Source organism: Roseixanthobacter pseudopolyaromaticivorans (assembly GCF_043195145.2).
Taxonomy (GTDB): Bacteria; Pseudomonadota; Alphaproteobacteria; order Rhizobiales; family Xanthobacteraceae; genus NCEH01.
Genome location: NZ_CM195539.1, coordinates 849,647 through 903,820, shown reverse-complemented (window position 1 = coordinate 903,820; position 54,174 = coordinate 849,647). Strand labels below are relative to the sequence as shown.

The 54,174-nt window shown below is 61.6% G+C and carries 59 protein-coding genes, 1 tRNA gene and 7 pseudogenes (2 of these 67 only partly in view); 35 read left to right on the top strand and 32 right to left on the bottom strand.

Going from position 1 to position 54,174, the window contains the following annotated elements; translation table 11 throughout:
• From V5F68_RS04305 to V5F68_RS04215, 19 genes and pseudogenes are all read left to right on the top strand, one after another.
• Positions 1–861, top strand: the 3' portion of a protein-coding gene (locus V5F68_RS04305; protein ID WP_394016165.1) for a hypothetical protein. The gene continues 147 nt to the left of window position 1, outside the view; 861 of the gene's 1,008 nt are visible here — the last part of the coding sequence; its start codon lies beyond the left edge, outside the window; the stop codon is at positions 859–861.
• A gap of 8 nt (positions 862–869) precedes the next feature.
• The gene (locus tag V5F68_RS04300; protein WP_394016164.1) at positions 870–1,469 is read left to right on the top strand and encodes a 3'-5' exonuclease; all 600 of its coding nucleotides are present in this window, start codon (positions 870–872) and stop codon (positions 1,467–1,469) included.
• Positions 1,469–2,089, top strand: coding sequence for a lambda exonuclease family protein (locus V5F68_RS04295; RefSeq protein ID WP_394016171.1), 621 nt, complete (start codon positions 1,469–1,471; stop codon positions 2,087–2,089). The genes V5F68_RS04300 and V5F68_RS04295 overlap by 1 nt, the downstream gene beginning before the upstream one ends.
• Entirely contained in the window at positions 2,086–2,466 is a 381-nt protein-coding gene (locus tag V5F68_RS04290) for a hypothetical protein (protein WP_394016163.1), read from the top strand. Before V5F68_RS04295 ends, V5F68_RS04290 begins: the two co-directional genes overlap by 4 nt.
• The gene (locus V5F68_RS04285; protein WP_394016162.1) at positions 2,463–2,960 is read left to right on the top strand and encodes a hypothetical protein; all 498 of its coding nucleotides are present in this window, start codon (positions 2,463–2,465) and stop codon (positions 2,958–2,960) included. The genes V5F68_RS04290 and V5F68_RS04285 overlap by 4 nt, the downstream gene beginning before the upstream one ends.
• A 4-nt stretch (positions 2,961–2,964) precedes the next feature.
• Entirely contained in the window at positions 2,965–3,384 is a 420-nt protein-coding gene (locus V5F68_RS04280; protein WP_394016161.1) for a recombination protein NinB, read from the top strand.
• On the top strand, positions 3,381–3,608 hold the full coding sequence (locus V5F68_RS04275) for a hypothetical protein (RefSeq protein ID WP_394016160.1): 228 nt from the start codon (positions 3,381–3,383) through the stop codon (positions 3,606–3,608). The genes V5F68_RS04280 and V5F68_RS04275 overlap by 4 nt, the downstream gene beginning before the upstream one ends.
• Positions 3,605–4,186 (top strand): hypothetical protein, encoded by a 582-nt coding sequence (locus V5F68_RS04270; protein WP_394016159.1) that lies wholly within the window; start codon positions 3,605–3,607, stop codon positions 4,184–4,186. Before V5F68_RS04275 ends, V5F68_RS04270 begins: the two co-directional genes overlap by 4 nt.
• On the top strand, positions 4,186–4,584 hold the full coding sequence (locus V5F68_RS04265) for a DUF4326 domain-containing protein (RefSeq protein ID WP_394016158.1): 399 nt from the start codon (positions 4,186–4,188) through the stop codon (positions 4,582–4,584). Before V5F68_RS04270 ends, V5F68_RS04265 begins: the two co-directional genes overlap by 1 nt.
• Positions 4,585–4,986, top strand: a complete 402-nt coding sequence (locus V5F68_RS04260; RefSeq protein WP_394016157.1) for an HNH endonuclease — start codon at positions 4,585–4,587, stop codon at positions 4,984–4,986.
• On the top strand, positions 4,983–5,825 hold the full coding sequence (locus tag V5F68_RS04255; protein WP_394016156.1) for a hypothetical protein: 843 nt from the start codon (positions 4,983–4,985) through the stop codon (positions 5,823–5,825). Before V5F68_RS04260 ends, V5F68_RS04255 begins: the two co-directional genes overlap by 4 nt.
• 3 nt (positions 5,826–5,828) lie before the next feature.
• Entirely contained in the window at positions 5,829–6,122 is a 294-nt protein-coding gene (locus V5F68_RS04250) for a hypothetical protein (protein ID WP_394016155.1), read from the top strand.
• Between the two features lie 3 nt (positions 6,123–6,125).
• The gene (locus V5F68_RS04245; RefSeq protein ID WP_394016154.1) at positions 6,126–6,377 is read left to right on the top strand and encodes a hypothetical protein; all 252 of its coding nucleotides are present in this window, start codon (positions 6,126–6,128) and stop codon (positions 6,375–6,377) included.
• Between the two features lie 3 nt (positions 6,378–6,380).
• A complete protein-coding gene (locus V5F68_RS04240) occupies positions 6,381–6,641 on the top strand; it encodes a hypothetical protein (RefSeq protein WP_394016153.1) in 261 nt (86 codons plus the stop codon).
• Position 6,642: 1 nt separating this feature from the next.
• Positions 6,643–6,876, top strand: a complete 234-nt coding sequence (locus tag V5F68_RS04235; protein WP_394016152.1) for a hypothetical protein — start codon at positions 6,643–6,645, stop codon at positions 6,874–6,876.
• Positions 6,877–7,096: 220 nt separating this feature from the next.
• Positions 7,097–7,219: pseudogene (locus tag V5F68_RS04230) on the top strand (hypothetical protein); the annotation flags it as partial.
• A gap of 65 nt (positions 7,220–7,284) precedes the next feature.
• Positions 7,285–8,355, top strand: coding sequence for a tyrosine-type recombinase/integrase (locus tag V5F68_RS04225; RefSeq protein WP_394016151.1), 1,071 nt, complete (start codon positions 7,285–7,287; stop codon positions 8,353–8,355).
• Positions 8,356–8,469: 114 nt separating this feature from the next.
• A tRNA-Thr gene (locus V5F68_RS04220) sits at positions 8,470–8,544 on the top strand.
• Positions 8,545–8,871: 327 nt separating this feature from the next.
• Positions 8,872–9,141, top strand: a complete 270-nt coding sequence (locus V5F68_RS04215) for a hypothetical protein (protein WP_394016150.1) — start codon at positions 8,872–8,874, stop codon at positions 9,139–9,141.
• Positions 9,142–9,274: 133 nt separating this feature from the next.
• Here V5F68_RS04215 and V5F68_RS04210 read toward each other — a convergent pair whose 3' ends face one another.
• From V5F68_RS04210 to V5F68_RS04135, 16 genes are all read right to left on the bottom strand, one after another.
• On the bottom strand, positions 9,275–9,556 hold the full coding sequence (locus V5F68_RS04210) for a hypothetical protein (protein ID WP_394016149.1): 282 nt from the start codon (positions 9,554–9,556) through the stop codon (positions 9,275–9,277).
• Between the two features lie 29 nt (positions 9,557–9,585).
• A complete protein-coding gene (locus V5F68_RS04205; protein WP_394016148.1) occupies positions 9,586–10,278 on the bottom strand; it encodes a hypothetical protein in 693 nt (230 codons plus the stop codon).
• Positions 10,279–10,283: 5 nt separating this feature from the next.
• Positions 10,284–11,030, bottom strand: coding sequence for a hypothetical protein (locus tag V5F68_RS04200; RefSeq protein WP_394016147.1), 747 nt, complete (start codon positions 11,028–11,030; stop codon positions 10,284–10,286).
• A complete protein-coding gene (locus tag V5F68_RS04195) occupies positions 11,027–12,637 on the bottom strand; it encodes a terminase large subunit (protein WP_394016146.1) in 1,611 nt (536 codons plus the stop codon). The genes V5F68_RS04200 and V5F68_RS04195 overlap by 4 nt, the downstream gene beginning before the upstream one ends.
• A complete protein-coding gene (locus tag V5F68_RS04190; RefSeq protein WP_509274662.1) occupies positions 12,634–12,921 on the bottom strand; it encodes a phage terminase small subunit P27 family in 288 nt (95 codons plus the stop codon). The genes V5F68_RS04195 and V5F68_RS04190 overlap by 4 nt, the downstream gene beginning before the upstream one ends.
• A gap of 116 nt (positions 12,922–13,037) precedes the next feature.
• Positions 13,038–13,331, bottom strand: a complete 294-nt coding sequence (locus V5F68_RS04185) for a head-tail connector protein (protein WP_394016144.1) — start codon at positions 13,329–13,331, stop codon at positions 13,038–13,040.
• A gap of 119 nt (positions 13,332–13,450) precedes the next feature.
• Positions 13,451–13,801 carry an HNH endonuclease gene (locus tag V5F68_RS04180; protein WP_394016143.1) on the bottom strand — a complete coding sequence of 117 codons (351 nt, stop codon included), beginning with the start codon at positions 13,799–13,801 and terminating at the stop codon, positions 13,451–13,453.
• Between the two features lie 229 nt (positions 13,802–14,030).
• The gene (locus tag V5F68_RS04175) at positions 14,031–15,170 is read right to left on the bottom strand and encodes a phage major capsid protein (protein WP_394016142.1); all 1,140 of its coding nucleotides are present in this window, start codon (positions 15,168–15,170) and stop codon (positions 14,031–14,033) included.
• Between the two features lie 8 nt (positions 15,171–15,178).
• The gene (locus tag V5F68_RS04170) at positions 15,179–15,703 is read right to left on the bottom strand and encodes an HK97 family phage prohead protease (RefSeq protein WP_394016141.1); all 525 of its coding nucleotides are present in this window, start codon (positions 15,701–15,703) and stop codon (positions 15,179–15,181) included.
• On the bottom strand, positions 15,700–16,842 hold the full coding sequence (locus V5F68_RS04165) for a phage portal protein (protein WP_394016140.1): 1,143 nt from the start codon (positions 16,840–16,842) through the stop codon (positions 15,700–15,702). The genes V5F68_RS04170 and V5F68_RS04165 overlap by 4 nt, the downstream gene beginning before the upstream one ends.
• Before the next feature lie 64 nt (positions 16,843–16,906).
• Entirely contained in the window at positions 16,907–17,350 is a 444-nt protein-coding gene (locus V5F68_RS04160) for a MerR family transcriptional regulator (RefSeq protein WP_394016139.1), read from the bottom strand.
• Positions 17,351–17,549: 199 nt separating this feature from the next.
• Positions 17,550–17,978: a hypothetical protein gene (locus tag V5F68_RS04155; RefSeq protein ID WP_394016138.1), complete on the bottom strand. Its 429-nt coding sequence runs from the start codon at positions 17,976–17,978 to the stop codon at positions 17,550–17,552.
• Between the two features lie 128 nt (positions 17,979–18,106).
• Positions 18,107–19,240: an AAA family ATPase gene (locus tag V5F68_RS04150; RefSeq protein WP_394016137.1), complete on the bottom strand. Its 1,134-nt coding sequence runs from the start codon at positions 19,238–19,240 to the stop codon at positions 18,107–18,109.
• 252 nt (positions 19,241–19,492) lie between these two features.
• On the bottom strand, positions 19,493–19,735 hold the full coding sequence (locus V5F68_RS04145; protein WP_394016136.1) for a hypothetical protein: 243 nt from the start codon (positions 19,733–19,735) through the stop codon (positions 19,493–19,495).
• The gene (locus tag V5F68_RS04140) at positions 19,732–19,941 is read right to left on the bottom strand and encodes a DNA-binding protein (protein WP_394016135.1); all 210 of its coding nucleotides are present in this window, start codon (positions 19,939–19,941) and stop codon (positions 19,732–19,734) included. Before V5F68_RS04140 ends, V5F68_RS04145 begins: the two co-directional genes overlap by 4 nt.
• Positions 19,938–20,618, bottom strand: a complete 681-nt coding sequence (locus V5F68_RS04135; protein ID WP_394016134.1) for a hypothetical protein — start codon at positions 20,616–20,618, stop codon at positions 19,938–19,940. The genes V5F68_RS04140 and V5F68_RS04135 overlap by 4 nt, the downstream gene beginning before the upstream one ends.
• A 182-nt stretch (positions 20,619–20,800) precedes the next feature.
• Here V5F68_RS04135 and V5F68_RS04130 point away from each other — a divergent pair, with 182 nt between their 5' ends.
• The 5 genes from V5F68_RS04130 to V5F68_RS04110 all read left to right on the top strand — a co-directional run bounded on the left by V5F68_RS04130 (position 20,801) and on the right by V5F68_RS04110 (position 23,328).
• Entirely contained in the window at positions 20,801–21,163 is a 363-nt protein-coding gene (locus V5F68_RS04130) for a hypothetical protein (protein WP_394016133.1), read from the top strand.
• Between the two features lie 50 nt (positions 21,164–21,213).
• Positions 21,214–21,594, top strand: a complete 381-nt coding sequence (locus V5F68_RS04125; RefSeq protein ID WP_394016132.1) for a hypothetical protein — start codon at positions 21,214–21,216, stop codon at positions 21,592–21,594.
• An 82-nt stretch (positions 21,595–21,676) separates the two neighbouring features.
• Positions 21,677–21,949, top strand: a complete 273-nt coding sequence (locus V5F68_RS04120; protein ID WP_394016131.1) for a hypothetical protein — start codon at positions 21,677–21,679, stop codon at positions 21,947–21,949.
• Complete coding sequence (locus tag V5F68_RS04115; RefSeq protein ID WP_394012738.1) at positions 21,946–22,161, top strand: hypothetical protein; 216 nt, start codon at positions 21,946–21,948, stop codon at positions 22,159–22,161. Before V5F68_RS04120 ends, V5F68_RS04115 begins: the two co-directional genes overlap by 4 nt.
• A gap of 21 nt (positions 22,162–22,182) precedes the next feature.
• Positions 22,183–23,328 carry a tyrosine-type recombinase/integrase gene (locus V5F68_RS04110; RefSeq protein WP_394016130.1) on the top strand — a complete coding sequence of 382 codons (1,146 nt, stop codon included), beginning with the start codon at positions 22,183–22,185 and terminating at the stop codon, positions 23,326–23,328.
• A 552-nt stretch (positions 23,329–23,880) separates the two neighbouring features.
• On the opposite strand, the gene V5F68_RS04105 is transcribed toward V5F68_RS04110, so the two are convergent.
• From V5F68_RS04105 to V5F68_RS04095, 3 genes are all read right to left on the bottom strand, one after another.
• On the bottom strand, positions 23,881–25,407 hold the full coding sequence (locus tag V5F68_RS04105; RefSeq protein WP_394016129.1) for an RtcB family protein: 1,527 nt from the start codon (positions 25,405–25,407) through the stop codon (positions 23,881–23,883).
• A 31-nt stretch (positions 25,408–25,438) separates the two neighbouring features.
• Positions 25,439–25,894: a hypothetical protein gene (locus tag V5F68_RS04100; protein ID WP_394016128.1), complete on the bottom strand. Its 456-nt coding sequence runs from the start codon at positions 25,892–25,894 to the stop codon at positions 25,439–25,441.
• Positions 25,895–26,821: 927 nt separating this feature from the next.
• On the bottom strand, positions 26,822–27,481 hold the full coding sequence (locus tag V5F68_RS04095) for a DUF2161 domain-containing phosphodiesterase (protein WP_394016127.1): 660 nt from the start codon (positions 27,479–27,481) through the stop codon (positions 26,822–26,824).
• 315 nt (positions 27,482–27,796) lie between these two features.
• Here V5F68_RS04095 and V5F68_RS04090 point away from each other — a divergent pair.
• Positions 27,797–28,114, top strand: a pseudogene (locus V5F68_RS04090) (IS21 family transposase); the annotation flags it as partial.
• A 33-nt stretch (positions 28,115–28,147) separates the two neighbouring features.
• On the opposite strand, the pseudogene istA reads toward V5F68_RS04090, so the two are convergent.
• Positions 28,148–28,582, bottom strand: a pseudogene (istA, locus tag V5F68_RS04085) (IS21 family transposase); the annotation flags it as partial.
• A gap of 47 nt (positions 28,583–28,629) precedes the next feature.
• Between istA and V5F68_RS04080 the strand changes: the two are divergent.
• Both V5F68_RS04080 and istB read left to right on the top strand, forming a co-directional pair.
• A pseudogene (locus tag V5F68_RS04080) lies at positions 28,630–29,390 on the top strand (Mu transposase domain-containing protein); the annotation flags it as partial.
• Positions 29,368–30,129: pseudogene (istB, locus tag V5F68_RS04075) on the top strand (IS21-like element helper ATPase IstB). The pseudogenes V5F68_RS04080 and istB, both read left to right, overlap by 23 nt.
• A 279-nt stretch (positions 30,130–30,408) precedes the next feature.
• Here istB and V5F68_RS04070 read toward each other — a convergent pair.
• The gene (locus V5F68_RS04070) at positions 30,409–31,257 is read right to left on the bottom strand and encodes a pyridoxamine 5'-phosphate oxidase family protein (protein ID WP_394016124.1); all 849 of its coding nucleotides are present in this window, start codon (positions 31,255–31,257) and stop codon (positions 30,409–30,411) included.
• Between the two features lie 87 nt (positions 31,258–31,344).
• Positions 31,345–31,956 carry a glutathione S-transferase family protein gene (locus V5F68_RS04065; RefSeq protein WP_394016123.1) on the bottom strand — a complete coding sequence of 204 codons (612 nt, stop codon included), beginning with the start codon at positions 31,954–31,956 and terminating at the stop codon, positions 31,345–31,347.
• A gap of 107 nt (positions 31,957–32,063) precedes the next feature.
• Here V5F68_RS04065 and V5F68_RS04060 point away from each other — a divergent pair.
• Positions 32,064–32,189: pseudogene (locus V5F68_RS04060) on the top strand (helix-turn-helix domain-containing protein); the annotation flags it as partial.
• 63 nt (positions 32,190–32,252) lie between these two features.
• Here V5F68_RS04060 and V5F68_RS04055 read toward each other — a convergent pair.
• Positions 32,253–32,396: pseudogene (locus V5F68_RS04055) on the bottom strand (IS5/IS1182 family transposase); the annotation flags it as partial.
• A 274-nt stretch (positions 32,397–32,670) separates the two neighbouring features.
• Here V5F68_RS04055 and V5F68_RS04050 point away from each other — a divergent pair.
• Positions 32,671–33,564 (top strand): LysR family transcriptional regulator, encoded by an 894-nt coding sequence (locus V5F68_RS04050; RefSeq protein WP_394016122.1) that lies wholly within the window; start codon positions 32,671–32,673, stop codon positions 33,562–33,564.
• Positions 33,565–33,568: 4 nt separating this feature from the next.
• On the opposite strand, the gene V5F68_RS04045 is transcribed toward V5F68_RS04050, so the two are convergent.
• From V5F68_RS04045 to V5F68_RS04020, 6 genes are all read right to left on the bottom strand, one after another.
• Complete coding sequence (locus V5F68_RS04045) at positions 33,569–34,624, bottom strand: phenylacetaldoxime dehydratase family protein (protein WP_394016121.1); 1,056 nt, start codon at positions 34,622–34,624, stop codon at positions 33,569–33,571.
• A gap of 33 nt (positions 34,625–34,657) precedes the next feature.
• The gene (locus V5F68_RS04040; protein ID WP_394016120.1) at positions 34,658–35,392 is read right to left on the bottom strand and encodes an ABC transporter ATP-binding protein; all 735 of its coding nucleotides are present in this window, start codon (positions 35,390–35,392) and stop codon (positions 34,658–34,660) included.
• The gene (locus V5F68_RS04035) at positions 35,389–36,165 is read right to left on the bottom strand and encodes an ABC transporter ATP-binding protein (RefSeq protein ID WP_394016119.1); all 777 of its coding nucleotides are present in this window, start codon (positions 36,163–36,165) and stop codon (positions 35,389–35,391) included. Before V5F68_RS04035 ends, V5F68_RS04040 begins: the two co-directional genes overlap by 4 nt.
• Positions 36,162–37,355 (bottom strand): branched-chain amino acid ABC transporter permease, encoded by a 1,194-nt coding sequence (locus tag V5F68_RS04030; protein WP_394016118.1) that lies wholly within the window; start codon positions 37,353–37,355, stop codon positions 36,162–36,164. The genes V5F68_RS04035 and V5F68_RS04030 overlap by 4 nt, the downstream gene beginning before the upstream one ends.
• A gap of 7 nt (positions 37,356–37,362) precedes the next feature.
• Entirely contained in the window at positions 37,363–38,283 is a 921-nt protein-coding gene (locus tag V5F68_RS04025; protein WP_394016117.1) for a branched-chain amino acid ABC transporter permease, read from the bottom strand.
• 358 nt (positions 38,284–38,641) lie between these two features.
• Positions 38,642–39,709 carry a carbon-nitrogen hydrolase family protein gene (locus tag V5F68_RS04020; RefSeq protein ID WP_394016116.1) on the bottom strand — a complete coding sequence of 356 codons (1,068 nt, stop codon included), beginning with the start codon at positions 39,707–39,709 and terminating at the stop codon, positions 38,642–38,644.
• 353 nt (positions 39,710–40,062) lie between these two features.
• Between V5F68_RS04020 and V5F68_RS04015 the strand changes: the two genes are divergently transcribed.
• The gene (locus V5F68_RS04015; RefSeq protein ID WP_394016115.1) at positions 40,063–41,229 is read left to right on the top strand and encodes a branched-chain amino acid ABC transporter substrate-binding protein; all 1,167 of its coding nucleotides are present in this window, start codon (positions 40,063–40,065) and stop codon (positions 41,227–41,229) included.
• Between the two features lie 29 nt (positions 41,230–41,258).
• Positions 41,259–43,274, top strand: a complete 2,016-nt coding sequence (locus V5F68_RS04010; RefSeq protein WP_394016114.1) for a pyridoxamine 5'-phosphate oxidase family protein — start codon at positions 41,259–41,261, stop codon at positions 43,272–43,274.
• Positions 43,275–43,988: 714 nt separating this feature from the next.
• On the opposite strand, the gene mauJ is transcribed toward V5F68_RS04010, so the two are convergent.
• On the bottom strand, positions 43,989–45,407 hold the full coding sequence (mauJ, locus tag V5F68_RS04005; RefSeq protein ID WP_394016113.1) for a methylamine utilization protein MauJ: 1,419 nt from the start codon (positions 45,405–45,407) through the stop codon (positions 43,989–43,991).
• Positions 45,408–45,588: 181 nt separating this feature from the next.
• Here mauJ and V5F68_RS04000 point away from each other — a divergent pair, with 181 nt between their 5' ends.
• The 4 genes from V5F68_RS04000 (at position 45,589) to V5F68_RS03985 (ending at position 53,633) form a co-directional block, all read left to right on the top strand.
• Complete coding sequence (locus V5F68_RS04000) at positions 45,589–46,248, top strand: hypothetical protein (RefSeq protein ID WP_394016112.1); 660 nt, start codon at positions 45,589–45,591, stop codon at positions 46,246–46,248.
• 388 nt (positions 46,249–46,636) lie between these two features.
• Positions 46,637–50,209 carry an AAA domain-containing protein gene (locus V5F68_RS03995; protein WP_394016111.1) on the top strand — a complete coding sequence of 1,191 codons (3,573 nt, stop codon included), beginning with the start codon at positions 46,637–46,639 and terminating at the stop codon, positions 50,207–50,209.
• A complete protein-coding gene (locus V5F68_RS03990; RefSeq protein WP_394016110.1) occupies positions 50,206–51,972 on the top strand; it encodes a phospholipase D-like domain-containing protein in 1,767 nt (588 codons plus the stop codon). Before V5F68_RS03995 ends, V5F68_RS03990 begins: the two co-directional genes overlap by 4 nt.
• A 221-nt stretch (positions 51,973–52,193) precedes the next feature.
• Positions 52,194–53,633, top strand: coding sequence for an IS1182 family transposase (locus V5F68_RS03985; RefSeq protein ID WP_394016432.1), 1,440 nt, complete (start codon positions 52,194–52,196; stop codon positions 53,631–53,633).
• On the opposite strand, the gene V5F68_RS03980 is transcribed toward V5F68_RS03985, so the two are convergent.
• Positions 53,567–53,857, bottom strand: coding sequence for an integrase arm-type DNA-binding domain-containing protein (locus V5F68_RS03980; RefSeq protein ID WP_509274661.1), 291 nt, complete (start codon positions 53,855–53,857; stop codon positions 53,567–53,569). The genes V5F68_RS03985 and V5F68_RS03980 overlap by 67 nt on opposite strands.
• A 297-nt stretch (positions 53,858–54,154) precedes the next feature.
• Positions 54,155–54,174: the end of a transketolase gene (gene tkt / locus V5F68_RS03975; RefSeq protein WP_394016228.1), read on the bottom strand. 1,990 nt of this gene lie beyond the right edge of the window; the window shows 20 of its 2,010 coding nt (coding positions 1,991–2,010); its start codon lies beyond the right edge, outside the window — the gene reads right to left on this strand; it ends in the stop codon at positions 54,155–54,157.

The window sequence follows — 54,174 nt, the reverse complement described above, 5'->3', positions numbered from 1 at the left end:
ATCAAGTCGATGGCCCACAAGGTCACCAAGGTGAAAACCCGCCTGGAGGCCATTGGGAAGCAGCTCGCAGACGATCAGAAGGAAATCCCGAAGAGGATCGACGCCACGCGCAAGCTGGTCCGCGACACGCTGGACAAGTGGTCCGACGAGGTGCGCAAGCCGGTCACGGAATGGGAAGAGGCGGAAGAGGCGCGCGTTGATCGCCACAAGTGGGCAATTGCGCGGATTGAACAGCTTTCCGGCATCGCCCACTTGAATATTCCCGCCGAGCAATTGCGTAGTGCGCTCGCTGAAGTCGAGGCCGTGACGGTCGGCCCCGAGTGCGAAGAATATGAAGCGGCCTATGCCAAGGCCAAGGGAGCCGCCGTTGCGGCCCTGTCCGCCGGCATCGAGGCTCGCGAGAAATACGACGCCGAACAGGCCGAGCTTGCGGCCCTGCGTGCCGCCGCAGAGGAGCGGGCCAAAAAGGACCGGGAAGAGCAAATCGCTCGCGACGCGGCGGAAAAAGCAACCCGCGACGCCGAGGCAAAAGCCGCTGCTGAAAAGCAGAAGGCGGAAGACGATGCCCGCCGCGAACGGGAAGCGGCGGAGGCGCGCGAGCTGTCCCTTAAGCGGGTAGCAGAAGAGGCGGAACAACGTGCGGCCCAGGCGATCGAAACGGTGCGGCAAGAGCAGGAGACCGCGCGGCTCGCTGAGGAGGCGGAGACCAAGCGGCGCGAAGCAAACAAGGCACACCGCACCAAGATCAATCGCGCCGCACTGGAAGCGTTCGTGGCATGCGGGATTTCCGAGGACATCGCCAAGGAAGTCCTGAAGCTGATCATCCTTCGCGCCATCCCCGCAATCTCCATTCAATACTGAGGCGCGCAATGATCCTTTTTTGGGACACCGAAACCACGGGCTTCTTTGATGACAGGCTTCCCGTCGATCACGATGCGCAGCCCTACATCGTGCAGTTGGCCGCCCAACTCTGCCAAGACGACGGCGCACCTGTGTCCGGCTTTTCCCTGATCGTGGACCCGGGCATCAGCAACGGCATCTTCATTCCCGAGAAGGCCGCCGCTGTCCACGGCATCACGAACGAACGCGCTGTCCAGCTTGGATGTTCGTCGCAGTTTGCCCTGTCCGCCTTCACGCACCTGTACCAGCGGGCAGACATCATCTGCGCTCACAACGCCAAATTCGACAAGGGCGTGACCGAGGCGGCGATTTCCCGCCATTACGGTCGAGTGATGCCGCTCCGCAAGCCGGTGTTCTGCACCATGGATGCGGCTAGCCCCATTATCAACCTGCCGCCAACCGAGCGGATGCTGGCGGCCGGCTTCACGAAGCCTAAGCCCCCCAAATTGGAGGAGTGCATTCGTCATTTCTTCAACGAAGAATTGGAAGGCGCCCACGACGCGATGGTGGACGTCAACGCCTGCCGCCGCGTCTATTTTCACCTCAAGACCTTGGGGGCCGCGTCGTGATGCAGATCATTGATTGCGTGCAGGGCACCGACGAATGGTTCCGCGCCCGCGCTGGCATCCCGACTGCCTCGGAATTCTCCACCGTCATGGCGTCCGGCCGGGGCGGCGGGGAAAGCAAGACCCGTCGCACGTACATGCTCAAGCTCGCGGGGGAGATCCTCACCGGCGAACCCATGGAGCGGTTCACGAACGGCGCCATGGAGCGCGGCCACGCGATGGAGGACGAAGCCCGCAGCGCCTATGCCTTCATCAAGGACGTAGAGCCGGTGCAGGTCGGGTTCATCGTGAACGGGCCGAAGGGCTACAGCCCCGACAGCCTTATCGGGAATGACGGCCTCTTGGAGATCAAGACGGCGGCGCCGCATCTCCTGATCGACAAGCTGCTGTCCGGCGAATTCTCTCCCGAGCACAAGGCGCAATGCCAGGGCGGCTTATGGGTCGCGGAGCGGGAGTGGATCGACCTCGTCACCTATTGGCCGAAGCTGCCGCCGCTGATCGTCCGCGCCGTCCGAGACGAAGTCTATATCGCCGGCCTGGCGCGCGCAGTTGATCAGTTCAACGAAGAGCTTGCCGAGGTGGTGGAGCAGATCCGCCGCTATGGCGAGAGGATCGCAGCATGAGCGACGCCTTCGAAGGCCAGGCGCGAGCCCTGCACACGCCCGCACCGTGCTCCGTCGCCACTTACGACCCGCGGGTTGTTCTCGGCAGCAACGGGCAGAAACTTGGCCGCGCGCACATCAACGGTGACAGGCTCTTGCACAACGAAGCCGTTGCCAACGCCCGGCTTTGGGCCGCAGCGCCCGCCATGGCGGAAGAGCTGTCAAAGCTACGCGCGCGAGCGGAAGCGGCGGAAGCGGAGCGCGACCGGCTGGCGGCGGCCTGCAGAGCGCTCGTTGAAGCTTGCGACAATGGCCCTCCGCTCCAAATCGTCAAGAACGTCGGTGCCGCATGCGACCTCGCTCGCGCCGCCCTCTCCAGCACCACGGAGCAGTCATGAGCAGCGAGAAGAACGACGGCGCGGCGCGCATCGCGGAAGGGCTTGCGGACGCGGCTGCGATTGCCTCTGGCGAAAAGCCGGCGCCGGTGATCCACATCAATGGGCACGCGTATGTGCCGAAGAAATCGCTTGATGAACTCGTGGCGGAGCGCGACCGGCTGGCGGCAGCGCTGGAGCGAGTATTTAAGTTTCCAGGCTGCATCGTCGTTCTTGACGGTAGGAATCGACACGGCTCGCACGTGATTATGTCCCTTCCCTCGAACCTGCCGGCAGAAGCAGAGGGCGACGTGATCGAGTGTGCTGAAGAGGTTTTACAGGCCGCTGAGGCGCTCGGCTTCCAAATAGGAGATGCCGTTTGGACGGAATGGCACTGGAACCCGCCGCAAATGGGTGATTATGGACGCGCTGAGTTGCCCGGATATTGGGAGTTTATTCGGGTAGACGAAGAGCTAACGTGCGCCGCCCTCTCCCTCTCCCGTAAGCAGGGAGGGTGAGAGGATGAGCCGCGCCCTCGTCATCCTCCAGAGCGAAACCGACCGCAACCGCGCCGCCAATTGGGCAAGGAAGGCGCCTCCCGGCACGCGCGTCGAATTCAAGCAGCCCAAGCGCACCACAGACCAGAACGCCCGCATGTGGGCGATGCTGACCGATATCGCGCGGCAACTGCCCTGGCATGGGGTGAAGCTCTCTCCAGATGACTGGAAGCTGATCTTTCTCGACGCGCTGAAGCGGGAAATGCGGCTCGCCCCGAACCTAGACGGCACCGGCTTCGTCAACCTTGGCCGGTCGTCCTCCGATCTCTCCAAATCCGAGATGAGCGACCTGATGGAATTGATGAGCGAGTTCGGCGCCCGGCACGGCGTCGTCTGGTCCGATCCGAAGGACACCGCATTCTCGAAATCCGGAGCCGCAGCATGAGCAAACGCTTCACATTCAAGGATGACTCTTACCTGTTCGCTTTCTACGAGGCTGTCGGCGCCTATCGCATGGCCGTCGATCTCCGCCGCTCCGAGCCGGCCATAAGATCCCGCGTCGCGAAGCTGAAAAGAACAGGCGCGTGGGACGCTATAGCAGAGATCGACAGCGCCCACGCGAAATACTTGCAGGCGCTCGGCCTCACCCGAGCCGAGGAGTCAGCATGACCACCAACACCAATTCGCCGGCCCTCGCGATCCCCCAGCCGGCCGGCGATAGGGAGGCCGGGTCGCTCAATGGCCCGGCCTCCCGAGCCAACAGCGCGGATGCCGGCGAAGCGGTGACATGGATGCGGTGGTACGACCAGCGCCCGACCGACCACAAAGCTCAATATCGCTGGCGCGTCTCGCCTCGGAAAATCCTCGGGCTGACGATGCAGCCAGAGTGGACCTGTAGGCTGCGTTGCGTGGGGATGGGCTATGGCGACAACGAATGGTGGCCGGATGGCTCGGATTGGGACGGGTATCGACGCAGTATCGACCACTCGCTTGAATGGCGCCTGGCCAAAGACTGCGAAACCGAGCCGACATTCCACGGCCTTGAACTTCTGCCCAACCCATTCACCGGGCTAGCTCCAAAGGTCGTCACCCTAGGCCGATGGATAGGCTCGCCTGTCTGGGAAGCCCAATGGATCGGTATTGAAAGCTACCTCGTCAAATCTCTTGGGTGGACGGATGCGGCGAAGATGCGAGACGCATGGAACCGGCGCGCCCTCCCCTCTCCTCCCAACAGAGGAGAGAAGTGATGACAGAGGCCCCCAAGCGCATCCAGCTTTCCCGCGCCAAAGGCTGGCGCATGCCCGACAATACCGTGAAGGTGGACCGCTCTACGGGGTTCGGAAATCCGTTCCCCATCAGCAAGGGCACGGCCACTTCCTGCGGCGTCACCACCCCGATTTGGATGGTCGGCACATGGGACGGCCCCGCCATGTGGGTGGCGGACAGTGCAGACGATGCCCGCAAAATGTCGGTCGATGCGTTTCGGGCCTGGATCAATGCGCCAGATCAAGCGCATCTCATTGAGCGCGCGAGGATAGAACTGCGGGGAAGGAACCTCGCATGCTGGTGCCGGGCCGGATCGCTGTGCCACGCTGACGTGCTGCTGGAGATTGCCAATGCTCCACCGTGTGCGGAGGCCGCATAGATGGCCCGCAGCACAGACGAGTGGATCGGCGCCACCGCTGACACGCAGATCCCGCCCCGCGTCCGCGTCCGTGTTTTCGCGCGCGCCGAAGGATGCTGCGCTGCCTGCGGGAGGAAGCTGCGGCCTGGTGATGCCTGGCAGGCTGACCACACGGTGGCAATCATCAACGGCGGCGAGAACCGGGAGGGCAACCTACGGCTTGTTTGCGACTGGTGCCACAAAGGCAAGACGCGGGCTGACGTTGCGGAGAAGTCCCGCACGGCGCGGGTGCGCTCCAAGCATCTCGGGATCAAAAGGCCGTCTCGATTTTCGGCGAGCAAGGAAAGCAACATCAAGCAGAAGATCGACGGGACCTTGGTGGACCGCCGGACTGGCGAGCCAATCGGAAGGGGCCGGAGATGAGCCCGGCCGCGCGCGCAACGCACCAGACATCACGGAGATTGGCCATGAATGAGAATGCAGAGCGAGAGGCGTTCGAGAAGTGGTGGGGTGAAACTGGTTCGTTTCAAAGCGACCAAGACCTTGCGCGGCAGGCCTGGAAAGCCCGCGCCTCGCTATCAGCCCCTCCCGCACTGGGAGAGGTGGTGGAGCAAGCGTCGTCAGCTCATGCGGCGGCCATGGCCCGGATTGCGGAGGCAGGAAGACGGCTTTCCTATAATGTCGATCTGGCACAGAGCCTCGCAACCTTCTCCGACTTCTGGGGCCTTGATTGCTACACGCCGCAGACCTCAACCATGAATGCGGTCCGCAATATTGTCCGGGCGCTCCTCGCGTTGAGCCAGGCCGCGCCGCCCGCTCCCGCTCCCGCTCCTGTGGTGAAGGTAAGGCCGCTGGAATGGACTCGCCGCCACGAAGGGCCGGCCTTCGCTGGTGGGGTGACCGAGATCAGTCGTAGCGTCTTCGGCCCTTATCAGGCCTGGGGAAACGGCCTTTGGAGCACGCCTGGGGGCCTTTCCCGATATGCTGGGGGGTGTCTTCTCGTAGCAAAGGAAGCCGCGCAGGCTGACTATGAGCAGCGCGTCCGCTCCGCCCTGATCGAGCCCGCTCCAGTCCCGGTCCCTGCGGGCGTCAATGTGGTGGAACGGATTGGAGACCTGGAAGAGGCGCTGAGGTTTTATGCAGACGTGAGCAAATACCCCGCGCCGTTCACTGGAGGCATGGGCGCGCTGTGGGCCGATTGCGGACAAGTGGCGCGGTCCGCTCTCGGCATCCCCGACCTCTCCAAGCAGGGGGAGGGCTGAGCCGTGGTTGATCTGATCTTGCGGCCGTCGAGCCTGGAAGAAAGGCACAACAAGCCTTGGATGCTGCAGCTTCGCAACCATTCATCAGTGGGCGAAGTCGAATATCTTACCCTGGCATGGGTGTCCGATGATACCGCCCGCGAGATCGTCGCAGCCGGAAATCCGCGATGGCTCTTTGGCGAGCCTGATTGGCATGACCGCGCTCGGAAGCGCGCCCTAGAGCGGGCTCGCGTGTTGAGAGAAGAAGCGGATGCCCTTGAAGCCGCCGTCGTTTCCTCCAAGCAGGGGGAGGGATAACAGATGACCGCAAGACCCCTCAAGTGGCGCAAGCCAAAGGACGACGGGCAGGACTTCGGACGTGAAGGCGCCGCGTGGCTCGCTGACGGTATCGGCGGAATTTATGCCGTCGAAGCCGATGGCTTACTTTGGTGGGCTCACGATCCATTCCAATGGAAGAGGTTCGGCTCAGTGTCGGCCGCAAAAGACGCAGCAGAAGACGACTGGCAACAGGCTTACGCTCGGCATGCCGCCCCTCCCAAAGGGGAGGCGTGAGAGATGGACGCCCCGCGTTACACGGAACAGGAATGGCGCGACCGCGACGACTTGCGGCGCTATTGGGCGGACTTCTGCGAAGCCGATCCGGTGCCGGAAGGGTTTATCGACCGCATGGAAGCCGCCGGACTGGCGCAATGCCGGGCCGTTGAGCCGGATGATCTGGAAGAGAGCTTCGCGGACGAGCGCGGCATCTATCCCGGTGGAATGGTGTGGGAACTGACCGACGTCGGCCGTGCCTCCCTCAAGCAGGGAGGAGAGTGAGATGACCGATATCCTCCACCAAGATATCCCACCTCCCAATCCGGGCTCTGAACTCGCCCAGGCCATGGGGTGCACGTGCCCGGTGATCGATAACCACCATGGGCAGGGATGGCAGGGGCGTAGCGGTATCTTCGTCTACACCGCCGGCTGCCCTGTCCACGCGCCAGAGCAAGCCGGCCTGTCGGATGCAGTTGATGCAGCCGTCGATACGCGGCGGTCTGATAAGGAGGGCTGAGGTAATGCCTGCATCGCACTACAATTGGAAATGGCCGTTGACAACGGTCGCGCCCACCGGACGACGCCGGCATCGCCGCCAAAAGTGGACCGGGCATATGGTTCTCCAGATCGAATTGGAGGGCACTCGGAAACACATCATCACGGGCGAGACGGTACTAGCCGAGCAATGGTGGAGAGACGCCACCTATGCGGACATCATCCCGGCGGAGGGCTGAGGCATGGCGGGAGCAAGAGAGTGCCGGCCGGAGCGAATCCGGGCTCACGTCGCCGCATCGATCCTTGGCATCGAGACGCGGACTGTGCAAGCCTTGGCCTCACGAGGCGAACTTCCCGGCGCCGCCAAGATCGGCGGGGTCTGGACGTTTGACGAGGCCGCGATTCGGAACTGGATCAAGGAGCGGACAACATGCCCGATAGACCGAAGGCGCCCCGGTATACCTACTGGCGCGGCGACACGCTCTGGGCGCGGTTCACAATTGCAGGCCGCGAATACCGAGAGAGCCTACGAACAGATGCTCCAAAAGTTGCGGCGCGGCGTGTAGCCGAGATGCGTGCGAAGGCCGTCGGCATCGCCAAGTTTTCCGAGCACAACACGACATGGATGGAAGCCGTTCTCGCCTGGGGCCTCTATATCCAAAAGCAAGTCGGATCCGCCAGAACCGTCAAGCGATATGCCGATTCTCTTTCCATCGCCGGCCGGCACCTATCCGCGCTCCTCATAGCCGAGGTGGACAAGGATGCGATCAACCGCTTCGTGGCCGCGCGCCGCTCGCAGGGCGTCACAAACGCAACCATCCGCCGCGACCTCCAAGCGATATCATCGCTGTTGGATTTTTCGGAAGACGAGGGGTGGCGCGAGGGGAACCCTGCCCTTGATAAGATGCGGCGGCTGAAAGAGCACCGCGACCCGATCACCCTCCCAGACCAGGACGATTACGAATTCGTTCTATCCCGGCTCTCGGAAGGGCATGCGGCCATGCTGAAGGCGGCGCGGGCGACCGGGATGCGGCAGAGCGAGCTAGCGGCCGTCGAGTGGAAAAGCCTGAACCCGACGACCTCTAGCCTGTTGGTTCGCGGCAAGGGCAACAAGCAGCGCGCAATCAGCCTGTCGCCCGAGGCGCTAGCAATCTTCCAGTCGCAGCCCGTGGCGATCAAATGCCAGCGCATCTTCCACCACGCTGGGAAGCCGATCACACAGGCCGCCTTCGTCTTCTCCCGCGCGCGTCGGGCGGCACAGCGGGCGGCACAGAAGGAAGAGCGTCCCTTTCGCGGGTTTCGCTTCCACGACATGCGCCATCTCTACGCCGTCGAGTACCTCAAGGGAGGCGGCGACATATACGCGCTGAAGGAGCATCTGCGCCATTCCTCGGTAAAAACCACAGAGATGTATCTGGAATTTTTGACGCCGGAAGAGGCGGAGATCGCCAAGCGCGGCGGCCGAACCAAACTTGACGAACGGGCGCGGCTGAGGGAATAGAGGGCACAAGTCAAAACCGACCCAAGCGTCACATAATGCGGCACATGACAATCGGTTTTGCGTGTGACATGAAACGTGCAACCCATTGTTAGTTATTCTAAAAATGCGGTTCCAGCCGGTTTAGCTCAGCGGTAGAGCAGCGGTTTTGTAAACCGAAGGTCGGGGGTTCAATCCCCTCAACCGGCACCATTTTTTATTAAATTAAATCAATGACTTACAACAGAGAACGGCCCATATCGGGCCTCTCGCCCACCTTCGCGTGTCGCGACCCACACTCCTTTGTTTTCAACGGTTTCCACGCATTGCCAAAAACTCCGTGCAACACGGATGCAACACGCTTTGGGTTTATGTTCGCGTTATGTTCGCGATTGCGGCGCGCCCAAAGCGGAAGGCGGCCGGGCGGTAGGGCCTGCCCCCTGGCGCGGCGATACCGCAGCTGCAGCGTGACGCTGTGTACAGCTCCAAGCAATTCTCTTGAAGCACCCTCAGCATGAGTCATAAAATAGAGGTCGAAAAATGGTTTCGTTCGTTTTTTTCCTAGCCATAGGCGTTATTTCTATAATTTACGGATCAACCTTTTTGTCAAAAGATGCATGCCGGTACGCACTCCCAGATCGCGACCCAGTAGCACTGAATATTGAAGAGTTGAATGCCGCCCTCGCAGGAACGAAAAATGCAATAATCTGCTGGTCTTCAGTCAGCGCGCTATTCGCCTTCGGCCTCGCGGTTCTGACCGTGACCATCTTCTGCTACTTCCAATACTTGGCGCTGAAAGCCCGCCTCTGAAAAGCGCGAGCAACCGTTCGTTGGCGGCGACAGATCGCCGCCAACGGGCCCAGATGGACCGCGCTAGCGAAGAAGACCGATTTTTAGGGATAGCCATCTGGGGAGCTTCCCAGATGGCTATCCCCACTCAACCTCAAAGGAAAGCTTCATCCGCCATCGTGCCTGGGCGCGCCTCGACCACCAGGGCAACGTAATTCTCCTGGTCCTTGGGGTTGAATATCCGGTCGACCACCCTCCACACTTCCCGGTTTTCGGGGGCGCTGCGGTCTAATCCCTGCAGCACGCTGGGATCGACGATCGTGTCACCAATGTTTGGCAAGAAGCCAGCGAAGTTGGACAAATCACAATCATGCACTCCATCCTCAATTTTGCCCGTCTCGTCACGGAAGAGAATGCGGATTAATATCTCGGCCATGTTTCCTCCCCAGGCGCACTGTGCCACGCTCAAGCTAGCACAGAAGCCCCCAGCCTCTCCCCCACCTCGTCCTCCCACCGCCGCGCCACATAGTCGGGCTCGATCCTATCCCCCACCACATCCGGCCACATGTGCAGGGTCTCGCACTCAGGCTCCCCGCCCGGTGCCACCACGACGTGAGACACCCAGCCGCCGACGCCATGGCCCCACACCGGCTCACCGCGCCCGAAGGACAGGTCGTTCACCTCGCGGCGGGCATGCTGGAAGGCGGGCAGTGCGTCCACCACCGGGTCGAAGCTAGCCGGATCGACGTCGAGGTCGAACCCGAACGCCGCCACATCACCGAGCACGTACCAGGCGCCGGGCGGCAGGCCTTCGTGGATCTGCTCGGCGCAGCGGTACAGCACCTCGCCGCGGCCGGCCGCATCGCTCCAGCCGGCCACCATCACCTCGCATGAGACGCCCGGCGCTATGCGCTGGAACTCCTCCCAGACGTCATCGGCGGCACGGCGGAAGCCGTCGTGGCCCTCATAGTTGGTGAGGGAGCACGCGGCCCAGAACCAAGCGAACGCCTCCGCCGAGCCGCGAGAGCTGAACACCGCGTTGGCGCGGGGCAGCGGCAGGATCTTCATGGCGAGGTCGGTGAGCACCCCGGTTCGGCGATCATAGATGGCGGCATCGGACAGGACATGGATGCGGTCGCTCTGGACCACGGACAGCATGCAACTCATCGTGCGATTTCCCTGATGGTGAATACGGCGCGGCCGGTGAAGCCGCCGTCGTCGAAGCCCTTGAATGCGCTGAACAGGGAGCCGATCAGGCCACCAGCGCCGGTGCTGGTGGCAGGACTTCCGAACAGCCCACCCAGCGGGCCTTCGCCCATGATTGCCGCCTTAAGCACTATCTGCTCCAGAAGCTTCAGGCCGTCCTGCAGGACGTCATTGAAACCCTTCGTGCCATCGATCAGGCCGGACATGGCATCGACGCCGAGGCTCCCGAGTTCCTGCTGAAGCTCGTTGAGGTGTTGCTGCTGCAAGCCGACCTTTTCCAGAGCGTCTGCCGCCGCGCCGGCACGCACAGCCAGCGCATCCAATTGCGACAACTGCTGCGGGGTCAGCTTGAGTCCGGCCGCTTGTGCTGCGTTCAACAGGTCGGTCTTGAAACGCAATTCCTCGGCAGCAGCGGCAGAGAGGCCCGCCACCTGCGCCTCGGTCCCCATTTGGGTGATGCGCTGCTCGGCGGACAGCACCAGATGGTCGTATGCCTTCTGGAGGTCGGCCGCCGCCTTGGCCGAAGCACCGACCTTCGACAGGTCGCCCTGGCCGCCTGGCGCCATGCTTTTCGCAGCATCGGCAACGGGCCAGGCAGCGCGCTTCAACACCCGCGCGAGCACGGCGCGCTGCGTCGACTTCTTCAGTTGCTCCAGGCCCGCGGAAACCTCTCGCAGGCCAGAGATAGAGACCTTCGTTTTCATTCTCCTCCAAAGGCCGCCAAGGCCTGTTCCCATCCATCGTCGTCGTAGATCGAACTGCCCTCGGCGCTCTCGCCCAGGATCGCCCGATAGACCGCCATTGCCGCAGCAACCGCGCCATCGATGGACAACCAGCGTTTCGACTTGTGCAGCCGGACCTTATGCCCGTGGCTGTTCGTCTCGACTTCGCAGTTGGCGAAGCAGAATCTCAGGACCGGATGACCGCCGTGCCGAAGGCGGCCGGCGATGACCGAGCGTTCCAACTCGGCGATGGCCGGCATCATGGACAGCGCGCCCTGGCGGAACTCGATTGCGGGCAGGCCGTCGTCCTGCAGGTTGTTGAGGACACTCCGCGCGAGCGCGGGATCCATTGCGATCTCCCGCACATCGAACCGCTCGCAAAGGTCGCGGATGCGGTCCTCGACCGCACGGAAGTCCACTACATTGCCGACGGTTGCCGTGACCAAACCGTCTGCCGCCCACCGCACATAGGGGGCGCCGGATGCGTCTTGCCTCTGCCGGAGGTTGTCCTTGGGGCAGAAAAAGAACGGCACGACGATGGTGTCGTCGCCATCGCGGAATGCAGCCAGGACGACCGTCAAGTCGCCGTTGGACGAGAGGTCCACGCCGAGCCAGCACTCCTTGCCGGCTAGAGCATCCATGTCGACGGTGGCGCCGGTCGCATCGTAGGTCGCCATGTCCACGAAGGGCGATGTGGCGTGGTCGGGCCAGAAGTTCAGATGGTACTGCTTAAACGCATCCTGATCCGCCGGCCTGTTCACAGCCTCCCGCGCCATTGCCCGCAGCCCTTTAAGGTCGGGGTAGCCGAGGGCGAGGCCGGGATTCACGTCGTGCCACACAGACTCGTCCCGCCAATCCGCACCTGTATCGGGCTCGAACAGCACGGGCAGGAACGACGGGTCGTTGATCTCGCCCGAGGCCACCTTGCGGGCGTAGCTGACGAGGTCGAAGGCAAGGTTTTCCTGCCCACGCCCGGCGGTCGTGGTGATGACGTGGAGCGACTCCGACGTCTTCGCCAGCGAGGTCTTCAGCGCTTCCCACAGGTCGCGCTTCTTCCAGGCGTGGATCTCATCGGACAGCAGGAAATTGATGGTGCGACCGTGCTGGGTGGCGCCGTCCGAGCTGATCGATTCGTACGTCGCACCCTTCCGCGGGTGCCGCAGCTTGTGGGTACCAACGCGGATCTGCAGTTTCGCTGCCACCACCGGCATGGCCTGCACGATGCCGAGGGCCTCGTCATAGGCGATCAAAGCCTGCTTGCTGTCGGCTGCCGCAGAGACCACTTGGCCGTTCGGAACGCGCTCAGGGCCAAACGTGTGAAGGCAGACGAGGGCCGCACCGACGCTGGTCTTTCTCGCGCCGCGGGGGATCATGGCGAAGACCGTACGCACCTGGCGTTGGCCATCCGTGTCGCGCGGCCCGTAGATGCGGCGAACCAAACGCTCGACCCAAGGATCGAGTTGAAATGCGCGGTCGGATCGCCGGCTCTTCGGGTGTTTGAGGGCGTGCAGGAAGTCGACGGCGCGCTGGCCAAAGCCGAGCGGATCGTCGATGTGGCTGTCGTCAAACAGCCATGCGGGGCGGCTCATAGGTCTAGCGGATTGTCCTCGTCGTCCTCATGGGTGCCCGCACGGCTGCGGCTCGCCGGGCTCAGGCCCAATTCAGCAGCCCAGCGGCGGGCCTCGGCGGTGGCCTCTCTCAGGGTGGCGAATGCAGGATGGCGCTTCAGTTCGCCGAAGCGATTCAATGTGTAGGCGCCGTCCTTATCGATGGCCGCCCGCGAGATGTGGATGTCGCCCGACGCCTCGCAGAAGCGCTCGACGGCGTGGATGTCCGCCTCGGAAAGCACCCTCCGCTCGACCAGCACGGGCATGACTCGGCGCCACTCCTTGCACGCCTGAGGGGTCATGCCTTTCGGCGGCTTCGGCACGTCCCTCACAGGGTCTGCAACGGGCTGGGGTTCGGCCTTCCGGCCGCGGGTATGGTGGCTCATCCGAACGACCAAGCGCGATGGTTTGCGAGGATCTCGGTGGCGTTGAGCGGGATGTCCGACAGCGCGCCGGCAAGGGCGGTCTCGCGGTTCTCATACCAATGGGAGGCGATCAGCAAGGCGGCCTGGATGACGTCGGCGGGGGCCTCGGCGGGCAGCTCTTCAACGTCTGCGTAGACCAGCCCAGACACGTAGGCGTTTGCCGCGGCAACTACCTGCCAAACGATTTCATCGTCGTCATCGAAGTCGATTCGGGCGTGTTCCTTGAACACCTTGAGGGTAATCACTTCCATCTATGACTGCTCCGTATGCAATCTGGTTTTCTGATTGCTCCAATTCGACCGTGTCGCGAGCGATGGGGGCGCCATGGTCTCCTGCCGCGACGCCGAGCGGCGACCCTGCCCCCCCCTGGTCAGACGGGCCGCGGGCGACCGAAGGCGCCGTCGGCGGCCACCGTCTTCCGGCCGTGGCAGGACGCGCACATCGAGTTGAAGTTCGTGGGGTCCAGCCTGCGCTGCGGTGCGCGTCGGATGCTCACCACGTGGTCGACCAGCGTGGCTCGCTGACCGCAAGCGACACAATCGGGATGGGATGCAAGATGCCGGGCACGCGCTGCCTGCCATTCGCTGTCGTATCCGCGCGCAGCAGGTGATGGTCTGGCTGCGTCGGAGGCGGCACGGCGACGCCTGGCGCACGGGCACCGCTGTGCGGCGGGCACGACATAGCGGCCGCACTGGCAAAAGCTGGGTGCTGCGGATGGCATGGGGTATCCGATATGGTGGTGGGCTCCAGCAGCGACGCGCGCACTGGAGCCCGTGAGCCCTTGACCGATGGGATTTCGGCTGGTGCTCGCGACCGTCCGAACCTTGACCTTCCGTTGCCAAACAGGCGGGCGCCCAGGAGGTTCGGTTTTCGTTGTTGGGCAGGCCGCGACGTGCCCTCATACATGTGGCGCCCTGAGCTAGTGGGACGGCCGAAGCCGCCCTATTTCGTCAGCTCACCGACATCTTGAGCTTGCGCAGCGCGTGCGGCTGCACCACGCCGGCGCCGACGCGGCGGGTGGCATGGATGCGGGTGATGCCATTGGTTGCCAGCAGATACGGGTTCACGAGGATGGACAGTGCCACCCGATCCACGATCCGATAGCCGGTGGCAAAGTCGCCGAACATGATCGGGAAGGCATTCTCTTCCACGTCTGGCATGTCCACCGCCTCCACCACCGGGCGACCGAGGATGGTCTCCGGCTGGCCAGCCTGGAATGCCGGCTGCCACAGATAATTGCCCTGCCCATCCTTCAGCTTGCGGATGGTGGCGAGCGTGGTGCCGTTGAGCAGCCAGGTGCCCCGGTTGCGGTAGGCGGCCGGCAGCGCATACATCAGCGAAATCAGCGCATCCGTGCCGAGGTTCGTTGCATGACCGTTGACTGTGGAGGCGATGTTGGCATCGGTCAGCAGGCCGACCGGCTCCACGACGCCGGTACCGTCGATGAAGGCCTTGCCCTCCTTTTGGCCAAAGTCCTCGGCGAGGGCGAGACGCACCTCGGCCTCGGCCTGCCCCGCGCTATCAGCAAGCAACTGGTTCGAGATGTCCACGAAGGTATTCACTTCGCGAACGGTGATTTCAAGCTGGCCGAAACTCGGCTCGGATCCTTCCTGCGCCTGGGCTTCGCCCTTCCACTTGGCGTTGGTGATGCCGGTGCGCTTCGGGTAGGTCACGGAAGGCGAGCCAGTGGTACGCACGCTGGCCAGGGCGCGGATGGGCGAGAACTCCGTGATGTCCCGGATCATCTCCGTCGACATTTCCGCGGGTGCCAGATACCCGCCGCCGGGATCGCTCGACACGGTCATCGTCTTCAGCTCGGCTTCGGGCGTGCCCTGCTCGCCGCGCCGCAGATAAGTGGCGAACGCCTTGCGCTCCTCCGACGGCTCAGCGACCTTGCCGCCTTCGAGGTTGGGGAGAGCGGCCTTGGCCTCCAGGCCGGCGAGGCGCTTCTCGATGTCGGCGACGGGTGCCAGCTTCTTCGTCATGTCGTCGGTCAGGCCGGCGAGCGCCGTCTTCACCTCGTCGAGACCGGAGTCGCCGAGATCCACGGACTTGGTTTCAAGGGCGGAAGCGGTGGTGTGCATGGTCATAGGGAACCTCAGATGATGGCACGCGCCGCGTTGATTGCGGCGACGAGCTCGGAGAAGGAGTTGGATTTCACGGAGGTGACGGTGGCGCTCGGCAGCATCGCGAAGGTGACGACGCTGATTTCGTGCAGGTCGACCTCGTCGAGCAGCCGGACGCCGCGAGCCTTGTCTCGCCGGGCCGCCTTGGTGCGGTATCCGATCGAGAGGCCGTCGAGCGCGCCGGCCTTCATTAGGGCGTGCGTCTCACGTCCCAAGACGGTGTCGAGGATCAGGCGCCCGGACACCCGAAGGCCCTTGGTGTCCTCGACGATCTCGGTCCAGATGCCGATCGGTTCGCGCTGGTCATGTTCGCGCAGCATCTTCACTCGATTGGCGGGACGCTCTGCCAAGCTCTTGCGGAAGGCCCCGGAGGATACTGCGTCGCGGCCGAGGTCGACCTCCCCGAACAGGCTGGCGTATCCATGAAAAAGGCCGTCTTCGAAGACGGCCTTGGTGTCGAGTTCGAGCACTGTTCCGTGGTTGGTGGCTTGGCTCACGCCGCGGCCTCCTCTGGTTTGGTGGTGTTGTCGTTGGCGGCTGGCGTCGCGGCCGAGGTCGTGTAAGGCGATGTCAGCGTGTCGCCGTCGGGAAGAGCCGGCAGGTTCTCCAGCCGCCGAACGTCATTGGCGGTCATGACGCCTGCTGACCGGAACTGCGCATAGGCCGTCGCGCGGGTCGCGGTGTCGGCTCGCAACAGGTCGTCCACCGTGAACTCGATAGAATGTGTTGCGCGATCCTCACGGGTCAGGAGCGTGCGCCGGTAGGCATCCGTCCAGGCCTTCAGCCACGGCAAGAGGCAGGTCTGCAGGAACTGCAGGTTTTGCTGTTCCGTGTTCGCGAAACTGCCGTTCGAAAGCTCCTGCAACATGGTGGCCGGCACGCGCGTCAGACGAGAAATCTCGCAGATAGCGAAGTTGCGCTGCTCGATGTGCTGGGCCTCCACGCTGGTGAAGGCTATGGGTGCGTACGTGGCATCGCCGTCCAGCACCGCCACGCCGCCGGTCTTGCCGCCGCCGTGCGCCGCCTTCCACGCCAAGCCGATACGATCGGCAGTTTCCTTCCGGAGGACGTTCTTGAAGCTCAGCACGCCGCCGGGACGGCTGTTGTTCTTGTGCAGCCCAGTGGCAGTCCGTTCGAGCAGGATGGCAAGGCCGATAGCCTCCACGCCGGCCCGCAACAACCCTAGACCAAACTGTCCGTTCAGCGATGGTGCTTGGACGTGGACGATGTCAGACGGCAGGAAGATCTGCCCGCCGATGGTGTAGCGCGGCTCCCCGGTGGACAGCCACTGCACGCCGACCTTGTCCCGCGTGAGATAGAGCAGCGACATTGGCCTGCCGCCGCCGCGCGACACGAAAGCGTAGCCGTCGCCATGTAGAATGGCGTCCACGGTGACGAGTTCACGCACCTTTCCGGCAGACTGCCAATCGTTGGCCTCGTCATGCACAAGCGGCCACGCCGGGTGGCCGGGCGCGGTGTCCTTCCCGTCGCCCGCGGCGCGCTCATAGACCTTGCAGGGGAGCAATCCCACGGCCTGCGAGATAAGCGTCACCGCAGCGTTCACAGCCGGCACCCGCATGGCGCTGTCGGCGCTCACCGCCACGCCTGTGCTCGACGACGCGAACATGGACGTCATAGCGGCCCAGCTTTCTGAAGTCGGGTCTGTGAGTTCGCTTTTGGTCTCGACGGGGGCGGGTTGGCTAAACGGCCACATTCTCGGCCTCCGGGAAATATGCACGGCGGCACGCGGCCAAGGTGGCGTCGGCGATCAGGCCTGCGGGGATGAAGAGGAACGAGGAACCGCCCATGTCGGCGAGGTTGGCGCCGCGGACAATCCGCACGGTGGCCGTCGAGACGCCACCCACCCGGGCGATGATGACGTCGCCTGGTTGGACCTGGTCGACGTGTTCGAATGCCGCGGCGATGGCAGTGAGCACGGTGTATCCGCCGCGGACCAATTCATGGGCGAGGCGCAACACCAAGATGTCGCGCGCGCTGAACCAGCGCCGGCCGTGCGCACGAGCCGACACAAGGTCGGTGGGGCCGTCGGCCAGCCAGTCCCGCAGGGTCGAATAGTGTAAGCCGGCAAGGTCCGCTGCCTCTCGCTGTGAGAAGGCTCGGTCCTGCCGCCAATAATCAGGCATGACGGCCTCCTGCCGCTCGGGCGGCAACGTTGAATGGGGAATAAAAAAAGCCGCCCGTGTGGGCGGCTGGTGGACTAGCTGGGGGCTACAAGGCGATGTCTGTGCCCTGCATCGTGTGGTCCTATATATAGCTCTTGAACTAGTGATTTTCTCTCCCGCTAACCCCTCGTTGTATACGCGGCGGGAAATTCCCTAGTGTTCAGGCTGGAACCGCCACACGAGCGCGGAGAGCGGCCCGCTGTTGCTCGACCGTGCTTTCGAGGGCCTGGATGCGGCTGATAGCGCCCGCCATAGCCTGCCGTTCCCGCGCCCGCGATCCTTCCGCCCACGCCATCAGGCGCAACGCCGCTGTAAGTTGCCCTGCCGCATACGCCACGGCCTGCGGGCGCGTGGCGTATCCCGACGCCGCGCGCCCGGCGGCCTCCATTTCCACCCCATCCACCAGCACGGCACGCGCGATGACGTCCAGCCCGGCATGGCGCAGCACCTCGTCCATGCCGGCGCGCTGCTCGGGGTGGCGGGCATATCGCAGGCCCGCCTCTAGTGCGAACCAGTCAGCCCCGAAGCGCTCGGCGCCCGGAAGGAGCTTGCGCAGGATCTTGGTGGTGGGATCGGTTGGTTTGGTCATTTTCTCTTTCCCTGAGCACTGCACATCACCACGGGCGAACGAACGAACAGAACCGAACAATACCCCCCTTAAGAGGGGGTATTTTGTTCGGTCTTTCTGTTCGGTCGCACCCCATGTGGTGACCAGATTCAAGTGCGAACATTTGTTCGGTTTTGTTCATGTTCGTTCGGTTCAGGGAGAGCAAAAAGACCGTCGATCTCCAGGGCCATTCCGGCGGCGACGATCTGCTGGTGGCGCTTAAACTTCATGCGCTTTCCGTCAGGGCTGAGATCCCCAGCCGCGGTGAACACAACCGATCGCCATTGCTCTTCCGTCACGGGCCGGTTGTCATTGGCTGCCATTGCAGCCTGCAGGCTTGCGATGGCATCCCGCTGTGCACGCGAGACCCTGGGCGCCTTCTTCTCTGGCCCCTCCTGGTGCGGCACCACGACTGGCGCGGTGACATCCATGCCATATGGATCTTGGCCGATGACAACGCCGTCGAGGCCATAGGAGAGCGCCGGACGATCGGGCGAGTCATTGTTCTTCTCGACCTGCGCTGTCGCCAGCCCGCGGCGCTGGCTGACATGAAGTGTGATGTCGGCCGTACCAAGAAGCTGCCCCCCGCCACGAAGGCGCGCTTCACCGCTCGCGGGCGTGTGGTGAAGCAGCATGATGTGGGGTGCCTCTCCCCATTCATCGCGGACGACACGCTGCGACCGATTGATGGTGCTTACAACGGCAGCCATGGCATCAGGCGAGCTATCGGAAGCGGACATCGCCGCCGCCAGAGTATCGATGACGACGAGGTAGATGCCTCCGTCCTGCACCATTGATCCGGCCGAAAGGATCGTGGCTGCAAGCAGCCCTCGGTCCCGCACGAGGTCAATGGGACCGTCGTAAATGATGAGATTGTCGAGCCGCTCCAGGCCATGGTGTCGACAAAAGGCGTCGGCGCGACGACGCACCTGTGCAACCCGTTCGGCGGCGACGTACACCACCCCCACGATAGGGGCGGTGTATCCGCCGCTCCAATCCATTCCGACTGCAGCACGGCAAGCGATGTCTATGGCAAGAGCAGACTTCGTGGAACCTGGCGCTCCATAAATTACCGACACTTCGTCACCGGCGAACAGTCCATGTGAGAATGTGTTCTTGAATGGTGACACACTGCAGCGCGAATGCGCTTTGAGATGTGGGTATATTAAGAGGAGTTCTGAATTATTCCCGTCGAAATCATCGAAATCTATTTCGACACTACTTGACAGGGCGGATGCGCCCATATATTTAATCCTTCTATGGAGAGTTTTCGGCCGCGGGTCCTGGCAGGGATTTCCGCGGCCGTTTTTTTGGTGGTGGTCGACGCCGACGATCCGATGAGCGGGGCGACGGAACTGACCTCGCGCGGAAGTATTTCCGCAGGTCAGCTTCTGATGAGGTCTAAGAAGCTGGACCTATCAGACTTGATAGGTCCGCCGATATTGGCGTAGCCGAGGCCCAGGGTGTTTCGGACGGGTACGGTTTGGATGGCGAGATCAGACGAGCGGTTTCCCCTCTTCGAGGAATGCCCCCACCTTGAGGAGAGGTTGAAACGCTGGGTTGCCCAATGGCGTCATTGCGTGAATGAGAGCCTCTTTACAGAGAAACAAGGCTCGCCCGGAGTCGCCGCCGGCATGCGACATGATCAAGTTCAGCGCGATCTGCGGGATAGTGAATTGCCCGTGGGCCAAGGCGCCCTTGATGAACGCATCATCATCGGATGTGAGAATATAGCTCATGCCACCGCCCTCCCTTTTTTCTCTTGTTCTGCGATCCACGTCAGCAAGGTTGACTTGCGAGCACAGATCTTCGCGCCAAGGCGAAAGGTCGGAAGCTTGGAGCGGCTGGCCGCGTGGTAGATTGCGCGGGGCTCCATGCCCAAGAACGCAGCAATGTCGTCTGCTCCCCGAAGAACATCCTGGGCGAGCGGAGTGTTGTCGTTCATTCAGTTCTCCTCAGAAGATTCCCAATTTCTTGAATCGCTCGATGGGTGAAGGTGTGATGATGACTGAGATCGCCATGCGTTTGAATGTCTAGTGGTGGGTCATATTTCAGTTTTCCGCCCGGCATCTTCTTTCTGGACCCGTACTGAACTCGCCGACGCTCACCGACATCAGTCTGTCCATTTTCGTCCAGAATTAATTCGACCACCTCTATAAATGCGTCGGATTGCGGTTCAGCAATTGTGATGTTCACAACGAAAGGCTGTGCTGCATCACCGGTCAAGTCGCATGGCCCGCCAAAAAGATGGCTTGCCAGATCTTCGAGCGTTCCGCTGACCGCACTATCAACCAGGGCCGTTACTGCGTCGGAAAATCGATGATCCAGCGGCAGCGCAAGAAGCTCTGGTACGCTTAGAGTCTCCTCCCACGTGCCATGTTTGACCCAGGTTTGAGCCTGATAGCTTAGAGGTTTGACGGAGTCCTTCACAGCAGATGCCCCGGCCACCGCGATCAACAGGTTGGCCGCGTCTCGGCTCGTCATTCTTGCGGAACTTCTTCCCCGTCCTCCCTGCGTGAGTATTCCGGCCTCTCTGACAATGCGCATGTGCAGCAGTGCCGTGGCCTCCGTGATGCCGAACACCCTTGCGATGCGGGCACTGAGTTCAGTCGAACTGGTCAAATTCCTCTCCTCGGTGAAACCCGAACACCGAGGATGTCACATTTTCCCACTGATATAAACGCATTTGTAAAAATGTCAACCGACTGTGTTTACATCAGTGGGAATTGACAACTGCTCCCACTGAGTTTATCTCAGTCCATTAGCCCCGCACTCCAGCGGGGCGCCGCAGATAGGGAACCATCATGAAGGACATCACCGGCCGGGACGGCTTCATCGAGGGCCAGGCCTTTGTCTATGCGATTGCCTGCATCCAGGGCCTCCCGCCCAAGAAGCAGGAGCGGAGCAACATGGCCGACATGGCACGCATCGTCCGCGCCACCACTTCGCCCGAAGAACTCGCGCTCCTCGTCTATGGCGTCGAGATCCACACGGGGCGGCGGCTGGATCTCCACGTCGCCGAGACGACGAAGGCAGATATCGAGTTCGACCTCCGATTTGATCGTGAGCTCATTTCGCTGCACCAGCAGCGCGATGCGCACCTCTGTGATCAGGCCGGATACGTCAGCCTCGCTCCTGACTTCGGCCCGTCAACAGTAAGCAACTGAGTTGAAGCGGGGCAACGCCCCACTTCTGCTCCCTAATTAGGAGAAGGTTCATGACCGACACGCACACCATCTATCCCCAGCCGCACGACAGCAATCTCATCGACCACCGCATGGTTCCGGTATATTGCGAAACCGCTCGCGAGTTGCTCTCAAAAGGCGCCCTCACATCAGCTGCCAAGGCTGAAGAAGTGCTCGGCCTTCTCGCTCGCGAGGGACATAGCGGACCTGAGGCGGTCGTCATTCTGGATATCGCGTTCGCCATCGCGCGCCAGGTGAATCAGACGCTTCTGGCCACCAGCGCGCCTTACGGATCGACCATGCGTGCTGAGAAGAAGTTCAACGGCACATCAGCGCCGGAGTACGTGGCAGAGATGATTGCAGCCAGCCAGCAGCAGAATTCTGAGGCTGGCGCGGACTCCATCATCCACTGACCCCTAGCCGGCCCGCTGCCAGCACGTGCCCGTAGAACACTCGCGGCGGGCCGGCTCCTTCCAACATCTCAGAGATCAACCGATGCCCAAGCACTCCTTGGCGGCAAACGCCACCCCTATGCCACCCCACACCCCTTCGGCCGTCCTCCTCTTAGAGGACGCCGTCCAGTCCATCCGGCGCGCCGCCCGCATCGCGGTCCACTGCGAGCAAACGATCGAGCCAGAGGACGAGCTGTACGTGGGCATCGTTGGACACGTGATCCGTGACATCGATCGCGCCGCTGACGAACTCGTGGTCGCCTTCTATGCCGCCTACGCGGAGATGGCCGCAGGCCGCCAGGAGCCCGCCCGATGAGCAAGCCGCTCCCGCTTGAGACCCGCGCCCTGAACGCGCTGCTCGCCACCGCGATCGCCACCGACCTCGTCGAGGATATGCTGCGCGGTGGCAAGGCCACCCCTGAGACCGAGAAAGCCGTGTGGGCGCTCTACCAAGCGAACGACTTGGTGAAGGCGCTCCATGAGGCCCTCCATCGAGCTCCTGGCCGCCTGTTGGACCACACCAGCTAAGCGTCCACCTCGGAGGCACCCATGGCAACGATCCGCAAGCGTACCCTGCCCTCCGGTAGGCCCGTCTGGCAGACGGACTACATCGATGGCGGTGGCAAGCGCCGACACAAGCAATTCCCGACCAAGAAGGAGGCCGATGCCTTCCTGGTTCATGCCCGCGGTGAGGTCGCCCGCGGGATCCACACCGCCGACAGCGCAAGCATCACCTTGAACGCTGCGGCTGATCTCTGGATCACCGCATGCACCGCGAATCGCCGGGAGGAGGCGACGATCAAGCGTTACCGAGCAACGCTTGATCTATATGTCCGCCCTGCCCTCGGCACCTCGAAGCTGTCTCGGATCTCGACCGTGACGGTTCAGGAGCACATCGACATGTTGGCTCCAACGATGTCGCGCTCCTCTCTGATCAAAGTCCGCGGCGCAATCTCGTCGGTCTTCGCCACAGCGATGCGCAAGGGCAAGGCTGCGCATAATCCCACACATGAAGTGGTGCTACCCTCGTCGGCTCGGCGCGAGGAATCGGTGGAGATGCCCACCAAGACAGAGCTGCGTGCCATCCTGGCGGCAACCCCCGAGCGGTGGCTGCCCTTCATGTGGACTGCGCTCTTCACGGGGATGCGTGCCAGCGAGATGCGCGGCCTGCTGTGGAGTGACGTCGACCTCGATGCAGGGATCATCCGCGTCCGCCGCCGGGTCGACTTCCGGAACACATTCGGCCCTCCGAAGTCGAAGGCCGGCAGACGCGACATCCCGCTCTCGCCCTCCACGACGAAGCTGTTGAAGGAGTGGAAGCTGCGATGTCCGAACGGTGACTTAGGTCTGGTGTTCCCCAACGGCGCCGGGAACGTCGAGAGCCACACGAACCTTCTGCGGCGGGTGTTCTGGCCAGCGCAGGTGACGGCCGGCGTGGTGGTGATGCGTGATGCGCTGGATGCGAATGGCCAGCCGACCAAAGTGCCGGAGGCGAAATACTCCCTCCATGCCCTTCGCCATGCGGCGGCCAGCCTGTTCATTGAGCAGAACCTCACCCCGAAGAAGCTGCAGACTCTGATGGGCCACGCCAGTATCCAGATGACCATGGGGGTCTATGGGAAGCTGTTCGCCTCCGAGACTGAAGATCGGGCCGCCATGGACGCAATTGACCGGCGCTTTAGCGGCCCCGATTGACACCTGCTTCCACCCGCTCCATGCAACACATCTGCAACATTTCGCCCCGAAGTGGCGCAGATACTATATTTGCAGCGGTTTTGTAAACCGAAGGTCGGGGGTTCAATCCCCTCAACCGGCACCATTTCCTGAAAAAATTATGTTTAATTTCAGATGTTTGGCTGACGTCCAGTTATTCCAGCCCACAAATCAGCCCACAAAATCACCCGACTGTGCGCTGGGGGGAACTTTGGGATGACGCAGAGACCGACCGCATTGCGGCACCGTCGGTCGGGAGCACCTGTCATTGCGAACGTGGCCCGCGTGAATGGCGTGCCCGTTGAAATAGGCGCACGCCAGCAGTGACCAACCCGGATGATATGAACGGAATGCGTCCCCTGCCCGACTGACGGGGTTGCGCCAACCATCCATAGCCTATGGGTCGTCGCTCGTTTCGGGAGAGCGAGCCACGGTGACCGAAAAATGAAGCTTCAGTTCGTCCGGCCTGCGCAGCCCAGCTGAGAGGTCAAAAGCGGGCGATTTTTCGCCCGCCTTGCCTGAATCGGACAGAAGCTAATCCGCCGGGTTGCGCTTGCGTTGCCAGGGTTTGTCGTAGTCGCCAGCCATCAGGCATCCCAAGGGTTCAATGGTGGCGATCACATCGGCGAGGCCATAATGCTCGATCTGCGCCCGCACCGAGGTCGCCGATTTGTAGGCCAGCGGCGACTCGGAAGGATCTGGCCGTCCATAGAAGAAGCGGACATCGAGACCTTCCGTCTGCGCCGCAACGATGTCTGAAGCGGCGGCATGATAGCGATCCGGCGGCAGACCATGGATGCCCAGCTTCTTCAGCAATGCGGTGCGCGACATGTTGCGGCCCGCGCCATGGGGTGCGAACGAACAGGCATCCGCATTATCCCGCCCGAGCGTGATGAGAATGGGCGCGGCCATGTTCAGGGGAATAAGCCCCAGCAGAGGGTGGCCCTCCGCATCACGCCAGGCCGGTGTCGCGCCCTTCCCGTGATAGAAGAGGCCCTCCCGCTTCCAGACGAAATTATGCGCGTTGCCGAACGCCGCAATCGCCTCGATGCCCAGGCGACTGGCCGCTCTCTCGTGGATCAGCTCATGGTTTCGCTTGGTCCAGCGCGCGACATAGCCGAGCGCCTCCCAATAAAGCGAACCCTCGACGCTGTCCGGATCGAGCCAGGCCTGATGAGCTGGCGTGTCTGGAGAGACGTGCGCGCAGTGAGCTGTGGCCGCTGCAAGACCACGCTTATAGACCTGAGCGCCGAGATCGCGTGAGCCATGATGGGTGACCAGAGCAAGGACGGTTTCATTGACGTCGGGCTTCAAAGCTTCAGAAAGCGCTTGCTGCCCATTGCGCGCGAGGGTGTCGATCAAGCCCTGCGTGACCGACAGGGCGCCGGCAAAGGCGAAGTGATTGCCATCCCCCTGATCTGCCAGTTGCGCCTTGGCGCGATGGGCCAGCCCCTTCAAGAAGGAGTTCTCCGTCTCTTCCAGGTCCCGCGTAATCCCGTCACCCACCCAATCGTCAGGCCTTCGCCCGCCGGGGCCGAAGCGGGTCGAAGACTGGATCGCATCCATGATCGCTCGCTTCGGCACGTCGGGCGCGCGATAGAGCGTGGCATGGAGCGAGCAGCAGATATCCGCTGAATGGAAGGCGGGGTGGATCGCCCGGCTGATGACCGCACCGCCGACAGGAATCGTCCCCGATGCAGTGCCGGCTGGACAGGCATCCGGCATCACCGCGCCATGCTCGAGCACGGGCGTTTTCATCAGTTCGTCCATGTGGGCCCGGACGAACGCGATATTCGCTTCTTCCTCCGGGTTTTCCGCATGGATCGCGAGCGTATAGCGGCCGGACGGTCGCCGAGGGAGGATCTGGAGCGGTGGCAGAAGCCCCGCGAGAACCAGCTTGATGGTGGCTTCGTCTTCCCCATTGGCGTCCATCTCGGTCGCCTTGGCGAGAAGCTTGCGGAATTCAGGTCCGGGCTCAAAGCCCCAAGCGATAAGAGTTTTGCCGGTGATCGGCGTGCGGTGTGGTGTGGCGGGAGCCTCCTGGACGTTTGCTGTTTTCAAGAATCGGATTGGGCAAATGATAGGCAGTTTTTCAGAGCGTCGGGCGCGATGGAATGCCGAGCCATTCTTCAAGAAACACGGAGCGCGCGAAGGGAACATCGGGCATATCGTCATCGTGCCCGAAGCGGCTCCATTGATCCAGAAAGCGCTCGGGATCGTCGTCATGGCAGGCGAGCCACGCCCGATAGATCGCCCGCACCAAGGCCTTGCGCGGCATCACCAGATCGAGCTTCAGCTCTGCGCCCACAATGTATCGAAGGATCACGCAGAGCCTGACATGGTCCCGGCGCGGCGGCTGCCAGGTGACACTGGGGGGAAATCGATCTCCCGGGAAAAGGTGAAGCTCGCCGAAGGATCCCTCTTCGCTGATTGCCACCCGCGGAAAGCCGCCGCGCGCCACCTCTTCAAGCCAAACAACGATCTCTGCGCCAGAACTGTAGAGATAGCTGATGCGGATAAGCGCGACCTGCCTGTAGGACGCGAGCACGAAGTCGATCCAGCCCGCTTCGGGTGGCTCGAATGCGACCGCGAGCGTCTCGGACGACGTCGGATCGCCGAACGGCTGTTGAATGGGTTCGTCCGGCGCCCGCCAGACCCTGCAAAGTGGATCTTCCCACCAGCCCAGTGATTGCGCGCGCCAACGAGCTGCGGGAGCATTCCCCTCTTCGACGGGCGGGCCAAGTTGGCGGATCTCGTCAACGCCATGGCCGCCGCGGCGGTACCAGTCGGCAATTTGCTCGATATCTCCGGGAGCGGAGCTTATGTGCCAGCCGGACTCGAAACGAAGACGGATGGCATAGATGATGACCGGCGGCGCCGGTTGCTTAGGCAGGTATTTATTGAAGAGAGACGCTCCGAAAGTGTGGAATGCAGACGGTCTTATCGCATGCAGCTCGGTCCGTCAGCCCCCTGGTGAAGAGGCAGCGGAAGAGAAGGCATTTCCGGGAGGGCCTGATGCCACGTATCAGGCGTTAATGGCGTAACGGCTGGATTTTGAGGTGTAAACGCTACGTGCGAGTGCGCGGAAGAGCACACAGGCTTGTCAGTGCCCGGCTTGGTGGCGGCAGGAAGAGATGTTGGGAGGAGACGGAAAAATGGACATTACCCCCTCGACGCACCACTAAATCAGCGCTGCCGTTTCGCGTGCCTCAGCTGTTCCCAGGCCCAAGGTTGCCGCATACGTTCCGTCACCACGCCAAAAACCCGGCAACTTCCTGATCTCCGCGAAGGCGGCAAGCTCCTCCGGCGCTCGGACTGGTGGGCGTGGCATCTTCCTGCCGAGGATCGGCCTCAATTAGGTTGATGCCACAAGAGCCGGTCGCGAAGAGGCTGGTGTCGGCGTGCGCAGCGCCAGGAACCGACCTTGAACGGTGGTCGAATAGCTGTCTCCCACGCACAACTGCCCATGCCCCATTCATGGGACGGCGTCAGCGTGCCACGAGGCCAATGCGTTCCGCCCGAGATCAGTCAGCGCGTAGACGCCGCGCTCCGAACGCTCAAACCACCCATACACGTTGCGGCGCAGAATTTTCTGGGCATCAGGGCATGCGTGTTTCAGGTCGCGCGGACGCTGCGGCGCGGATGCCATCGCTGCGGCACAGGCAAGGGCCTGCTGGCGATAGGCAGTCATGATGGGCTTGCGTGTGCCTCCGCCTGCAACGGGGTCACCCTGACGTCGCTTATGCTCCTCCACCAGTTTCGATCGTCGGCGGGAATTGTTCCGTGGCATTGGCGCGGCCGGAGAGACGAGGACGTCGACATGCCCCAATGCCGAAACGCCCAGCAAGCCGAAGCCGAGGCGACGGCAGAGATTGCGATAGCGTGGGTCGCTTTCCCGCCCCTTGCCCTTGACGGACAGGCGCGCCGCCAGCCAAATCTCATCCCCGCAGGTGGCCCGGTCGACACCTTGAAGAATGAGTTCGAGGTTGAACGCCAGCTTCAGTTCGCCGATCACCACCACCGCCGGATCATCATCCCGCAAGCCAACAATGTCGCAGTGCCCGACCTCGCCCTTTAGGGTGTAGCCGAGCTGCTCAAGGAAGCGTTTGACGGGCTCATAAAGGGACGTTTCCACATCGCGCCTCCGGTTGGACTGCGCCGACCATGTCCCGCTTGTGGTTTAGGAGCGGCAAACAGCGACGATGTTCCGGTGGACGGCGAGTCAGCCTTCACCTTTTGAGGTTGCGAATTCCCCTGGCCAACCCCTCGGAGCGATGTATCCGCGCCAAAAGAAAAAATTGAATCGCTGCTTGATAGGAGACCTTCGGCTTTGTGCCAAGAGTGTGTTTCGGCATGGAAGATTGACCCCGTTGTGAGGGGGATCGGCGTGTAATTTTGACCCCCCTCTTAGCTCATTGTCCGTCGTTTTGTTGCGACGGGCGGGCTGGGGATGAAGGGCGTGGATACGATTGCGCGGATCCGGCGCGAGCATTTCGTGCGCGGCAAGTCCATCAAGGAGATCGTGCGGGAGCTGCACGTCTCACGGAACACGGTGCGCAAGGTGCTGCGGACCGGAGCGACGGCCTTCAGCTACGAGCGGGAGGTGCAGCCGCTGCCGCGGATCGGGCCCTGGCGGGATGCCCTGGATGGGCTGCTCGCCGGCAACGAAGGCAAGCCGGCGCGGGAGAGGCTGACGCTGATCCGCATCTTCGAGGAGCTACGCAGCCAGGGGTATGAGGGCAGCTACGATGCGCTACGCCGCTATGCCAAGCCTGCGCAGACTGCGTAAACTTGTCTGCGTGCTCTTCACCCGCAGGCGCGGCGTGAAGAAACGCTCCCGCGCCAACCCGACCTGGTTCTCCACCTGGCCCTTCTCCCAGCCGGACGCGGGGGTGCAAGCGACTGGCTCCACCAGGTAATGGCTGCACATCTGCAGGAAGCGACGATTATAGGCCCGCTCCTTGCCCACGAAGATCGCATCGACCGCGGTCTTCATGTTGTCGTAGATGCCGCGCGTGCAGCAGCCCTTAAAGAAGGCGAAGGCCCGATCGTGGGCGTCGAACACCATCTCCTGTGTCTCGCGCGGATAAGCCCGCACGAACAGCATCCGCGAATGGCACAGCCGCACATGGGCGACGCGCACCGACACCGTGGTGCCGTTGATCAGGACGATCTCGTGGCTCCAGTCGAACTGGTAGGCCTCGCCGGACGCGAAGCTCAGGGGCACGTAGGCCGCCAGCCGTCATCGTCGCCTGCGCCCGCCGCCAGCCCTTGACTGCGCGCGAGTTGAACGCCTGGCTGCTGGATCAGTGCATCGCCTACGCCAAGGGCCACCCGCACCCCGAGCGGCGGGAGGAGACCATCTGGCATGCGTTCGAGGCCGAGCGTCCTGCCCTGGTGCCCTATGCCGGGCGGTTCGACGGCTTCCACGCCGTCCCGGCCTCCGTATCGAAGACCTGCCTGATCCGCTTCGATAACAACCGGTATTCGCTCTGCGCCAGCGCCGTGGGCCGGTCGAGGTCCGGGCCTATGCGGAGCGGATCGAGCTGCGCTAGGATGGGCGGCCGGTCGGCTCCCACCCGCGCTGCTTCGGCCGGGACCTGACCATCTTCGACCCTTGGCACTATGTGCCGGTCCCGGCGCGCAAGCCCGGCGCCCTCAGGAACGGCGCTCCGTTCAAGGACTGGGTTCTGCCCACGCGCCTCGATCGCGTCCGGCGCAAGCTCGCCGGTGCCAACCGACGGCGACCGACAGATGGTCGACATCCTCACCAGCGTGCTGAGCGACGGGTTGCCCGCGGTCGATGCAGCGTGCGCCGAAGCTCTCGGCCAGGGCGTCCACTCGCAGCCAAGTCTACGCAGGCTGCGCAAGCGCACCTGCTCTGCGACGTGATCCTCAACATCCTCGCCGGGCGCCGCGAGCCCGCGGCCCCCTCACCATCGTCACGCCCGACGCCTTGCGCCTCCGCCACACCCCGAACGCCGACCGCTCGCGATACGACCTGTTGAGGAGATCTCCATGATGGAGCGTTCCCAGATCCTTGAGACCATGGGCGAGCTCAAGCTCTATGGCATGAAGGCCGCCTACGACGAGATCATCGCCACCGCCGTCAAGCGCCAGCACGAGCCGCAATGCAAGTCGGCGACCTTTTGTCGGCGGAGATCTCCGAGAAGCAGGCCGCTCCATCAAGTACCAGATCACCATCGAGGGTTCCCATGCGATCCTGATCGCATGGGGCCCTTCCAAGCTGCCCCTGGCCAAGGACATCGACGACTTCGTGTTCGACGACACCCACATCAACGAGACCCTGGTGCGCGACCTCGCAGGCGGCAACTTCCTCGCCCACCAGCGCAACGTGGTGCTGATCGGCGGCACCGATCCGGCAAGACCCATTTGGCCATCGCCATCGCGCGGTCCGCCATCCGAGGCGGAGCCAGAGGCGGCTTCTTTAACGTCGTCGACCTCGTCAATAAGCTGGGGGCCGAGGCCCGATCCGACCGCCAGGGTCGCATGGCCGATTATCTCTCCCGCAAGGACTTCATCGTCCTCGACGAGCTCGGCTACCTGCCCTTCGACCAGTCCGGCGGCCAGCTCCTGTTCCACCTCGTCAGCCGGCTCTACGAGCAAACCTCGGTCATCGTCACCACGAACCTCGCCTTCGGCGAGCGGCCGAGCGTCTTCAACGACCCCAAGATGACCACCGCGCTCCTCGATCGCCTCACCCACCACTGCGATATCGTCAAGACCGGAAACGAGAGCTGGCGTTTCAAGAACCGCGCCTGACCTCCGCCACCATTGACCCCACTGCCGCTGCGCCAAACCAACGCTCCGCGGCAGTGGGGTCAATGCTCCAGACGGGGGTCAACTTTCGGCGCCGATAGGGGGCAGGTTTCCACGCCGATTGACAGATCGCATTGGATGAAAGCCCGCAGCTTGGCGCCTGCCCGGCGAATTGTGGCGTGACGAACGGGTTGGACTTGCGGACAACAACGGCCGAGAAAAGGGCAAATGCGACGGGGCAGACGGCAGGCGCGAGTATAAATGGACCAGAGACGGCCCATTCTACCGCACCATCCATCGTTGCTTAAGAGAGTTCGGTCTGTACAAGCCCTTTCGGGGTGTAAAAGTCCAGAACCTGCTCGCCTCTGTGTGAGATCCGCCCTCCGCTGGGTCAAGCCTGGCATCACCGCTGAGTTGAAGCAGAGCGCCGTGGGCGAAATCAGGAAATGTTAAACCCGCTCGACCATTTACGACGATATTTCCCAGCGTGTTGAAGAACAGATTCCCGGGATAATCCGGTATTCTCAACGTCCCATCATCGTGAGCAACCACGAAACCTCGCTCCCCGCCCCGATGTGAAACGTCGACCTGAAGGCCTTGCGGGCCATTCACAAAAGTGGCGACGAAGAACGTATCCGCGTTTCTCACGAGATCGAAATGCTGTGGTCCGGCGGGTACGGCTGGACCTTCGAATGTCCGACACTCGGGCATATCATCTGAAACGAGATTTCGAATCGTAATGTATTTGGCGCAGTTTCCGAAGCTTTGCTCAACGGTGACGTCGAAGCTGTCGCTTTTCCTGTTTTTCAGCCTGCCATTTAGGCGGTTTCGCCTTCGGGTACTGATTTCGATCCCCAGCACCCCAAGCCCTCGGTTTTCGAGCAATCCGGCCTCGGCGGGATCCGCTGGATCTGGGCCAATTTTCACGCGCAAGGTTCGGTCATCGGGCGCAGAGAGGAATCCCGGTTGTCCTTCACGGATCGTCGCCCACGCATTTTCCTCCGCATCGACCGTGCCGAAGACAATGAAATTGAGCAGGGGGAAGAAATCGCGGTGCTGTTCAAGGAGGTGGTCGCGAATGAGGCACCCGCGACCTTCCATTTTCGACGCGGCGCCTGCGCTCTCCTGCATGGCGATTTCCCCATCGTGCCAAGGAGAGGGCATGCTGGCTGGTGGCTTCTCCCCAGCCACGGCTTCATGATCTGATGGCATGTGGATTCACGCTACAGCATTAAGCCCGACGGAGGAGCGAGGCATGGCCAGGAACCCCGGCAGCGCTTCCATCCGGAGCAGCCAAAGCCCAATGTTCGCATACTCCTCAAGGTCGACATTGCCCTCCGGGGCATGCGCGATGTAGCTGTACAGAGCAACATCGGCGAGGGTCGGATGATCCAAGGCGATCCATTCCCGGCCCGCAAGCGCCAGATCCACCAGAGCCAGAACACGATGCGCTCGGCTGATCGCGCCTTCGGCATCCAATGTTGCGCCAAACAGCGTGATCAAACGCGCGGCGCAGGGACCATTCGCGATTTCGTTCGCCGCAACGGAAAGCCACCGTTGCACGGCCGCTGCTTCCGATGCCGCCTCGGGAAGCCAATCGTGGCGACCGAACTTCTTCGCGAGATAGATAAGGATGGAAATTGAATCGGAGACGACCAGTCCTTGATCATCGAGGACGGGGACCTGACCAAACGGATTGAGTTTTAGGAATTCAGCCTGGCGGTTCTCGCCCGGCCCGACCACAACAAAATCTGCCGTCTGGCCGATCAGCGACAGGAATAACCTTACTCTATGCGAATGGCCGGAAAGCGGACGATGGTAAAGCTTCATTGCATCCTCCAACGAGTGCGCCCAAACGTAGCGCCGACGCTCTTGATGAGAAGCCGCAATCAGCGGAACATACTGTTCCACTTTTCGGAATAACGCTGGAGACGGGCATGGACCGCTCGCAGGCTATGCGAGTGTTCAGCAGAGTCGCCGAGATGAGCAGTTTCGCCAAGGCGGCCCGTTCGTTGAACATCAGCCCGCCGGCGGTGACACGAGCCATCTCGCAGCTGGAGGCGCATTTGGGGACGCGCCTGCTCATGCGAACGACGAAGGCAGTGAGCCCCACGGAGGCTGGCGGCGGCACCGTGCAGGTGCACGCGAACGCAGGAGCTGTCGATCATCACGATGTCACCATCATAGGCGGCCGAGACCGCCTCCAGCAGCCGGTCCCAGACCCCGGCGGATCGCCAGCGCACGAAGCGGTTGTAGAAGGTTGTGGGCGGGAACCGGTTTGATCGCGACTTTCCGAGACTCCATGCCCGCACGCGGCGCATCCATCTCAGGAGTCCTCGTCGGCGTCCCGAAAGAGGATGTTAGAGCGCACACCGATCAACCGGGCCGGTGGCGTCATCTCGGGCGCCGGTCCCTCTCCAATGTGCTGTTGCGCTCTTACGCGGCGCTATGATCGCGCGAGAGGAACGACATATTAGTTAGTGGTATCGTGGCAACTATGGTTCGAGGTATGTTTATTGAGCGACCGATCTGAGGACAGATTTGATGTTTAACTGGAACGATCTGATTTTCTTCTTAGAGCTTGCGCGGCTCGGAAGACTGCTTCCGGTCGCTCGCCGATTGAAGGTGGATCACACGACTGTCTCGCGCCGCATCAGCGAATTGGAAAAAGATCTCGAACTGAAGCTTTTCGACCGCAAGCCCGACGGTTTTGTTCTCACCGAGCATGGGCACCGTCTCTTTGCGATGGCTGAGCGCATGGAGCAGGAGGCCTCGTCGATCGAAGAGACCATCCAGGCCAGTCCCAGCGCGCCTAAGGGAAGCGTGCGGGTCGCCTCGATGGAGGGGATCGGAGCCTTCTATCTCGCGGAGCGGTTCGCCGAATTGACGCAGAAAGAGCCGGGCCTCGTGGTGGAACTGGTCACGGAGCGCCATCTCATAAATCTCACGAAGCGTGAGGCGGATATCTCCATCTCCTTCGTCCCCCCACAGGGCCAACGCCTGGCGGTGCGCAAGGTCGGCTGTTTCCGCCTCGCGCTTTATGCCGCGCCGGATTATATGCGCCGTTTCGGCATGCCGACCGCCCGCGACCAGCTTCCGTCCCATCTGTTCGTGGATTATGTGGAGGACTTGGTCGCGATCCAGCCGGTGCATTGGCTGCTTGACGTGCTCGATCCGCCAAAGGTCTCGTTTCGCTCCACCTCCATGCACGCCCAGCAGAACGCCATTGCGCGCGGGGCGGGCATCGGGCTGTTGCCGCTGTTCTCGGCAAAGAGCAATGCGCGCCTGATCCCGATCCTGCCGGACGAAGTCGTGGTGATGCGCGACATCTATGTCAGCGTCCACGAGGATCTCGAATTCATGGGCCGGTTCCGCGCCGTGCTTCACCATATTTCCGAAGTCGTTCAGCGCGACGCGGCTTACCTGACCGAGTTTTGACGGCTCACACCTGCTCCCCGGGAAGCACACCGAGCAGTCCCGTGCCGGGCGCGCAATTGATATATTCGAAAAGCTGAGCGTTGCTCTCGGGCAGTACGAACACTTCATGCCAGGTGCGGAGCTGGTTCGCCTTGCCGTATTTCCGGTACCGGGCGATGGCCGCCTTGAATATGGCCTCGTGGGTGGGATGCGTCTCCGCCCAGCGCTCCAGATGCCCGAGCGAAAGGAAATAGCCGAGGGCGTGGGTTTCGAGCATCGGCGTACCGTGCGCGTCGCACGTTTGCTGGAAACGCAGGGACGCGCAGCCGGTCGTCTCTCCATTCTCCTTCAGGAAGTCCATCCCTCGCAGCAAGGGCGCGCGCAGGTCGCGCATATAATCATCGACCTGATCGGCGTCGCAGCGCCCCCAGAAGGCTGCGGAGCGGATCACCGCAAGATTATGCGGCGCCTTCAGCCGCCAACGTGCGCCGCGGGTCTCCCGCGTGATCGCAGGAAGGCCGGTGTGTGCGATCGGGCTTTCAAGCGGATCGACGGCTGCAAGCGGAATGCGGTCGCGCATGGCACCGTAATAGCCGCACCAGGGCGTGGGATAGAGCGCGACGTCCTGCGAAGCGGAGAGCCCACCGGCATAATCCTGCCAATAGATGCTCTCCTGCCGTTCCACCGGCACGGTGAGGCTTTCGCGGAAATAGCCCGTGCGCTCAACGAGACGGGCCTCATCCTCCCACCATCCGCGCACGGCCGGATCGGCAAGGAAGCGCTCGCGCCGCTCCACATCCACCCAATAAGCGGCGACGATGTGGGTGTAGAGGCCCGCCGCGTCGATGAACCAGGCATGGTCGCTCACCGTCGGTCCATCGGGCAAAGCGAGCGCGTCGGCGATCCAGGGGAAGAAGGAGGAGGCATAGACCTCTTCCGGGCTCTCTCCCTGTATGCCGTGGAAGGCGACGGCGATGGCCGGGCAGCTGTTGAGGAAGGCCGTGGACCAGCGCTGTACCACCGGCTCGAACCCCTTCGGCCGGCGCAGCGGGTGGATGCGATCATAGAGGGGCATTACCATGGCGGGTCAAAAATCCTCGTGTTCTGCAGCGGCTCAATGGATGCCGAAATAGGCCTTGTGGAGTTCCTGATCCTGCGCCAGCGCGGCGCTTGTCCCCGAAGCGACCACGCGTCCCTGAGCGAGGACGTAGCCATCGTCCGCCACGTCGAGGGTTTGGCGCACGTTCTGCTCGACCAGGAGAATGGTGTATCCCTCCTCCTTCAGCCTCCGCACGATGCGGAACACTTCCGAGACGAACAGCGGGGAGAGACCGAGGGAGGGTTCGTCAAACACGATCAATTCCGGATCGGTCATGAGTCCGCGGGCGATGGAGAGCATGGACCGCTCGCCGCCCGAAAGCGTGCCGGCGAGCTGGCTTCGCCGTTCCTTGAGGCGGGGGAAGGTATCGAACATGGCGTCCATGCGAGCCGCCAGGCGCCGGTGGTCGCGTTCCAGCAAGCCGCCGACCTTCAGATTCTCCAGCACGGTCATACGCGGCAGGACTCGATTGCCCTCCGGCACGGTGGCGATGCCGAGCGCGGCGATGCGATGTGTCGGCAGGTTCGTGATGCTCTCGCCGCCAAACGCCACCTCGCCGCTGCGCACCGGCGTCAGGCCAAGAATGCTCCGAATAAGGGTGGATTTGCCGGCGCCATTGGCGCCGAGGATGCAGGTGATGCGTCCCGGCTTGGCCTCGATCGACACATTGTGCAGCACGTCGGCGCGGTCATAGCCGGTCGTGACGCCGATCACCGACAGGCGACGGCTGGCCTTTTGGGCATCGCTCATTGGCTGCCTCCGAGATAGGCCGTCTGCACATCGGGGTCGGCGATGAGTGCGTCGAACGAACCTTCGAAGATCTTCTTGCCGAAGTTCAGCACGATGCAGCGGTCCGAGATGCGGCGGATGACATCCATCTCGTGCTCCACCAGGACGACGGAAAGGTCCGGCATCTCCTCGCGAAACGCGAGGAGATCGTCCATGAGCTGGCGCGTCTCCTCGTGGGTCATGCCGGCGGATGGCTCATCCAGCAGGATGAGGCGGGGTGCGCCGATGAGGGCGCGGCAAATCTCGACCCGCCGGCGGTCGATCATCGTGAAACTGCCCGCCGGCTGGAACAGATTGGCGGCGATCTGCGGGTTGAAACGCCGCGTCAGCACCGTGGCCTTTTCGACCAGCGCCGAAAGCTCGCGGCGAAAGCGGGCCCTGAACACGAGGGTGGACATGAGCCCAAGGTCGAGGCTTCCGAGCGCGCCAAGGGCGATGTTGTCGAACACAGTCTGATCGAGCATCAGGCGCGAACGCTGGAACGTCCGCGCGACCCCGGCCCGCCCGATGTCCCGCGGCGAGCGTGCAAAGAGATCCACGTCGCCGAAGCGCACCACCCCGGCGGTCGGCTTGTAGAGCCCGGTAAGGACGTTGAAGAAGGTGGTCTTGCCGGAGCCGTTGGGACCCACGAGACCCAAGGTCTCACCCTTGCCGACGGCGAGATCGAGCCCATCCAGGGCGGTGAGGCCACCAAACCGCATGGTGAGCCCGGTGCAGGCGAGCAGCGCGCTCATCGCACACCTCCTTTCAGGAGGGCCGAAAAGTCTCGCGTCGCCCGCGGCATGAGCCCGGACGGTCGAAACCGCAGAATGGCAATGACGAGAAGGGCGAAGATGACGAGACGGAATTCTTGGATGGCCTGCAATTTCTCAGGGATGACGAGAATGACCACAGCGGCCACCACCGCGCCCCAGAGATTGCCGAAACCGCCCAGCACAAGGATCGACAGCATGATGAGGCTGTCGCCGAAATTGGCGCTGTTCGGGTTCACGAAGCCGTTCATCATGCCATAGAGCGCGCCCGCCACACCGATCATGGCATTGCCGAGGAGGAAGGCGGTGGCTTTCCAACGGGCGATCGAAAGCCCGAACACGCTGGCCGCGACCTCGTCCGAGCGCACCGCGTCGAGCGCGAGCCCGACGAATGATGTCTCCAGTCTGCGGACGAGGAAGAAGGCGACCGCAAACAGGACGCAGCCGGCCAAAGCATAAGGCAAGTAAAACGAGACGTCCCACGGACCGATCGCGCTGACCTGGCCAAAGGAGACGCCGAAAAGGGAGAACGAGCGCACTTTCATGCCTTGCGGCCCTCCGAGCACATCGTTCACCTCGAGGAAAGAGCGCAGCAGCAGGCCGAAGGCGATGGTGACGAGGGCGGCGTAATGTCCGCGCGTGCGCAGAACCGGCAGCAGCAGCACCAGCCCCAGGGCCGCCGCCGCGAGCCCGGCGACGACAAGAACAAGCAGATGGGGGAGGCCGGTTGCGCCCAGCACGGCGGCCACGTAGGCGCCCACCGCAAAGAACGCGGCGCCGGCGAAATTGGGCACCCCGGCGAACGCCATCTGCAGCGTCAGCCCCGCCGCCGCGGTGGCGTATAAGGCGACGGTCGCCATCATGAGCAGCGTATAATGCTCCTCGCGCAGCACCATCACGATGGCCAGAACCGAGAGCATCGCGGTCAGGTTCACCGTGCCGGGATAGGCCCGGCACAAGCTGGCCACACGGCGCCCTTGAGGCAGCTTCTCGCCGAGGACGAACACCGCGATGAACGCAGCGAGCAGTGCGATCACCTGGCCCTGCGCTTCGGCGTGAAGCAGCAGCCCGCCGCCGGTGAACAGCAGCGCAACGACAATCGCAACGAGCAGGCGCTGTACGCCTGGGGCGTGAGCGGTGCCGGCGGAAAGGGTGGGGGCGTGTTCGGCCATGCTCATCTCAAACCCGTTCGCTGGATTTTTCGGCAATGAGGCCGGTGGGGAAGAGGCCGATCAGGACGATAATGACCGCGAACGCCACCACATCCTTGTAGGCACTCGTGAAGGGCAGGATGACCGTGACCAGCGTCTGGATGCCGGCGAACAGGAAGCCGCCGAGGATCGGCCCGATGAGGCTGCCGAGCCCGCCGACCACCGCGCACGCGAAACCGATGATGCCGAGAAGAATGCCCATGTTGAAGTTGATTTCCCGATAGTAGAGCCCGAGCATCAGCCCTGCGAGACCCGCCAGCATCGATCCGAGCGCGAAAGTGCCGAGTACGGTCCTGCGAAAATTGACCCCGGCGAGCTGGGCCACCTCATCGTCCTGCGCCACCGCGCGGATGGCGAGGCCGAGCCGCGTGCGCGTGATCACGAGGTGGGTTGCCACCACCACGGCAAGACCGCCCATGAGGATGATGACGCTGTCGACGCCAACGCTGAACGCGCCCGCAGCGATCACACCCTCCGGAAGCAGCGCCGGAAATGGCTTGGGATTGCCGCCGTTCGGCACGATGAGGCGGATCGCCTCGCGCAGCACCGTTCCGGCCATCAGCGTGGCCAGCAGAACGTTGAGGGCGGGCGCGGTCTTGAGCGGCAAGACCAGCAGTCGGCCGATGATCACTCCGGAGAGGGCACCTCCGCCGAGCGCGGCCAGGAGGCCGACCGCGAGGGCGAGTGGCCCCGGCAGGGTGACGAGGGCGGCCGTGAGCGCCGCCGCGCCGAAGGCGGAGAACGCACCGACGGTGACGACGTCGCCGTGCGAGAACTTGATGACGTCGAGCACGCCGAAAAACAGGGAGAAGCCAACGGCGACAATGGCATAAATGGTGCCGAGCATCAGTCCGTTGAACAGGTACTGGGCGAGAAGTCCGGGATCCATGGACGGTCTCCGCAAATGAGCAAGGTGCCGGCCTCCGTGCAAGATGGAAGCCGGATATGGCGCAGGCCGGGTCGGTTCGACCGAAAGCCTCGCGTCACACTCTCAAATGCCGGTCGATCTGCCGGGCCGCCTTTCCGCGCGGTGCGCTGTTCGTGTGCCTGCGACCAGGGCCGGATGCGCTTTTGGGCGCATGAACCCCGGCCGATGGAAGATAAAGGTCCGTGTGGACCAGACAACTGGCCCCACGGACATCGCGTCCGATGGTCATTTCAAAAATCCTCTGGATTATTTTATTTGTATTTTATTTATATCTAATTTTACTTTGATGTGGCGTGCGTGCGCCAAGTAAACAGAGCGCTCACACAGCGCCGTCCGTCTCCGCGAAGATGTCTTCAATGCCGCCGAGGGGCGGCGCGGAAAAAACGGAGGCCTGCTGCACGGCGGCCGTCTCGGAGAAATAAGCGGGCTCGCGGGCCGCGCGGTCCACGTGAAGTTGAAAGATATCAAAGCGATTGTAATAGCCGACCACATCATGGAACTGCTTCGGCTCCACGCAGCGCGCCGTGTCGATCTCGGCATAAAGGATGCCCTCGTGCTCACAGAGCACGTCGCCGACGACCTGCGAGCTCGGATCAAGCACCATGGAGATTCCTCTCGGGGATTGGTCGATCACCTCAAGACTGGCCCGGCTGATTGAACCCATGGCCTCGCGCATGGCCGCGTCCACGAAACCCGAGGCAACGATATTGAACACCTTGGCCTCGAACGCGTGCGCGCCGGCGCGGATCTCGATGGCGCGCTTGAGGTCATAGGCGCCATCCTCGTGCGGCGGGCGGGTAGGCCAAATCGGCGGATAGGTGGAGATGTGTACCTGCTCGCCTTGCGCCATCAAGGCGTAGCGGGCGAGCGGATTGGTGTTTTCGCCGCAGATCAGCATGCCGATGCGGCCGATCTCGCTGGGCGTGACGCGCAGCCCGCGGGCATCGCCATTCGCCCACACCAGCTTCTCATAGAAGGTCGGCACGAGCTTGCGGTGATGGTTGAGAATGGCGCCGTCCGGCCCGATCAGGATGTTGGAATTCCAGATGCAGCCGACACTTGCATCCGTTCCTTCCGTGAAGCCTAGCGAAACGTGCACCCCGTGGCGCCGCGCCGCCATGCGGATGGTGCGGATGACACCGTCCGACGGCTTTTGCGCCTCGGCGACCAGCGCACGGAAGAAGCCGTGATTGTAAATCGGCGCCTGCAGCGCGGCCCAGACCGGAAAGCCGGGAAGGAAGGATTCCGGAAAAACCACCAGTGCTGCGCCCGCCGCCGCGGCTTCGGCGATGAGGTCGCAGGCCTTCTCGGCGGTCTTCTGGGCGTCCAGGAACACGGACGAGGCGTGGCAGGCGGCAGCCTTGAAGCGGGGATAGCTGATGGTCATCGGGCCCGTGTGACGTTGTATGCCGCGCAGGATGGCGCTGTTGGAAGTGTTGCCGACGACGCATCGCGATGGAAGATTGGAAATACGCACAAGCACTTGCGGACATCCCCTGTCCGCCGCATCGAAGGCGTGCCGGCGCGCGGCCCGCAGTTACATGCGCTGTGTGCGGTGATCGGCCATCCGTGGCGGATGGCCCGGCGCAGGCTGGCAATACTGCGTCCAAGCTGGAGCGGATGTGCCAAATGGCAGCGTTGGGATCGATGCACGGGCCCTTGCAAAAATCCGAATTGCGCAGCGCGGCAAACGGAAATTAGCTGGCAGACATAAAAATACTCAATTCCAGAGGTTTCAAAATGTCGAGATTGGCCCGGGCGCTTTGCGCTGTCGGTTGCGTGTTGTTTTCCGCCGTTGCTGTCGTCATCTCCACGGCGCAGGCGAAGGAGACGGTGAAGATTGCATTCATCGGCCCGCTCACGGGAGGAAACTCGGCGGCAGGACTCGGCCCGAGAAACTCGGCGATGCTGGCGGTGCAGCAGAAAAACGCCGATCCGAACGCGCGCTTTGAATATGAAATGACCGCGCTCGACGATGAGTGCAAGCCGAACGTCGGCATCCAGGTGGCCACCAAAGTCGCCGCCGATAAATCCATCATTGCCGCACTCCCGCACTATTGCTCGGCTGTGGGCATTGCGACCGTCGATATTTATAATAAATTCGGCCTGCCGGTCGTGTTTTGGGGCGCCATTCTGCCGGCCATAACTTACGGAAACGATTATCCGCAGATCCATCGTGTCAGCGGAACCATGATCAGCGAAGTGAAAGTCGCTGCTGAATTTTTAGCCAAGAGCGGATATAAGCGGATCGCTGTGGTGCAGGACACCACGGACTATGGCAACAGCTTCAGCAAGTATTTCAACGAGGAAATCGCCAAGACGGACGCCAAGATCCTTGCGCAGTTTCCCGTCAGTCCCGACCAGCAGGATCTGACTGCGGAACTCACCAAGATCAAGGAGCTGAAACCCGATCTCGTCTTTCTGTGCGGGCTGACGCCGCTCGGCGTCCGGCTGCGCACCCAGATGGAGCGTGTCGGTTTGAATGTCCAGTTCGCGGGGGTCTCGGGCATCATGACTTCCGGCTATCTGGAGGGCGCCAAGGATGCGGCGGAGGGCACCGTTGCCACCCACAACGGCGCGCCCATCGATTCCTACGCCGGTGGCGCGGCCTTTCTTGAAGCGTACAAGGCCGCGGGGTTCCGGGAAGATCCCGACGCTTACGGTCCCTTCGCCTATGCGGCGACAAATCTCGTGATGGACGCCATCGAGAAAGTCGGACCCGACCGGAAGAAGGTGACGGCGCAGCTGAACGGGACCAAAGGCTTCAAGTCTCTGATCGGCGAAATCAATTTCGATGATCATCGCCAGAACATCGTGTCCGCCCACATCTACGTCGTCCAGGACGGCAAGTGGACCTACTGGCCCCGCAGCGAATACGCCACGGGGCTACGGAAGCTGAAGCAGTAGCGGCGGCGGTTACGCCGATGATTTCAGGCATGACCAATTCGCCATATCACGACGCCGAGAAGCGGCTTCATGCCCTGACGGGGAAAACCGATCTCGCCAACATGCTCGGCAAGAGGGTGGTCAACGAGGTGACACAGGAGGCGGCGGCGCTGCTGCCGTCTCTGTCTTTTCTCGTCTGCTCTACGATCGACGCGGAAGGCTGGCCCTGGGCATCGCTGCTCTGCGGGGAGCCGGGTTTTATTGCATTCGACCAGCGCACACTGACCATCGCCCTGATGCCGAACGGCTCTGAGCGACTGGTAGGCAACCTGTCCCGTATCCCGGACATCGGGCTACTTGGTATCGACCTCGAACGACGTCGACGATATCGAATAAACGGCCGAGCGATTGTGCAAGAGGGTCTCCTGCATGTGGCGATCGAGCAATGCTACCGAAACTGCCCGCAATATATTAACGGCCGCGCGGGGCAGTATGTTCAGGGGTTGGCGGAAAAGGTTGTACGGTCCAAGACATTCGAGAAGCTTTGCGGCCGCGCCCGTGAGATCGTCGCTGCGACAGATACGTTCTTCATCGCCACGCATGGGTCCGGGTTCTCTGGCGGCGATCACCGGCTCGGCGCCGACGTGTCCCATCGGGGTGGCAATCCAGGGTTCGTCGCGGTTGACGCGGAAGGAGGGCAGATCTCAATTCCGGACTACACTGGAAACTATATGTTCAACACATTGGGAAACCTTACCGCGTATCCCAGTTGCGGACTGCTGTTTATAGATTTCTCATCTGGTGAGAGCGTCCAAATCGCGGGCTCTGCCAGTGTAGATTGGGACGTCCACAGGGCCTTGACGCTGCCCGGCGCCCAGAGGTTTCTCGATATCAAAGTGAGGCAGGTCACCCTAAACAGCGATGCCGTCCCGATGGCGTGGGGCGACGTTGATCCGGCCAGCGATCTACGGCGATTTCGCGTCAGCGGCGCGATAGGGTTTGAGACGGCACCGGACACGGGCCCCTACGAGCGGGTTGGCGGATTCCGGCGCGTTGTAGTCAGGGCCATCGTGGACGAATCCGACACGATGAAATCGTTCCACCTGAGGCCCGTAGACGGCGCGCTCGACCCGTTCGAGCCGGGTCAGCATATCCAGGTGAAAATTCGGAACCGGGAAATCGGCCGGGAAATTGTCAGAAGCTACAGCCTGTCGAACTTCCGGAATCGCCCCGATGAATACCGCATCTGCGTACGTCGGGCGGGACACGATATGACGTCGGGATCACACGTCCTCCACACCACAATTACCGAGGGCGCCGAGCTGCTGATTGCCCCCCCAGGGGGGAAGTTCGTCCTCGACCAAGCGCACGAGCGCCCCGTAGCAATGGTGAGCATAGGCGTGGGCATCACGCCAATGATGGCTATGCTGGAGGCTATCATCGCATCGCAGGCAGGAAGGGATGTCTGGTTCATCCACGGCGCCCGCAACAGCCGCGAGCACGCGTTCGGTTCCGAAGTCCGGCGCATCGCGGCCGGATTTGCGAACGTCCGCAGCCATTTCCGATACAGCGCGCCGTTGCCACTGGATGTAATGGGCCGCGACCACGACAGCGTGGGGCGGATCGATGCGGAAGCAATCTTGTCGATGATTCCCCAATCATCGGACATATATCTGTGCGGCACCTCGGATTTCATGAGGGACATCAGAGACGGACTCGTCGAGGGCGGCATTCCCGACGCGCGCATCTTTCATGAATCGTTCGGTTCGGCCGGTACCGCGGCGCGGGTAAATTTGGGCCACGCTGGTTCGAAGGTGAAATTTATCGGCGAAGCGCTGGAAGCGACTTGGACCGAGGAGGACTTCAGCATTCTGGAGTTGGCCGAACGCGGTGGTTTGTCCCCGGCCAATTCGTGCCGCAACGGCGAGTGCGGAATATGCGAGCACAAACTCATCTCCGGGGAAGTCCGCTATCCGCTTGAACTCGCCTACCTCCCAAGCGCCGGGCACGTCCTGATTTGCTGCGCTCAGCCGATCTCCGATGTTGTGGTTGACGCGATCGCGTAAGTTCATCTCGAGCTCACTCGAACATAGTTGCGGCAGCTCAGATTCCCATTCTTTAATAGACGAAATTGCTTCACGCGACCGGCTCCTGCGCCGATGCGCATATCAAGACAGCAGTCAAAACCCGCCAACTGCGCCGGGCTGACACTCCAAGCAACCATGATGCCGGCATCTGGAGCCGCCAAAGGCGCAATGCAATGTGGGCGGCGGCCTTTTCGCGCGGCTCGCTCAGCTAACTGCGGAGAATGGGAAATATGGAAATAGCTTTCAGTCGCGGGAGGACAAGCAAGAAAGGCAGATAATTTGGAGGGTTACGAGTAAAAACTCGGCAGACATCATTGGCTATTTTGGGTAATATATTTCATGTGACGGAATGGGAATAACAGGTGTGTAGACGCCACGAGAGTGACCCAGGTTTATCTGGAAAATACGCTAGATCAGTTCGCGAAGCATTCATTGGTTGCGATTTCAAGGATACGGGCGTGGAAGGCGTCAAAAGCCGCCATTCCGCATGCGGCCCCGGAGCCGTCTGTCAGCAAAGCGCCACTTTCGGACATTCAAACTTTGCCTGAAAGCGGACATTCGTTCATTGGTGTGGCTTGGAGCATCTCCTGGCAATCGAACTTGGTGAACGTCTTACGCGAAGATCCGCCAGCCGAATCGATGCATTCGCGAGCCTCTGCGTGCAAACGCCGGACACGGTAGAGCCGTCCGTGCTCAGTCAGAGAAATGCGACTGCGAAAGCCCATAATCCGTGGTGATGTGGTGCCGTGCCAGCGCATGGACGATGTCAGCGGCGGAGTGCAAGCGACGGATTTCGGGGGACGCATCGGCATCAGAAGGAGCGGCCGCGGAGGCATGCGCGGTCGCCACGCGACAGTTCTCGACCAAGTATTGTTCGACCGCCACGCCGCCTCTGTCGGCGTCGAAGCGCTGGATCGTTTCCATCGCAAGCGGCATCACCGCGGCGTCGAAGGCAGCCGCGATCCAGAGCTTGGTGGGGTTCGGAGCTCCGTTTCTCGACCGCTGCCTTTTCTCGAACACCTTGTAGAAGCTTAGGACAGCGAAGGTCACCAACCCCGCGTGACGTGCGTTCAAACCTTCCCGGTAATAAGCCAGTCGCTGGAGCAATTCGGTGTCGGTGGGGAGGGATCGAGCGAAGAGCCACGGTGAAGCGGTGTGGAACGCTCCGTTGGACCTTTGGATCGGGACAGGCACGGGATTACCCGACCAACCATCCTTCAAAACCGCGTGCCGATCATCGCACCAACTCATCAGGCTCAGAAAGCGATTGAGCAGCGTGCGTGCCTCTTTCGCGGAGATGCGCTCTTTCGTCAGATCGATGCTGATCGAGTGCGAGTTGTCCTTTGTCGGGGGGAACATCACGAAGCGATGCCCTCCGAATTCCGCACGGGTCGGTTCCTTCGGCCAGGTCACGTTGGTATCCACGGCCAGGTTCAAAAAGCACGATCCAGCACGCGCGCCCAGTTTGCGATTAAACTTGGCTCGCTCCTCTTCGCTCTCGTATTCGTGCCAATCAGTCTGCAGCGGAAGATCAAGATGGCGTGATAGAACAATCTCTCTCCGCAGTTCTCTGAAGAACTCCGGGGTCAGCATCAATTGCCGAGCGGATGAGCCATTCAGCCTCTCGTGATCGTAGCCTATATCGGCACCGTCTTGCAGCAGTGACACGGCCATGTACGACACATAGGAGGCGACCTTCCGCTCGCCATCTTCTTCGAAGACGCATCTGGCGCAGTACCGGTCGTCGCTACGCTTCCGAACGATAGCGATCGAGAGGTTTACCAACGATTTGCACGCATCGTCGCTGATTAAGATAGCCGCAACTGCTTCAAGCAAATTCGCCGAGCGAGCGACGGATACCGCGGGTCCGCCGACTGGGCGCAAGGCGCCCACTATGAGCGATACATGGCCGGCCCAGCTCACGAGCGTTGGAACGAAGCCGAGCACCGCGCTGGCGATTTGCTCGTCCGTGAGTCGCAGACCAGCATTCTCGCGACCGGCAGGCAAAAGACCGTATCCCCTCAGGCTCTCGAAGCGTTGCTCCGTTTCCTGGTAGGGACTCGGCGAAGCCAATGTCCGATGGAGGATGCTGCAAAGCTGGCGTGCGTACATTCTCTTCGATGCGTTAGGGATTACTCTGAGAATCGGTTCGACGATGGGTATCAGTTCAATGCATAAGATTATTTTAGGAGGTTCGAAACCCCGATAGCCGCCAAGTGTTTCGCGGGGAACTCTCGTCGCCAGCAGTCAAGAGGGTAACCAGATCAGCAGTTCCTACGACAGGAGACGGATATTGCAGCAGTCATCCTCGACCGCTTCCATCGTGTATCGCGAAGCTCTGCCAGACATCGACATTTCAGTTCATGACGACGCCCGGCTGGTGGTTGACGTCATTGCATCTTTGGCTGAGGTGGATACCTCACTCATCGTCGAGCGACACTATGAGCTGTTCGGCGAGAAGAACTGGTACATCGTGAATCTCCAGTCGTTACGACCGAGCCCACACGAGGAAAGTGGTGGACAACTGATAGCTAGACCCGACCGGCCGGGCCTCATCCAAGTCGAAATGCGTGCCGCGTTCTGGTGTCCCGACCCACCAACGCGTGAGGTTTATGTGACGGCCGCGAGCGAGCTCTTCGGGCCTTTCTTGCGGACATATAATCAGATGCACGCCCGCTCATATCGTCTGCGTGTGGCCCGGCCTCGCAAACTTGGCAGCCGTGTGTCGCCGAAGACGCGGGTGTTGATTGACCGGTTCGCCATCTTGGCGAATCAGACCTCATTGCATGCCTTGGACTGGGGTCGCTTCTATCGGATCGTTAAAGAAAGCCGCCGAGAGGCTCCGATGGAAGATGTTCGCGCCCTGCTCATCGAGCATGGATTCACTCGTAAGCGAGCGGACGAACTCGCGGAACTCTACGAGCACCTATGGGCCTACAAGAAAAGGTCTTGAGGGCAGGCCTCCCAACAAGTCGGATCAGACCGGATTATTGCGCCATATGGGGACGAGGGGCCGCTCCCCGATAAAACAAATTTGCCTTCGCGCGGGACGGGCATCAGCTAGATCGCGGATTCAATCTCTCGTTCTTGAAGGTCGAAGGAATCGAGCCTGCGACGATGCGGCTGAGATGTCTCCGAGAAGCACTTGAGCGGCCTCCCAAGTCGATCAGCCGATTAGCGAATTTTGGTATCTCCCGTGCTGGCATAGCCTCTATTAAGGTGTCACCCATTGTTCACCTCCCGCGGATCCCAGAAAGCTAACTTGATAGTTGCCTGCCCCCCTTGCAACTGGCAGTTTCGCTAGAGGTCGGCGCTCGGATGGCTTCGGGGGAAATTGCGGCATGTCACGACGAAAGGCGAAGTCTGGGTTCCTCGCTAACTACAAGCCGGATGATGCCTATCTGCTCAAGCCAGAACGCGCCCACGGCCGGGCGGGACTCCTTCGTGGGCAGACGCTCTTGTCCTCGCAGGATGTCTTGATCAAGGTTTGGCCTCGAGCCAAGGGAGAGGACGAACAGGATCTCCAGGTTATTTGGCGAAGCGAAATTCGCCAACTGCACCGGCTTGCGGCAGTGCCCGGCGCCGATGATCTCTTCGTCCATATGATTGGGAGCGGGCAGGACAACGCTGGCTTCTATCTGGTGCTCGACCCCGAACGTGGAAGCCCGTTGCAGGTCTTTCTAGCAGCACAGCGACCTCCGGACCTGTTGGCTCAAGCTCGCCAGCCACGCGCCAAACGTCTGCTCTGGGGCAACATCCTTCGACTCGTGCAAGGTCTTGAACTTCTCCACTCGCAGGGAAGCATTCACCGCAACGTTGATCCGTGGTCAGTCGTCACCGCATTCAGCGATGAACCTGATTTTCGGTTGACAGGATTTGAGTGGTCGATGCGCATAGCTGCGATCGATTCTAAAGACGCAAGCAAAATCAAAGCCCCGCGTCCTGAGAGCTCTTTCTCGTTCGCTCGTGATTGGCGCGATCTTGCGCATCTTTCTGCAATCATCCTTGATGTGCCAATCGCGTCTCTATCGGACATGAGCACAATCCCATCCCGTGTTGCAGAACATGTATCGGCTGCCGAGGTTCGGTTGCTGCGGACGATGCTGGGCATCGATCGGGTCGAACGGTTGGACGGCGAGTATATTGGCGCGCGCATTGCCGAGATCGTCGACAGCGTGGCCGCGGAGGCCGCAGGCAAAGAGGCAGCACTCTGCATCGCCGCCCGGCTAGGCACGGGTAATGGACTTTCGGAAGCGATCCGTAAGGCGTCGGGGAACGAGATTGAGGTCGCCGACGAGGTTCAACAAATCCGATTTATGCGCGACGATCTGGGCGATGAGGTCCAGTTGCTCGCGTTAAAAGACCATCAAGTTGCAGCGACGCGTTACGCACTCCTGGGACAGCGCCTCACATACCGGTTAGCACCATACCGACGCCCTGGATCTCCTGACGCCGCTACCTGGGAGTTTGCGTATGCCGACCGGGCCGACACGGAAGCTCCGAGCCGGGCTCAAGTTGTCGGCAAGACGACCTTCGCCGCGTCCATGCTTGAAATCTTGCGCAATGGGGACGCCACTCAGTCCTTTCCACGCCGCCGTGGTCGGGTCCAACATTGGGAGGAATATCTTCGACGCACAGGGAGCCGGCTGGCTCGTAAGAGCGATACCGACCTAATTCACGAAGCCTTCTCCCTGTTGTTGCTGGTGGAGATGGGGTTTGCGGCGGCAGACGTTTTTCCAGTCCAGATCATGTCGACTCGAGCCGGAGAAAGCACAGATCAGAAATTCATTCACCTGATGTCGCGACATGACCCTGATAGGGCAAAATTGGCTCAACATCTTAGTTTAGAGGCACCAGCAATCCGTCTAAAGAAGTTGCTTGGGTCCGAAGCGTTCAGAGAAGAGGGTGCATGGGTACTCTCGGAGACTGGCTCCTTAGGTGAACGATCTCCAACGAACACCAATTGGCGTTTCGTCGATTACGAAGACGTTAATGACGTTGAGTGCATGAAGTTCGAGGGAGTCACACTTCCGCAGCAGCGATCGTTCGGGTTTCTCGTTCCAGCCGACATGATCGGTCGGATCGCACAGTTCAAGCGCCGCCTCAAAGCTCTTGCCGCCTTGAAGGAGCACGGGGAACTGCTTCGTATGCTTGTCGACCCGCGGCTCAAGCTCGAGGACAGTCAAGATCCACTCGATGAGGGCGACGCAACCTTCCAGAATTTTGACTCGTCTAAACAAGCGGCCCTTCGGGAGATCTTGGCGACCATCCCGCTATTTCTTCTGCAAGGTCCTCCAGGAGTTGGCAAGACCTACCTAGTGGGCGACCTGGTGCGCCGCCGGTTCGAGGATGATCCAATCGCTCGGATGCTGCTGTCGGCGCAGAGCAATTCGGCCATCGACCATCTTATGAAGGAAGTGCTGGGCATTTTTGCCGGGTTCGATGAGGACGCGCGTCCATTAATGGTGAGGGCGCGCCCCGCCGACGATGATGATTCTTCCGGCGAGCTAGAAATCGATGTGCAAGCGGATAAACGGCTACATGACCTGTCGGAGAGTCCGCTGGTGAGCGCCGCTTCCGAGCCGATTGCACAAAAGATCTCGGCACTCGCCGAAGCACGTCGTACTCAGGTCGGCCGACAGCGCACCAGGGGAGCTGGCTCGAGGCGTGTTTCCGCAGAGCTGCGCGCCTTCGAAGGCATGATTCTAAGAGCAGCCAATCTCGTCTTCGCGACCACCAATTCGGCAGCGGTGGATCGACTTATCGAAGAGCAATCCCTTTTTGATTGGACAATTATCGAAGAAGCTGGAAAGGCGACCGGGGGCGAGCTGCTATCACCCCTGTTGCTATCACATCGTCGGCTGATGATCGGCGACCATAAACAGCTCCCGCCTTTCGATGTCGACGCTATTTCACGGCTACTTTCATCAACCGAGAGCGTTCGGGAGGCGGTTGGACTCGTCGACGACTTTGTGTCTCGATACCTTAAGGATCCACGGATCGACGAGACCCTCGAGGAAATTGCCGCATCCGGGGAAGACTTCGGACGCACCTGCTCCGAAGCCCTCTCTCTACTGACCTTGTTCGAGACTTACGTCGAGCGCGAGTTGGGGCGCCAAAAGAAGCGCGACCAGGGCATGCGCATAGCGCGGCGATTGAATGAGCAATACCGGATGCACCCCGCAATCGCTCGAATTGTCTCAAGATGTTTCTACGATGGGGAACTCCGCACAAACGCAAAGCAGGAAACCAAATTCCTAAGCGAGGCAGGGCCGGTGCGTTCGATCAATGCTTCGATCTTGCCGGACGCGCCTATCGTTTTCGTCGACATGCCTTTTGGCAGAGCGGAAGCACCGGGCGGACGAAGTGGCGAGCGCGCGCCACCATGGTGGAACCCAGATGAGTGTACTGCGGTCATTCGGATCCTAGAGCTAATAGGAACCAGAGAAGGGACGCGGCCATCTCTGGCGGTTTTGTCACCATACTGGCAACAGGTCCGGCGGATGGAGAGATCGATCTCCCAGCATCGAAACGGCAAGCTGGCTGGTCTGAGTCATTTCAACCCAGCCATAGATGGTCAGACTTTCAGCGGCACAGTTGACTCATTTCAGGGCGGCGAGGCCGACGCCGTCGTGGTGTCGCTCGTGCGGAACAATCACCATGCCAGCCCGTCGCGGGCGCTTGGCTTCTTGCGCGACAACCGACGGATGAATGTGCTCCTCAGCCGCGCCAAATGGCGACTCGTTGTGGTTGGCAGTCTATCGTTCTACCGACACGTTGTAGAGAGTGCCGCGAAACTTCCAGATCAAGACGTTGGATTTCTGTCGCAGTTCCTGACATGCCTTGAGGAAGAGCAGGAACAAAAAAATGCGGTGATTGTCCCTTGGGCGACACTGAGGGGAGTGGGATCGTGAGCACCGTTCAGGTCGTATTCCAGGTCCTAAAGGGAACCCGGCGCTTTATCATCGAGAAAGGTCGTAGATGGAGTGTGATCGAGCACTTGCTGCTTGACGCTGTGTCGCGCGGGCCCGCCACGGCGGCGGAGCTGGCTGTGGCGTCACGTCTTCCCCGCCGAGTGATTATCGAGGCGTTTATCCGATTGATGCGTGCGGGATGGGTAGAAGTGCTCGTCACGTCAAGAGGGGCCGCATTCCAGATTACCTCAGTCGGCGCATCCAGAGTCCACCAGGACCAATTGCCTGCGGCAACCGTGACCGAGCCACGTTGGCGTAGCTTCGCGATCGAGCCAATTACAGGGAGCGTGTTTCGGGGCCGCGAGCTGGAGCTCGCCCACAGGAACCGAATCCCTAGCGGGACTCCGGAGCAGCCCATTGTTCATATCAATGCCGCTTCCGAACCTTCGGTGGGCGATCTCAGCGAGGTATTCAGCGCAATTGAAGCTGAGGACGAACTTATAATTGGCGTTGACCGAGGCGCGGAGAAGCTTGTCGATCGTTACGCCATCGTGACTGTGCGCGACGGAGTGATCGAAGGTCTCCCAGGACGGGCATCGCCAGTGCTTCGCTTGTTGATTGGAAAAGCCGCGGAGGCTGCCGAAAATGAAGCGACAAAGGGGACAGCCAAGGCTATCGTCGATGGAGCCTCGGTCTTGGCTTCAGCGTCTTCCCAGGAGATCGATCTCCCGCAGCTACAGGACGCAACCTTCGATGCCGCGGATGTGGTCATAGATGGTCCAGAACATGCTCGAGCGTTTGAGCGGATGGTCACAGGCGCCACGGAACGCTTGATAATCCACTCAACGTTCCTGAGTGAGGAGCGGGCGCAGGCCATTTTTCCCCAGTTGATCAAGGCTGCCGAGCGCGGCGTAAAAGTCGATATCCTGTGGGGTCAAGACGACATTGGGACTGCCACGCGTTCGTCGCAGATTGTCGCGGCCAAACTGCAGGCGCAGGCAACTAATGCAGGCTGGGAAGGCTCGATACGGGTTCATCCGTTCTCGACGAACTCGCATGCGAAGTTAGTTGTGGCTGATACATCAAAGGGCGGTTGGAACGCGCTTATTGGATCTTGCAATTGGCTTGCGTCCGACTTTACGAGCTTTGAGGCCTCGATGCGCCTTCGGGACCCCATTCTCGTGGGAAGCCTCATTCGCAAGCTGGGAGGGCTTGCCCAGGGTCGCCCCGGCGTTTGGAACGATCTGGCTGTTGAACTTTCGGTGTTAGGACGGCGTGTAATGGAGGGGCCATCGGTTGGAGGCCGCAAGGTTCCCACGCGCCTGATTTATGGTTCAGAACACGCCCGATTGGTGCTGGAGGCGCGCGACAGAGCACGCGAGCGGCTGTTCGTTTTAAGCCATCGAATTGGACTTGCCGCGCATCCTGTTGCGCTGCTGCCGGCGCTCGCCGCTGTCGAGGAGAACGGAATAGCAGCGTCGTTTTACTACGGCCGGACGACCGGTCCATTGTCTGGAGCTGCAAGCGCTGACCTTATCCGCGAATTCGCCAATAAGGGCCTTAGCATAAGGCCGATTCATCGGCCTCGGCTACATGCGAAGGTCTTGGGCTGGGATGGAAATGCGCTGGCGATTAGCAGCCTCAATTGGCTCTCTGCAGATCCATCGGAGGCTGCACCCTATCGCGAGATAGGGGTATTGGTGGACGCTCCAAAAATTGCAGAGAATTTTCTGATGCGCTTCGAGAACACGCAGATTGCCTAGCGTTGAACACCTGGGCATGTGCTTGTTGTCTCAGGAGCAAGCCCCGGCCCGAAAGCGGACATGTTGAGTGTTCGCTAAGGGTCAGATCGAGACGGTACGGCAGTCGAGCCGAGCGTCCGCTGTCGCCCTGTGGACGACGCAAGCCGCTAGTCCGCTTCCGGCCCGAGGCTGTGTGAAAACCCCTGATGATGCTATGATCTGGCAGTGCTTCGGGGTGCCATATGGGACGTTTCGTTGAAGCTGCTGACCGCCGCCAAGCAAGCTTTTTGCCGACGTGCCTGGAAGACTATGTGGATGCTGACAACCCGGTCCGCATCATTGACGCCTTCGTCGATGAACTCGATCTGGCCGAACTCGGCTTTGCTCGCGTGCAGCCGGCATCGACCGGCAGACCCGGTTATGCCCCGGGCACCATGCTCAAGCTTTATGTCTATGGCTATCTGCACCAGCTGACCTCGAGCCGGAAGCTGGAGCGCGAGGCGCGCCGCAACATCGAACTGATGTGGCTGACCGGCAAGCTGGCACCCGACTTCAAGACGATCGCGGACTTCCGCCATGACAATGCCAGCGCGATCCAGATCGCGTGCCAGCGCTTCGTCGCCATCTGTCGTGCCCTTGGCTTGGTCGGTGGTGGCATGGTCGCGATCGACGGATCACGCCTGCGCGCAGTGAACACGCACGAGAAGAACTACACCAAGGGCAAGCTGGCGCGCCGTAAGGCCCATGTCGAGGAGAGCATCGCGCGCTATCTCGCCGAGCTTGAGGAGACCGACAGGGCGGAGACCGGCCCGGCCACTTCCAGGATTCATCACCTGACCGAGCGACTGGCGTCGCTGCGTGGTCGGCTTCGCGAACTCGAGGAGATTGGCCAGCAACTGCAAGCCGCTCCCGATGAGCAGGTGTCGCTCACCGATCCCGATGCCCGTGCCATGGCGACCGGGAGCGACCATCGCGGGGTAGTCGGCTACAACGTCCAGGCGGCCGTCGATACCCGACACCACATCGTCGTCGCCAATGCGGTGACCAACCGCGGTCATGACCGCTCGCATCTGCTGGAGATGGCCACAGCGGCCCAGGCCGAGACCGGCGCTGCCGAAATGATCGCCCTGGCAGATCGTGGATACTATGAGGGCGAGCAAATCCGCGCTTGCGCCGAAGCTGGCATCATCCCGATAGTGCCCAAGCCAAATACCTCACCGGCTCAGGCGCGCGGCTTCTGGGGCAAGGCTAGGTTCGTGCATGAGCCGCAGACCGACACCTATCGCTGCCCCGCCGGTCAACAGCTGCAGAAACGCTTTGCCCGGGTGGAGGGCGGCAAGCTCATCAGCGTCTACTTCAACCAGAAGGCCTGCAGCGCCTGCCCGTCGCGTCCCCTGTGCACAGCCGGCAAGGAGAAGCGCATCCGCCGATGGGAGCATGAGGCCGTGCTTGATGAGATGGAGCGCAGGCTTCAAGCGATGCCCGAAGCCATGGCGGTTCGCCGCTGTACCGTCGAGCACGTCTTCGGCACCATCAAGGGCTGGATGGGTGCGACCCACTTCCGAACGCGCGGCCTCAAGCACGTCGCCACCGAAGCCAGCTTGGCGATACTGGCTTACAACATGAAGCGTGCCATTGCCGTGGCCGGCGTGGCCCCAACACTCAAGGCGATAGCCGGGTGACCGGAGCCGACGCGCACCATGGAAAAGGCAGCTTGACCGATCAGCCGCGCAGAGTTCTCACACAGCCTCGGCCCCAATCCCATCTCGCGCGCTCGTCCCGCCACCATGAAGCGGAAGGTCCATTTCTTGGCCCCCGACGCGGAGACGACAAGCTGGAGTCCGTCCCCATCCCCGAATTTTCCCGCACCGGCCTTCCGAACCTTCAGGTCTGTCAGTTGCCCCATATAATCCCCTCGCCCACAATACAGCCCACAAATCGGCCCACAAAATTGAGTTGGATTGTAGCGAATAGACACGGACGAACAAGGACGACGGCTCTAAAATCTCGTTTATTTTCAAATGTATTCCCGACACCGGCGGCCAGATATGAACCTTAGTTTGGTGCCCTCAACCGGCACCATTTCCTGGAAAGAATATCTTTGCCGGAGCAAGTCCAGGAACCTCTCCGGCTTCCGGGCATGCGGTAGAAATGCCGACGCCGCTTACGCCCTGAGCGATCAAGACTCGACACGCGGGCGAGATCAGAGCCGGGTCCGTGCGG

What these genes read in the sequence shown, in the direction of transcription:
- V5F68_RS04285 (WP_394016162.1), top strand. Translation starts at nt 2,463, where the DNA reads ATGAGCAGCGAGAAGAACGACGGCGCGGCGCGCATCGCGGAAGGGCTT.
- V5F68_RS04160 (WP_394016139.1), bottom strand. Translation starts at nt 17,350, where the DNA reads ATGCCTGATTATTGGCGGCAGGACCGAGCCTTCTCACAGCGAGAGGCA.
- V5F68_RS04180 (WP_394016143.1), bottom strand. Translation starts at nt 13,801, where the DNA reads ATGCCATCCGCAGCACCCAGCTTTTGCCAGTGCGGCCGCTATGTCGTG.
- V5F68_RS04115 (WP_394012738.1), top strand. Translation starts at nt 21,946, where the DNA reads ATGAGCAAGCCGCTCCCGCTTGAGACCCGCGCCCTGAACGCGCTGCTC.
- V5F68_RS04235 (WP_394016152.1), top strand. Translation starts at nt 6,643, where the DNA reads ATGACCGATATCCTCCACCAAGATATCCCACCTCCCAATCCGGGCTCT.
- V5F68_RS04265 (WP_394016158.1), top strand. Translation starts at nt 4,186, where the DNA reads ATGACAGAGGCCCCCAAGCGCATCCAGCTTTCCCGCGCCAAAGGCTGG.
- V5F68_RS04240 (WP_394016153.1), top strand. Translation starts at nt 6,381, where the DNA reads ATGGACGCCCCGCGTTACACGGAACAGGAATGGCGCGACCGCGACGAC.
- V5F68_RS04045 (WP_394016121.1), bottom strand. Translation starts at nt 34,624, where the DNA reads ATGGTAATGCCCCTCTATGATCGCATCCACCCGCTGCGCCGGCCGAAG.
- V5F68_RS04260 (WP_394016157.1), top strand. Translation starts at nt 4,585, where the DNA reads ATGGCCCGCAGCACAGACGAGTGGATCGGCGCCACCGCTGACACGCAG.
- V5F68_RS03980 (WP_509274661.1), bottom strand. Translation starts at nt 53,857, where the DNA reads ATGGGGCAACTGACAGACCTGAAGGTTCGGAAGGCCGGTGCGGGAAAA.
- V5F68_RS04010 (WP_394016114.1), top strand. Translation starts at nt 41,259, where the DNA reads ATGACCAATTCGCCATATCACGACGCCGAGAAGCGGCTTCATGCCCTG.
- V5F68_RS04130 (WP_394016133.1), top strand. Translation starts at nt 20,801, where the DNA reads ATGAAGGACATCACCGGCCGGGACGGCTTCATCGAGGGCCAGGCCTTT.
- V5F68_RS04065 (WP_394016123.1), bottom strand. Translation starts at nt 31,956, where the DNA reads ATGAAGCTTTACCATCGTCCGCTTTCCGGCCATTCGCATAGAGTAAGG.
- V5F68_RS04150 (WP_394016137.1), bottom strand. Translation starts at nt 19,240, where the DNA reads ATGGGCGCATCCGCCCTGTCAAGTAGTGTCGAAATAGATTTCGATGAT.
- V5F68_RS04295 (WP_394016171.1), top strand. Translation starts at nt 1,469, where the DNA reads ATGCAGATCATTGATTGCGTGCAGGGCACCGACGAATGGTTCCGCGCC.
- V5F68_RS04110 (WP_394016130.1), top strand. Translation starts at nt 22,183, where the DNA reads ATGGCAACGATCCGCAAGCGTACCCTGCCCTCCGGTAGGCCCGTCTGG.
- V5F68_RS04155 (WP_394016138.1), bottom strand. Translation starts at nt 17,978, where the DNA reads ATGACCAAACCAACCGATCCCACCACCAAGATCCTGCGCAAGCTCCTT.
- V5F68_RS04245 (WP_394016154.1), top strand. Translation starts at nt 6,126, where the DNA reads ATGACCGCAAGACCCCTCAAGTGGCGCAAGCCAAAGGACGACGGGCAG.
- V5F68_RS04030 (WP_394016118.1), bottom strand. Translation starts at nt 37,355, where the DNA reads ATGGCCGAACACGCCCCCACCCTTTCCGCCGGCACCGCTCACGCCCCA.
- V5F68_RS04275 (WP_394016160.1), top strand. Translation starts at nt 3,381, where the DNA reads ATGAGCAAACGCTTCACATTCAAGGATGACTCTTACCTGTTCGCTTTC.
- V5F68_RS04120 (WP_394016131.1), top strand. Translation starts at nt 21,677, where the DNA reads ATGCCCAAGCACTCCTTGGCGGCAAACGCCACCCCTATGCCACCCCAC.
- V5F68_RS04125 (WP_394016132.1), top strand. Translation starts at nt 21,214, where the DNA reads ATGACCGACACGCACACCATCTATCCCCAGCCGCACGACAGCAATCTC.
- V5F68_RS03985 (WP_394016432.1), top strand. Translation starts at nt 52,194, where the DNA reads ATGGGACGTTTCGTTGAAGCTGCTGACCGCCGCCAAGCAAGCTTTTTG.
- V5F68_RS04270 (WP_394016159.1), top strand. Translation starts at nt 3,605, where the DNA reads ATGACCACCAACACCAATTCGCCGGCCCTCGCGATCCCCCAGCCGGCC.
- V5F68_RS04190 (WP_509274662.1), bottom strand. Translation starts at nt 12,921, where the DNA reads ATGCCCGTGCTGGTCGAGCGGAGGGTGCTTTCCGAGGCGGACATCCAC.
- V5F68_RS04210 (WP_394016149.1), bottom strand. Translation starts at nt 9,556, where the DNA reads ATGGCCGAGATATTAATCCGCATTCTCTTCCGTGACGAGACGGGCAAA.
- V5F68_RS04290 (WP_394016163.1), top strand. Translation starts at nt 2,086, where the DNA reads ATGAGCGACGCCTTCGAAGGCCAGGCGCGAGCCCTGCACACGCCCGCA.
- V5F68_RS04200 (WP_394016147.1), bottom strand. Translation starts at nt 11,030, where the DNA reads ATGAAAACGAAGGTCTCTATCTCTGGCCTGCGAGAGGTTTCCGCGGGC.
- V5F68_RS04165 (WP_394016140.1), bottom strand. Translation starts at nt 16,842, where the DNA reads ATGACGTCCATGTTCGCGTCGTCGAGCACAGGCGTGGCGGTGAGCGCC.
- V5F68_RS04070 (WP_394016124.1), bottom strand. Translation starts at nt 31,257, where the DNA reads ATGCAGGAGAGCGCAGGCGCCGCGTCGAAAATGGAAGGTCGCGGGTGC.
- V5F68_RS04255 (WP_394016156.1), top strand. Translation starts at nt 4,983, where the DNA reads ATGAGCCCGGCCGCGCGCGCAACGCACCAGACATCACGGAGATTGGCC.
- V5F68_RS04040 (WP_394016120.1), bottom strand. Translation starts at nt 35,392, where the DNA reads ATGAGCGATGCCCAAAAGGCCAGCCGTCGCCTGTCGGTGATCGGCGTC.
- V5F68_RS04215 (WP_394016150.1), top strand. Translation starts at nt 8,872, where the DNA reads ATGGTTTCGTTCGTTTTTTTCCTAGCCATAGGCGTTATTTCTATAATT.
- mauJ (WP_394016113.1), bottom strand. Translation starts at nt 45,407, where the DNA reads ATGTACGCACGCCAGCTTTGCAGCATCCTCCATCGGACATTGGCTTCG.
- V5F68_RS04050 (WP_394016122.1), top strand. Translation starts at nt 32,671, where the DNA reads ATGTTTAACTGGAACGATCTGATTTTCTTCTTAGAGCTTGCGCGGCTC.
- V5F68_RS04145 (WP_394016136.1), bottom strand. Translation starts at nt 19,735, where the DNA reads ATGAGCTATATTCTCACATCCGATGATGATGCGTTCATCAAGGGCGCC.
- V5F68_RS04280 (WP_394016161.1), top strand. Translation starts at nt 2,965, where the DNA reads ATGAGCCGCGCCCTCGTCATCCTCCAGAGCGAAACCGACCGCAACCGC.
- V5F68_RS04195 (WP_394016146.1), bottom strand. Translation starts at nt 12,637, where the DNA reads ATGAGCCGCCCCGCATGGCTGTTTGACGACAGCCACATCGACGATCCG.
- V5F68_RS04175 (WP_394016142.1), bottom strand. Translation starts at nt 15,170, where the DNA reads ATGACCATGCACACCACCGCTTCCGCCCTTGAAACCAAGTCCGTGGAT.
- V5F68_RS04205 (WP_394016148.1), bottom strand. Translation starts at nt 10,278, where the DNA reads ATGCTGTCCGTGGTCCAGAGCGACCGCATCCATGTCCTGTCCGATGCC.
- V5F68_RS03995 (WP_394016111.1), top strand. Translation starts at nt 46,637, where the DNA reads ATGTCACGACGAAAGGCGAAGTCTGGGTTCCTCGCTAACTACAAGCCG.
- V5F68_RS04015 (WP_394016115.1), top strand. Translation starts at nt 40,063, where the DNA reads ATGTCGAGATTGGCCCGGGCGCTTTGCGCTGTCGGTTGCGTGTTGTTT.
- V5F68_RS04020 (WP_394016116.1), bottom strand. Translation starts at nt 39,709, where the DNA reads ATGACCATCAGCTATCCCCGCTTCAAGGCTGCCGCCTGCCACGCCTCG.
- V5F68_RS04035 (WP_394016119.1), bottom strand. Translation starts at nt 36,165, where the DNA reads ATGAGCGCGCTGCTCGCCTGCACCGGGCTCACCATGCGGTTTGGTGGC.
- V5F68_RS04225 (WP_394016151.1), top strand. Translation starts at nt 7,285, where the DNA reads ATGCCCGATAGACCGAAGGCGCCCCGGTATACCTACTGGCGCGGCGAC.
- V5F68_RS04300 (WP_394016164.1), top strand. Translation starts at nt 870, where the DNA reads ATGATCCTTTTTTGGGACACCGAAACCACGGGCTTCTTTGATGACAGG.
- V5F68_RS04140 (WP_394016135.1), bottom strand. Translation starts at nt 19,941, where the DNA reads ATGAACGACAACACTCCGCTCGCCCAGGATGTTCTTCGGGGAGCAGAC.
- V5F68_RS04025 (WP_394016117.1), bottom strand. Translation starts at nt 38,283, where the DNA reads ATGGATCCCGGACTTCTCGCCCAGTACCTGTTCAACGGACTGATGCTC.
- V5F68_RS04185 (WP_394016144.1), bottom strand. Translation starts at nt 13,331, where the DNA reads ATGGAAGTGATTACCCTCAAGGTGTTCAAGGAACACGCCCGAATCGAC.